Origin of the sequence: Nocardia lijiangensis NBRC 108240 (assembly GCF_001613045.1) — a bacterium.
In the GTDB taxonomy this organism is placed as follows: domain Bacteria; phylum Actinomycetota; class Actinomycetes; order Mycobacteriales; family Mycobacteriaceae; genus Nocardia; species Nocardia lijiangensis.
Map to the genome: position 1 here is coordinate 1 of NZ_BDBP01000061.1, position 57,671 is coordinate 57,671.

Consider the following 57,671-nt stretch of genomic DNA (forward strand, 5'->3'; position numbering starts at 1 on the left):
CTGCAGGCCCTGGCCCGGCTGCACCTGCTTGCGGCCGCCGACCTGGTCTCCGACGAAGAACTGCTCGGGCGGCCGCGCGCGGACGCGGGCGTCGCCGAGCGGCTCGACCTGCTGGCGCAGACCGTGATGACCACCAAGGCGCCCGCACCGGTCGTCGCTTCGGTGGTGCACGGCGAGCTGCTGGCGCTGCGACCGTTCGGCACGGCCGACGGGGTCGTCGCGCGCGCGGCCTCGCGGTTGGTGTCGGTGGCAAGGGGGCTGGACCCGCACAGCCTCGGTGTGCCGGAAGTGTTCTGGCTGCGGCGCAAGCAGGCCTATGCGGCGGCGGCCGCGGAGTTCGGGACCGGTCGGCCGGAGGCGGTCGGCGGGTGGGTGATTCTGTGCTGCGGCGCGCTGGAGGACGGCGCGCGGGAGGCGACGTCGATCGCCGACGCGGCATCGGGGTAGCGGCTCGGCGCGGTCGTGCCCGGTCGGCTCGGCGCGCTCGTGGTGTTTCGAATTTCCCCCGCACATCAAAGCGGGCGGCGTTGTCGTTGACGACCTCACCGCCCGCTAGCACGGACCACCGGGTTACCAAGCGTGCTGGTTTGGGTTGTGTTCTGCGGCCTCGGCGACTATCCGGACTCCGCCGGTTCATCCCCGCAACCTGTGCGAGGCCTTCGCCGTCGACAATCCGAATCTCGCAGGCCCACAACGCTTTTGCCCTTGTAGCGGCACGTGCTCCGCGTGGGTGCCTGGTGTCCGTGCTGGGAAGGGTGGGATGGGAGACTGAGCCTTCTCTTCCGGTTCCGCCTAGGCCTTCCGTCCTTCCGTGCCTCCTTTCTACCACTGTGAGCGGGCTCACTCAAGGGAAGAGAAAACAATGAATAATCGGCGTGTTTGTCGGCGTTTCGTGCTTAAATGCCTGGTCGCCGATCGTCCAGGTGTCGGTCCCGCCAACCCTCCGGCAAGCTGTCCGCTGCCCCGTTGAACAGCGCGGCGAAGCGCAGCCGGGCCCGCAGTCAATGATCAGCGGCGGCGGCGCAGCAGGCGATAACTGATCGCTCCGGCCAGCACCGCGCTGAGTCCGACCGCCGCCGTCGCGGCAAGGGTGGTCGACGAGGGCGACTGGAATCGCGCCCACAGGGAGACCGGGTTGGAGAAGGTGAGTACCGGCCAGCCGCGTGCGGTCGCCTCGCGACGGAGATTGCGATCCGGGTTCACGGCCGTCGGGTGGCCGACCGCGCCCAGCATCGGCAGGTCGGTCACCGAATCGGAATAGGCGTAGCAGCGTGAGAGGTCGTAACCCTCTGCGGCGGCGAGCTTTTCGATGGCCTCGACCTTGCCCTCGCCGTAGCAGTAGAACTCGACCTCGCCGGTGTATTTACCGTCCTCGACGACCATCCGGGTGGCCGCGGTGTGCGAGGCGCCGAGCACCTCCGCGATGGGGCCGACCATCTCCTCGCCGGACGCCGAGACGATCACCACGTCGTGGCCCCGAATCTTGTGGTCGGCAATGAGATCGGCGGCCTCGGCGTAGATGAGCGGATCGACCAGCTCGTGAAGTGTCTCGGCGACAATGGATTTCACCTGCTCGACGTCCCAGCCCGCGCACATCTTCGTCAGATGCTCGCGCATGCGCTCCATCTGGTCGTGGTCCGCGCCCGACAGCAGGAAGAGGAAGTGCGCGTAGCTGCTCTCCAGCACGGCCCTGCGGTTGAGCAGGCCCTGGGCGAAGAACGGCTTGCTGAAGACGAAGGTGCTCGATTTCGCGATCACCGTTTTGTCCAGATCGAAGAACGCGGCGACGCGCCCGCGCCTGCTCGGGGCGCTGTCCGCTGTCGTCGCGGTGCCCGCCCGGTGGTCCGGATCCGTTGTCTGGTCGTCCTCGGCCGTCACCCGTTCAGAATATGCACGCGATGCAAATGCCGGTGGGCGGGCCGGGTCACCGGGGGAGGCCACAAGTTTGCCCGGGAGACGCCGGAGCCGCGGTGACGGCAAAGTTCTTCGATGACGGACTTGCGTGCCTGCCGGGGATTGGGTGTAGTATCGCTGGTACCTGGACATGGTCCAGGCGCGTTCAGCCCGACCCCCCGGGGCTGAACCCGACGGCCCCAGCCTCCTCCCCCCCCGGCTGGGGCCGTCCTCTATTTCGGGGCAGGATTCCCCTCTTCTTCGGTCCGATGGTTGTCCACAGCGGCGGAGTTATCCACATTCGGCATCTCGGGTCTTCTGAAGAGCCGTCGCTTACACCACGCTGACCTGCATGGATAACGATGCCCCGCAGGACGCCCCGACCTCGCCCGCGCTCGTGCTCATCCGGGATGTGCGGTTACGTGACGAGGTCCGCCGGGTGGCAGCGGCCGCGGAGCGCCCGCTCGATGAACGAGAGCCGCCGGCGAGCAAGCATGCCTGGTCCGGGGCGCCTTTGGTGATCCTCGACACAGTGGCGGCGAACGAGTGCGCGGCGGCCGGTTGTCCCCGCCGGGCAGGCGTCGTTCTGGTGACCGATGGGGAGCCCGCGCTGCCCGGCTGGCAGGCCGCGGCGGCGGTCGGAGCCGAGCGAGTCATCGCCCTGCCGGGGGCCGCCGTGGGACTTGTCGAGAAGTTTGCTGAGCATGGCCAACGGCGCGCGTCGGACGGTGTCGTCGTGGCCATCGCGGGCGCGAGCGGTGGCGCGGGAGCCTCGATTCTCGCGGCCGCGACCGCCCTGCGGGCCGCCGCCGAAGGGTTCCGGCGCGATACCGTGCTCGTCGACGGGGCGCCCTTCGGCGGCGGCCTCGACCTGCTGTTGGGTATCGAGAACGGCCCAGGGTTGCGCTGGCCGGACCTGGTCGTCGAGGACGGCAGGGTGGCGGCGACGGCGTTGCACAGCGCGCTCCCGAAAGCGTCGCCGGGATTGTCCGTGCTGTCCTGCGGCCGCGGCGGTGCCGGTAGATTGCCGAGCCGGATCGGGTCCGGTGCGGTGCACGCGGTGATCGAAGCAGGCCGTGCCGCAGGCGATCTCGTGATTTGCGACGTGTCCGGTGAGCGCGGCGCGCACGCGGAGCAGATGCTCGAATGCGCGGATCTGGTGGTGCTCGTCGTGCAGGCCACGTTGCGGGCGGTGGCCGCGGCGGAGTCCGTCGCGGCGTATATCGGCAGGCGAAATCCCAACCAGGGCTTGGTGGTACGCGGTCCGGCACCGGGCGGGCTGCGCGGGGCGGAGGTGGCCGAGGTGCTCGACCTTCCGCTGCTGGCGGCCGTGCGCGGCGAAGGGGGTCTGGCGGCTCGCCTGGAACGCGGCGGTCTGTCCGCCCCGCGGCGTGGACCGCTGAAGGACGCGGCCGACGCCGTGCTCGCGGTGCTCGGCGCGCCTGCCGTACGGAGCGGACGATGAGCGCGCTCGTGACGCCCGAGCTGCTGGATCGCGTGCGGGAACGGCTGGCGGGTCGACCGGGAGACCCGGACCCGGCGGCCGTGGCGGCGGCCATTCGTGCCGAAGCGGGCGGGGTTCTCGGGGATACCGACCTGCTGCGCGCGCTGCGGCTTTTGCAGACCGAGATGACCGGCGCGGGGGTACTGGAACCCCTGCTGCACGATCCGCGGGTCGCGGACGTCCTGGTGACGGCGCCCGACGCGGTGTGGACCGACCGGGGGCGCGGCTTGGAGAAGACCTCGGTCACGTTCCAGGACGAGGCTGCGGTGCGCAGGCTCGCCCAGCGGCTGGCGCTTTCGGCGGGCCGCAGGCTCGACGACGCGCAGCCGTGGGTGGACGGCAGGCTGTCCGGAACCGAAGCGGCGCTGGGTGATTCGTTCGGCGTTCGGCTGCACGCGGTGCTCGCGCCGATTGCGCACGGCGGTACGTGCCTGTCGCTGCGGGTGCTGCGACCCGCCACCCAGGGGCTCGCCGCGCTCGCGGCGGCGGGCTCGGTGCCGCCGGACGCGAAAACGCTGCTGGAGCAGGTCATCCGGGCGCGGCTCGCATTCCTGGTGGTCGGCGGTACCGGGGCGGGGAAGACCACCCTGTTGTCCGCGCTGCTCGCCGAAGTCGATGCCCGCGAGCGGATCGTGTGTGTCGAGGACGCGGCCGAGCTCGCGCCACCGCACCCGCACGTGGTGCGACTCGTGGCGCGGACGGCGAATGTCGAGGGCGTCGGAGCGGTGACGGTGCGGGACCTGGTGCGGCAGGCGCTGCGCATGCGACCGGACCGGATCGTGGTCGGCGAGGTCCGCGGCGCCGAAGTCGTCGATCTGCTGACCGCGCTCAACACCGGGCACGACGGTGGCGCGGGCACGGTCCACGCCAACTCCCCGCGGGAAGTCCCCGCCAGGCTGGAAGCTCTCGCCGCGCTCGGCGGCATGGACAGCCCGGCGCTGCACAGCCAGCTGGCCGCCGCGGTGCAGGTGGTGCTGCACGTGCACCGCAGGGCGGACGGTTCGCGCGGTCTGCGGGAGATCGGGGTGCTCGACCGTGACGAGCGCGGCAGGGTGCGCATCGTCTCGGCTTGGCGCGCCGATGCCGGGCCGCTTCCGGGTGCGGCTGGGCTGAAAGACCTGCTCGCGGAACGGATCGGGCGATGAGCGCGGCAATGCTGTGCTTGGCCCTCGCGGTGCTTGCCGTGCCCACCGCGGGTCCACGCAGGCGATTTCTGGGTCTGTTCGCGCGGGATAGCATGCGAAAGCCGATCTACCGCACCGTTGTTCGCGTAACGATGTGCTCGGTCCTCGTATCCACGCTGCTGTTGGGCATCGGCGTCTTCCTCGCCGCGGCGGTCCTGGTGGGCACCTTGGGGCTGCGTCGGCGACGGGCTCGCGCCGAGCGCCGTCGCACCGAAGGCTGCGCCCACCTTCTCGACGCGCTGGAAGCGGTCATCGGCGAATTACGAGTCGGCGCGCACCCGAGTGCGGCCGCGGAGGTCGCCGCCAGGGAATCGCGCGGTGCGGCGGCCCGCGCCTTCGCCGTCAGCGCCGCGCGCAGCAAGCTGGGCGGTTCCGGCGCCGACGGGCTGCGCGACCCGCACGCCGTCATCGGCGCCGAGCTCTCCCGTATCGCCGATGCCTGGCGGATCGCGGAACACCACGGGCTGGCCCTCGCCGAACTCCTGACGGCCGCGCGTGCGGATCTGGTCGGCCGCATTCGTTTTCGTGCTCGCGCCACCGCCGCCCTCGCGGGCGCTCGCGCCACCGCCACGGTTCTGTCCACCCTCCCGTTCCTCGGCCTGACCTTGGGTCAGCTCATGGGCGCCGACCCGCTCCGTGTCCTCTTCGCGTCGACGGCGGGCGGCCTGCTGCTCCCACTCGGCGTGGCCTTGGCCTGCACCGGCCTGCTGTGGAGCGATGTGATCACACGAAAGGCGCTCGTGTGAAAGGGCGGGAGCTCGTGTGCGTAGAGCAGTCGCCGGTCGTTCTGATCGACGGCATGGCGGAGCTGGGCGGGAGCCGGAAGCTGCATGCCGAGCTTCAGCGGATATTCGGTGGGCTGCGCAGGGCGATCGGTCATGTCGTCTCGGCGTTCATTGGCTCCGGCCCCGTCGGTGCGAGCGGCGATGGCCGCGACGAAGGCCGGGCGCGGCGACTTCTCATTTCGCACGGACGTCTCAGCGCGTGTTTCACGCCCTGGACTCGGGTCGGGACGCGACGCCCGCCGGTTTCGCGGATTCAGCTGGGCGGAAGGAGATTCGGCATGACGATCGAGACCTGCGTGGCGACTGCGGCCCTGGCCGGGGCCATCGCGCTGTGGCCGGGGCGCGTCGGCGTCAGTCGGCGGCTGCGGGTGCTGGGGCCCGTCGAGGACGACACGAAGGCGAAGCCGGAGAAGTCCATCGAGGGCGATCCGCTCGACATCGCGTCGGTATTCGACCTGCTCGCCGCATGCCTGCGCGCGGGCCTGCCGATGGCGGCCGCCGCGCGGGCGGTGGCCACCGGTGCACCGTGGGCGCTGGCAGCGGCATTGCGCACAGCCGCGGACCTGCTGGCGCTCGGCGCGGAGCCGGGCGCGGCCTGGGAACGCGCGGCGCGAGATGCGCAGGGGCGACCGGGAGCCGCCGAAATCGACTCGCTGGCGCGGATGGCCCGACGCTCGGCGCGATCCGGCGCCTCACTGGCGATCGCCGTCGGCGAACTCGCCGACCAGCACCGCGCCGCGATCGAGGATGCGGCGGCAGCCCGAGCGGAACGCGCCGGTGTGCTGATCGGCGGACCGCTGGGCCTGTGCTTCCTGCCCGCGTTCCTCTGCCTGGGCATCGTGCCCGTCGTGATCGGTCTGGCTGGGCGCGTCCTCGAAGGCGGTCTCCTGTGAACGGGGACCGCGTCGCGAGCCGCGCTCGACGGCAGCACACTTGCCCGCGCGGATCGGCCGCGCGGGCCGAAGGGAAAGGAGAAGCCGGTGCGAATCGAGGAACCGACGGACCGTGTGCGTCGACGAGCCACCACCCCGCCGACCGCCGAACGATTGGCAAGCATCCATACGGCGGTACGGGATTCGACGGCCGAAGCGGTTCGCGCGCTGCGTGGTTCCAAGCCGGCGACGGCGCGCCACCGAAGCTCGATCCCACGGGTCGCCCGACTGGTCGGCATCCGAGTAGCCCGAATCCGCGCAAGGTCGCGCACGAAGGCGGCCCGGCGCGGAGTGGCGGTAGCGGGCCCGGAGTTGAGCGGTCGTGGCCCGGAGGTGGGCTTGGTCATGTCGGCGAGAACCGAAGCGGGCAAGGCGGATTCGTGGTTTCGGTACCGCGCGCTGGATGGCCGGGTGCGGGCGGCTGTCGCACGGCTCCAGGTACGGGCGGTGCGGGCGAGCGTCGCCGAGGACGGTATGAGTACGGCGGAGTATGCGATCGGAACGATCGCGGCGGCGGCGTTCGGCGCGGTGTTGTACGGGGTGGTGACCGGGGATTCGATCGTCGATGCGTTGACGAAGATCATCGATCGCGCACTGAACACCACGGTGTAGCGGCGGCAGGCCGACGAGCCCGCACCGGTTCGATCGCGGACGATCGCGGGGCCGTAACGGTGGAGGCGGCGATCGCGCTCGGTGCCCTCGTCGTCGCGGTAATGGTCTGCCTGGGAGCACTGCTCGCGGCGTCGACGCAGGTCCGCTGCGTCGACGCTGCCCGTGAGGCAGCACGACTCGCAGCGCGCGGCGACCGAGCCAATGCCGTCTCCACGGCCCGCCGCGTCGCCCCACCGAAGGCCACCATCTCGCTCCGCACGGAAGGAGAGCACGTCGTGGCGGTCGTCTCGGCGCGAACACCCCTGTTGCCACTCGAGCTGCGCGCCGAGGCAGTGGCGGCCTTGGAGCCGGAGGTAGCACCGTGAACGGGACAGCCGACCGCACCCGCTCCACACGGAACAGAACCAAGCGACTGCGGTCGCTTCGCGTAGCAACAAGCGCGCCGGCGAGCTCACGGCAGTCGGCCTGCGCGCGTCGACCGCCACCGGGCGTGATGGTGCACCGTCCACCATCGGCGTCGGTGGTTCGTCAGTCGTGGTGCGGAGGTGGCGGAGTCGGCGACTGCCACCGGACGTGTTGGTGCGCCCGGCGTCGGCGTCGGAGGATCGCGAGTTGTGGCGCGGAGGCAGAGGAGTCGGCCGCCGTCGCCGGACGTGCCGGTGCGCCGTCCACCATCGGCATCGGCGGTTCGCGAGTTGCGGCGCGGAGGTCCCGGTGACGGCCGACCGTCACCGGGCGTATTGGTGCACCGTCCTCCATCGGGGTCGGCGCTTTGTGGGTCGTGGCGCGGAGATGGCGGAGTCAGTCGACCGCTACCGGATGCGCTGGTGCGTCCGGCGTCGGCGTCGGCGGTTCGTGAGTTGTGGTGCGGCGGCAGCGCGGTCGGTCGACCGTCATCGGGCGTGATGGTGCGCCGTCCACCATCGGCATTGGAGCATCGTGAGTCGAGGTGCGGAGGTCGGGGAGTCGGCCAACTGCCACCCCACGCGCTGGTGCGCTCGCCATCGGCATTGGAGGTTCGCGAGTTGTGGTGCGGAGGTATCGGGGGCTGTCGACCGCGCAGTCGTGGAGGGGAGCGCGGTGGGGCGACGGTGTTCGCGTGTGTGGCGTTGGTGGGGTTGATTGCGGCGGCGCTGGTGATCGGGCAGGTGGGGACGGCCGTGGTGGCGCGGCATCGGGCGCAGGCGGGGGCGGATCTGGCGGCATTGGCGGCGGCCGGGGCATTGGATGGAGGTGCCGAGGCGGGATGCGAAGCGGGGGAGGAGGTGGTACGGCGGATGGGAATGCGGATTAGCGAGTGCCGAGTCGACGGATGGGACGCGACGGTGACGGTGGCGCGGAATATACCAATGGGTCTGTTCGGAACGCGGACAGTTCACGCGGTTGCTCGGGCGGGACCGGTCGAGGAGGAAGTGTGACCGGTGTGTGCACACACTCGCCAGTGTTGGTGCCGACCACTAATTGAGCAATAGGAATAATCGAATAATTACGATGCGATATCTATTTTCCGCGCGGGTAGGGAATTCGTTGGCTATGAATCCGCACGTCGAGCGCTGCGGGACGCGGCAATACCCCAGTTAACATGAATCTAATCCTTTTTATTCGGGCGGTCGGGACGCCCCGGTCCCGTGCGGCCGCGGCGGCCGACCTGGGCAGCTGACCACCGGTGACCATCACGGAGATGGCGCTCCGGTCACGCTCGGGGGACGCGGCCGTCACGAATCGAGATCGGTGCCGTCACCTGCCGGAATGTCGTGGTCCGACCGGCCGTTCAGCTCGGCGAGGACGGCGGTCAACAGCCGTGCCGCGGCCCCCTTGTCGAGTGGGTGGTTGCCGTTGCCGCACTTGGGCGACTGCACGCACGAGGGACAGCCCGTCGTGCACGCGCAGGACTCGATGGCCGACAGAGTCGCCGAGAGCCAGCGACGCAGCTGGGCGAAGCCGCGTTCGGCGAAGCCCGCGCCCCCGGGCTGGCCGTCGTAGACGAAGACGGTGGGCAGGCCGGTGTCCGGGTGCTCCGCGGTGGAGACGCCGCCGATATCCCACCGGTCGCAGGTGGCGACCAGGGGAAGTAGGCCGATCGCGGCGTGCTCGGCGGCGTGCAGTGCGCCGGGCGCCTGTCGTGAGTCGATGCCAGCCGTCGCGAGAAGTTCGGGCGTGACGGTGTAGAACACCGCGCGGGTGGGCAGGGTTTGCGGCGGGAGGTCCAGTTCGACCAGGTCGAGCACCTCGCCGCTGGGCAGGGTGCGCAGATAGCCGATCACCTGGCTTGTCACGGTGACCTGCGCCAATGCGCTGGTCACGGCCCCGTGCCGGTGCTGCTCGGTGAGCGCTTCGACGGCGATGTTGGTGACCTGCCGCGCGCTGGTGGTCCATCCGGGTTCGTCGGCGTGCACGAATGCGACGCCGCCGTCCAGGTCGAGTTCGTCGACCACGTAGGTCTCACCCTGGTGCAGGTGGACCGCGCCTTGGTGCAGGGTGGCGGGGGCGCGCCCGGCGTCGGCGGTGCCGAGCAGCCTGCCGGTCTCGTCGTCGACGATGGCCACCGGCGCGCCGATGCCGCCGCGCACGTCGACGTTGTCGTGCGGCTGCGCGTCCGCGGTCACGTACCAGCGGGCAGCGCCGTCCTGACCTGCGCCGCGACGTCTGATGAGGCCTTCGGCCGCGAGGTCGGCGAGGACCTCCCGCGCGCCGAGTTCGTCCACTTCGGCGTCGGTGAGCGGTAGCTCGAGCGCCGCGCACAGCAGCTGCGGTCCTAATACATAGGGATTGCGCGGGTCGGTGATGGTGGCCTCGACCGGTTTGTCGAGCAGCGCCTCGGGATGGTGGACGAGGAATGTGTCGAGCGGATCGTCCCTGGCCACGAGCACGACGAGCGAACCCTGGGTGCGCCTGCCCGCCCGGCCTGCCTGCTGCCAGAAGGAGGCGACGGTGCCGGGGAAACCGGAGATCACCACCGCGTCCAGGCCCGCGATGTCCACGCCGAGCTCCAGCGCGTTGGTGCTGGCCGCGCCGAGCAGGGAACCGTCGGAGAGGGCGGTCTCCAGGTCGCGCCGGTCCTCCGCGAGGTAGCCCGCGCGGTAGGCGGCGATTCGCTCGGCGAGGGTGGGATCCACCTCGGTGAGCAGCCTGCGCGCTTCCATCGCGGTGAGTTCGGCGGCGCGCCTGGACCGGACGAAGGTCAGCGTTCGCGCGCCTTCGACCACCAGGTCGGCCATGATTCGTGCCGCTTCCGAGGTCGCCGAGCGGCGCACCGGTGCGCCGTTCTCGCCGGTCAACGTGGTGAGCAGCGGCGGCTCCCACAGCGCGACGGTGCGCGGTCCCTGCGGCGATCCGTCGTCGGTCACGGCGATACAGGGAGCCCCGATCAGCCGGGACGCCGCGGTCGCGGGTTCGGCGGTGGTCGCCGAGCACAGCACGAAGACCGGATCGGCGCCGTAGCGGGCCGCGATCCGCCGCAGCCTGCGCAGCACCAGCGCGACGTGCGAGCCGAAGACGCCCCGATAGGCGTGACATTCGTCGACGACCACATAGCGCAGCCTGCGGAAGACCCTGGCCCAGCGCTGATGGGAACGCAGCATGCCGACGTGCAGCATGTCCGGGTTGGTGAAGATCCACCGCGCATTCGCGCGTACCCACTGGCGGACCTCGGCGGGAGTATCGCCGTCATATGTCGCCGGATGTACATCCCGCAGCGGGCCGTCGTGGGTGAGCGCGCCGATCGTGCGCAGCTGATCGGCGCCGAGCGCCTTGGTCGGCGAGAGATAGAGGGCGGTTGCCTTCGGGTCCTCCCTCAGCGCGGTCAGCACGGGCAATTGGTAGCCGAGGGATTTGCCGGACGCGGTTCCCGTGCTCACCACGACGTGCTGCCCCGCCGCGGCCAGGTCGGCGGTTCTGGCCTGGTGTGTCCACGGCGCCTCGATCCCGGTGGCGCGCAGAGCCTCGACGACGTCCGGAGCCGCCCAATCCGGCCACGATGTGACGCCTGCGGCTCGTGCGGGCAGCTCGACGACGTGCGTGAGTCGGGGGTCGGCGTCGAGGCCCCCGATTTGGACACGTTTCAGCAACGATCGCCCGTAGCCGGGGGCGCTGCCGCGCTCGGTTCGCGCCACCTGGTGGATCGGATTCACGATGTGGCGGTCCCGACACGCGGGGAAAGTGTGAAACGTGTGTGGTTGGGAAGCCCCACCAGCCATTTCGATACCAAATAGCGACCTGGGTCACAGCTGGTTTGCCAGATGCTGTCCCGGTTATCCAGCGGCAAACGAACCTGAAGTACGGATTCGACCATTGTGTCCCTCACCTGCGCATTCGCAAGATCAACTTTTTTGCAAATTGTCGGTAACTCGACTGTTGAATTGCTCGAAGACATGGTTCACTAGTTCCTGGTCGCAAGCTTCTGTGTTCGAGGGACGGATCCAAAGTCCAAACCGTCAGCAGGATCGATGTTGCGAACGGTGTGCTTGGTGCTTTCCTGCAGGGGGAACCAAGAGTACAGCGGTCGGAACGGACCCGGTGGACGAACCCAGTTGTCCGCCGTTCCGGTAAGAAAAGAGAAGGAACAGAATGGCACAGGGAACTGTGAAGTGGTTCAACGCGGAGAAGGGGTTCGGCTTCATCGCGCCGGAGGACGGCTCCGCTGACGTCTTCGTCCACTACTCCGAGATCCAGGGGACGGGCTTCCGCACCCTCGAGGAGAACCAGAAGGTCGAGTTCGAGGTCGGCCAGGGCACCAAGGGCCCTCAGGCCACCGGAGTTCGCGCGCTCAGCTGAGCGACGTGGATCCACAGCTCGTCCCCCACCACCGGTCACCCGGAGGTGGGGGACGAGCTATATCCGGGGCCGGTCGAAAGCGACATTTCTGTTCGTGAAAAAAATGAACTAAATGCACCGTCGGTGCGACGCCGAAGAGAGTTCAGCGCCCGAAAGGCCGTTCACGAGCCCTCGCGTGGTCCCGACGTCGGTGCACTGTGCCGGCGGGAAGCCCGGTTCGCGGCGCAAAACCGCAGCGTGTGGACCCCGAATACGCCATGACGACCCACTCGGTGCCGCCACGGATCAGGCATGGCCGTTCGGCGACTTGTCGGTTTCGCGGTGTCGGAGTTCGCCTCGGCGGGAACTCGTCGGTTTCCGGTCAGGTCTCGCGAGCCCGAGCTTCGACAGGTCGGTTGCGAACAGAACTCCGTGCGTCGGCCGATCGTCGAGCCGCGATGTCCGATTCGGTGCCGAAGCCCCTTGACGTCCATAAGGATTGGCACCCGGCCACACATCCGGCCGCTCGCGCACTCCGTATACAACGGAGAAACAATCCAACAGCCGCGCATCCCCGAGGCGCCGGGGACGAGCCGTCCGAGCGAACACGCGCTCACCAGCGCGGCAAACAACAGGGCATACTGATCGGCAGTGATCACGTACGCTCAGTGGTTCGGGTCGCAAGGCTCTACCACAGCCAGCGTCAAGGTATAAACGTGACTGGTGGCGATGTCAGCGTCGCCGCCGCTTGCCCCAAACCGTGCACAAACGCGCACCAGCGCGCCGCGCGGGTCGAGAAGGAAAGGTGTTTTCGCCGGTGGCAACACGAGACCGCGGTGCAGCCGACCAGGGCCGTCCCCTGCGTCGTCTCGTGATCGTCGAGTCCCCGACCAAGGCCCGCAAGATCGCGCCCTACCTGGGCCGCAACTACACGGTGGAGGCCTCCGTCGGCCACATCCGGGACCTGCCGCGCGGTGCGGCGGACGTGCCCGCCAAATACAAGGGCCAGCCGTGGGCGCGCCTCGGCGTGGACGTCGACAACGATTTCGAGCCCATCTATGTGGTGAGCCCGGACAAGAAAGCCAAGGTCACCGAGCTCAAGAGCCTGTTGAAGGACGCCGACGAGCTGTATCTGGCCACCGACCCCGACCGCGAGGGCGAGGCCATCGCCTGGCATCTGCTGGAGACGCTGAAGCCGAAGGTGCCGGTACGCCGGATGGTGTTCCACGAGATCACCGAGCCCGCCATCCAGGCCGCGGCCGCGGATACCCGCGAACTCGACCCTGATCTGGTCGACGCGCAGGAGACCAGGCGCATCCTGGACCGGCTGTACGGCTACGAGGTCAGCCCGGTGCTGTGGAAGAAGGTCATGCCGCGGTTGTCGGCGGGCCGGGTGCAGTCCGTCGCTACCCGCGTGATCGTCCAGCGCGAGCGGGAGCGGATGGCGTTCCGTTCCGCGGAGTACTGGGATATTGCGGCCAAGCTGGACGCGGGCACGGGCGAGCAGGCCGACGCGACGAATCCGCGGACCTTCGGCGCGCGGCTGGTGAACGTCGACGGCGCGCGGGTCGCGACCGGCCGGGATTTCGGGTCCGACGGGCAGCTCAAGTCCACCAACGGCGTGATCGTCCTGGACGAGGGCTACGCGCGGCGGCTGGCGGAGGCGCTCGATGGCGCGGATCTGGTGGTGTCCTCGGCGGAGGCCAAGCCGTACAGCCGCAAGCCGTACGCGCCGTTCATGACGTCCACCCTCCAGCAGGAGGCGGGGCGAAAGCTGCGTTTCACCTCCGAGCGAACCATGCGGGTGGCGCAGCGGCTCTACGAAAACGGCTACATCACCTACATGCGTACCGACTCGACCACGCTGTCGGAGTCGGCGATCGCCGCGGCTCGCTCGCAGGCGACTCAGCTCTACGGCGCGGAGTACGTGAATCCCACGCCGCGCCAGTACACCCGCAAGGTGAAGAACGCGCAGGAGGCGCACGAGGCGATCCGCCCGTCGGGCGACACCTTCGTCACGCCGGGACAGCTGCATGCGCGACTCGACAACGACGAGTTCCGGCTGTACGAGCTGATCTGGCAGCGCACCGTCGCCTCGCAGATGGCCGACGCGCGCGGCACCACGCTGACGCTGCGCATCACCGGCGTCGCGGGCACCGGCGAGGAGTGCGTGTTCTCGTCGTCGGGCCGCACGATCACCTTCCCCGGCTTTCTCAAGGCGTACGTGGAGAGCGTGGACGAGGAGGCGGGCGGCCAGTCCGACGACGCCGAATCCCGGCTTCCCGCACTGGAAGAGGGCCAGGGCGTCACGGCGGTCGAGCTGAATCCCGATGGGCACAACACGAATCCGCCCGCGCGCTACACCGAGGCCTCGCTGATCAAGACGCTCGAAGAGCTCGGCATCGGCCGGCCCTCGACGTATTCCTCGATCATCAAGACGATCCTGGACCGCGGCTACGTCTACAAGCGCGGCAGCGCGCTGGTGCCGTCGTGGGTGGCGTTCGCGGTGGTCGGGCTGTTGGAGGCCTACTTCGGCAGGTTGGTCGACTTCGACTTCACCGCCGCCATGGAGGACGATCTCGACGCCATCGCGGGCGGCCGGGAACAGCGCGGAAACTGGTTGTCCAGCTTCTACTTCGGCGGTGAGCACGGCGTCGAGGGTTCGGTCGCGCGTTCCGGCGGGTTGAAGAAGATGGTCGGCGAGCAGCTCGACGACATCGACGCCCGCGAGGTCAACTCGATCAAGCTCTTCACCGACGGCGAGGGCCGTGACGTCGTGGTCCGGGTGGGCCGTTTCGGGCCGTATCTGGAGCGGATGGTCGTCAATCCCGATGACCCCGAGGGTGATCCGATTTCCCAGCGGGCGAACCTGCCCGACGATCTGCCGCCCGACGAGCTGACCCCCGAGGCGGCCGAGAAGCTGTTCTCGACGCCGCAGGAAGGGCGAAGGCTGGGCGCCGATCCGGAGACCGGGAACGAAATCGTCGCCAAGGAAGGACGTTTCGGCCCGTACGTCACCGAGATCCTGCCCGAGCCCGCGGCCGAAGAGGCACCCGCCAAGAAGACCGCGAAGAAGGCGGCCGCGCCCAAGCCGCGCACCGGATCGCTGTTCAAGTCCATGGACCTGGCCACGATCACCCTCGACGACGCGCTGAAGCTGCTGTCGCTGCCGCGGGTGGTCGGCGCCGATCCGGCGTCCGGCGAGGAGATCACGGCGCAGAACGGCCGGTACGGCCCGTACTTGAAGAAGGGCACCGATTCGCGATCGCTGGCGTCGGAGGATCAGATCTTCACCGTCTCGCTGGACGAGGCACTGAAGATCTACGCCGAGCCCAAGCGTCGCGGCAGGCAGGCCGCGAGCGCGGCGCCGCTGCGGGAACTGGGCAACGACGCGGCCACCGGCAAGCCGATGGTGATCAAGGACGGCCGGTTCGGTCCGTACGTCACCGACGGTGAGACCAACGCCAGCCTCCGCAAGGGCGACGAGGTCGAGACCATCACCGACGCGCGCGCCTCGGAACTGCTGGCCGACCGGCGCTCCCGCGGCCCGGTGAAGAAGGCGGCCAAGAAGACCGCCGCCAAGAAGACCCCGGCGAAGAAGGCCACCGCCAAGAAAGCCGCGGCCAAGAAGACGACCACCGCGAAGAAGACCGCGGCGAAGAAGACGGCCGCCGACAAGTCCTGAGTGTTCGGGCGGCTTGGCGATGTAGTGACTTTGATCGACACCGTGGCCACCGAACCCGAGGTCGCATGGATCGCATCACAACTCGCCGCTCGGCCGCTGTGACGCCGATTCGACATCCGTTCGGCACGACCGCGGCGCAGGCGGAGGTACACCCGGCGGGCGCTGCCGGACGTAGTCCGTCCTCAGCCTGCGCATGGCCTCAGTGGAGGCGCAGGTCGCCCGGTGGGCGCTGCCGGGCGTAGTTCGTCATCAGCCCGCGCATGGCCGGAGCGGAGGCGGCGGTACGCCTATTCGCGCAGCAGCCGGAGGAATTCGCGCATCCAGGCGGGATGATCCGGCCAGGCGCGGCCGGTGACGATGTTGTCCTCCACGTGGGCTTCGCTGTCCACGAACTTGGCGCCCGCCGCCTCGATGTCGGGAGCCAGGGCGGGGTAGGCGCTGCACGAGCGGCCGGTGAGCACGCCCGCCGCGGCGAGGATCAGCGGACCGTGGCAGAGGGCGGCGATGGGTTTGCGTTCCCCGGCGAAATGCTGGACCACGCGCTGGCAGTCCGGGTTGTTGCGCAGGTATTCCGGCGCGCGGCCGCCGGGGACCACGAGCGCGGCGTAGTTCTCCGGCGCGACGTCGGCCAGTGCGATGTCGGCAGGCCAGCTGTGGCCGAGCTTCTCGGTGTAGGTGTCGAAGCCGTCCGCGAAGTCGTGGACGACGAATTGGAGCTTCTTGACGGTCGGCGCCGCGATATCCACCTCGTGCCCCTCTTCGAGCAGGCGCTGGTAGGGGTAGAAGACCTCGAGGTCTTCGGCGGCGTCCCCGGCGATCAACAGGATTCTCACGATGATTCCACCTCCGCATCGAGGATCCGCCAGTGCGGTGAGCTGGGTCAACGACCTGCTCGTCCACTACCGCGTGTCGGGACGGGACAGGCCGATGGCGGGTGGCGGGACCGCGGTCGCCCGGGCTGCGGACTATGTCGGACGGCACCACTAGGGTGTATGCCGTGGCGGGAGTCTTCGATCGGTTGGTCGGCCAGGATGCGGTCGAGTCCGAGCTGACGGCTGCCGCGATCGCGGCCCGCGCGGGGGCGGTCGAGGGCGCGATGACGCACTCCTGGTTGTTCACCGGACCGCCCGGATCCGGCAGATCCATTGCGGCGCTGTGCTTTGCGGCGGCGTTGCAGTGCACCGATCCCGGCACGCCCGGCTGCGGAAAGTGCCACGCCTGCACCACGACCATGGCGGGCACGCACGGCGACGTGCGGCGGGTGGTGCCCGAGGGGCTGAGCATCAGCACCAAGGAGATGCGCGAGATCGTGCAGATCGCCTCACGTCGCCCGAGCACCGGACGCTGGCAGGTGGTGGTCATCGAGGACGCCGACCGCTTGACGGAGGCGGCGGGGAACGTGCTGCTCAAGGTGGTCGAGGAGCCGCCGGACCGCACGGTGTTCCTGCTGTGCGCGCCCTCGGTGGATCCCGAGGACATCTCGGTGACGCTGCGCTCGCGATGCAGGCACGTGCACCTGGTGACGCCGTCGGTCCCGGCCATCGCGCAGGTGCTCAAGGAGCGCGACCGGCTCGACGAGAAGACCGCGAACTGGGCGGCCTCGGTCAGCGGCGGTCACGTCGGGCGGGCCAGGCGGCTGGCCACCGACGAAGAGGCCAGGGCGCGCAGGCAGCGGGCGCTGGCCCTGGTGTCGGCGGTCGCGCGACCCGGCGCGGCCTACGCCGCCGCCGACGAACTGGTGAAGGCCGCCGACGACGAGGCCAAGCAGATGAGCGCGACCCGTGACGAACGCGAACGCGAGGAGCTGGCCACCGCCCTCGGCGCGGGCGGGACCGGCAAGGGCGCGGCGAGCGCGACCCGCGGGTCCGCGGGCGTGCTGAAAGATCTGGAGCGCCGTCAGAAGTCCCGCGCCACCCGCACCGGCCGCGACGCCCTCGATCGCGCGCTCATCGACGTAGCCGGGGTCTACCGCGACGCGCTCGCCGTCCGCTTCGGCGCCGCGCGTGCGGGCTCGGGCCTCACCCTGACCCATCCCGACCTGTCCGACCAGATCCACGACCTCGCCGACCGCGTCGGCCCCGAGGGCTTGCTGCGCTCCATCGAGGCCGTGCTCGCCTGCCGCGAAGCCCTCGATCTCAACGTCAAGCCCCGCTTCGCCCTCGCCGCCATGGTCGCCGCCATCATGGCCGCTCAATCCGCCTGACCGCACCCCGCGGGACCACCCGTTTTCGCGATCCGGGCACCGAGACGATAGACTCGCGTCGCCGAAAGGCACGCCGCCTTAGCTCAGTCGGTAGAGCGCTTCACTCGTAATGAAAAGGTCGGGGGTTCGATTCCCCCAGGCGGCTCCAGCTCATAGGCCCCCGACGCGGTTGTTGACGTCGGGGGCCTTTCAGCTGTTCTGACGATTTTCGGTGGCGTCGAGCATTCCTGCCCAGCCGAGCTCCCGGCGCGGCTGGCGGTGCTCATCCGAATCGGTAGGCCAGGGTGGCGGCGAGGGTGGCCGCGGTGAGTGTGAAAGCCGTGGCGGCCATGCCGAGTTGGTAGTCGCCGACTCGCAGGTGTGCGAGGAGTGCGCCGATGAAGTAGAGCACCAAGCCGGTCGATGCGGCGATGCCGACCGGTGCAATGGCGAATCCCGTGACCAGCCCGAGTGCTCCGGCCGCGAGCAAGGTGCCCAGCGGGAGCATCCAGGAGTGCGGCACCTGCACCTCCTTCGCCGCGGCTATGGGGATGGGGTGGCGGACGAAGTTCATCCACGCCCCGGTCGCGGCGCCGAGGGCGGTGAGCGAGGTCAGGGTGACGTAGAGGGCGAACACAGCGGGGACCCTTCCTGATGGAGACGATTTCGTTCACCCAGTCTCGATTCGGGGGCTGTTGTGGCGCCAATACCTGCATCCATAACCTGGGGGCATGGATGTCGACACTCGGCTGCTGCGCTACTTCGCCGCCGTGGCGGAGGAGGGGAACCTGACCCGCGCGGCCGAACGGCTGTACGTGTCGCAACCGGCGCTCACGAAACAGATCAAGCAGCTCGAAACCTTGTTGGGGGCAACGCTGTTCACCCGTTCACGGGCGGGAATGGCGCTCACCGAAGCCGGGCGAGTTCTGGCGCAACGTGCGGCCGCGCTGCTCGACGACTGGAATCGCGCGGTATCGGAAACCAATGCCGCGGCCGCGCGCGAGACCCGCGTGCTGCGTGTGGGTTTCCTCGCCAGCGCCGCCAACGAGGCCACACCGGAGATCATCGCCGAATTCGGTGAGCGCAGGCCCGGCTGGCGGGTCGATATGCGCCAGAGCTCCTGGTCCGATCCCACCGCGGGGCTGGCATCGGGGAGCGTGGACGTGGCACTGCTGCGGCTGCCGATGCCCGATCGGGAAAGGTGGCGGGTGGAGGTGCTGCTCACCGAGCCGCGCTGCGTCGTCCTGCCGAGCACGCACCGGCTTGCCGATCGAGACGAGATCTCGTTCCGTGAGTTGCTGGACGAGCCCTTCGTCGCCGCTCCGCAGGCGACCGGCGCGTGGCGGGACTATTGGCTGGCCGTCGACGAGCGGGAGGGTGTTCCGCCGCGCATCGGCGCGGTCGCCCAGCATCCGGACGACTGGCTCAATGCGATCGCGAACGGATACGGCGTTGCCCTGGCTCCGGAGTCCACAGCTCGCTTCTACCGGCGGCCCGGCGTGGTTTTCCGGCCGGTGGTCGGCGTCGGCGCGAGCCAGCTCGGTGTGGCGTGGAATCCGCTCGATGACGACAACGCGCCCGTCCGAGATTTCGTGCGCGCCTGCCTGCGCTTCCGGCAGACATGAAGGGTGTTGCTCCCGGGCCGGGCGTCGTTGATCGGCCCGGGAGAACGATTCGGGGTCAGACCGCGGTGGCGCGGTTGTTGGCCGCGCCCTGGGCGATCCTGTCGATTTCGGCGTTGAAGCGGTCGGCGGCCTCGATGTTGCCGAGGTGGCCGGTGGGCCAGACCTGGTAGTCGGCAAGGGAGCCCGTCGTGGTGAGGGCATCGACGATGGTGCTGTTCATGCGGGCGGGCAGCAGGCGGTCGTGCTTGCCCGCGATGACGGTGGTGGGGACCGTCAGGTGCCTGGCCGCGTCGCCGAGATCGAGGACGGTCAGGGCCGCGGCGTGCAGGCCGCGGGTCAGCGGGCGGCAGGAGCGGACGATGCCGAGCGCGAAGCCGACCTCGTCGGCGGTCGCGTTCTTCGTCATCAACCTGGCTTTGACGATCGCGGTCACCAGCGGGCCGCCGGGCAGCGGCACCGGAGCGCTCAGCAGCGTCTCGGCGAACACCAGCGGCACGCGCACGCCCGCGCCGAACACGCTGATCGGCCGGCTGTCCAACATCAGCGGCTTGTTCAGCAGCGGGAGGAGATCGGTCTCGTGCCGGATCTCGCGGGCGGCGGTGTTCGCGAGCACCACGGCGTTGGCGCGGGCGGGCACCTGCTCCGGGTGGCGAGCGGCCCAGGCCTGCAAGGTGATGCCGCCCATGCTGTGGCCGACCAGGGTGGCGCGCTTACCGCGCGGCAAGGCGGCGTCGAGGACGGCGGCCAAGTCGTCGGCGAGGGTTTCGCCGCTCGGCGCGTTGCGCCCCAGCGTGCTCTCACCGTGGCCGCGCTGGTCGTAGGCGATCACTCGGTAGCGGTCCGCGAGCGCGTTGATCTGCGGGTTCCAGTACTCGATGCAGCAGCTCCAGCCGTGGATGAGCACGATGACCTCACCGTCGGCGGGTCCGTAGGCGTGCACTCGGAGCTGGGCTCCGTCGACTGTCGTGACCGGGATCGTCTCGCAGGGTGCTGTCGGCTTGTTCAGCGAAGCTGTCGCGAAAGTGCGGGACCGCAGTCCGGCACGGAAAGCCGCGGTGAGCGGCTCAGCGCCGCGCACCCCCGCCAGTGTCTTCATCGACGTCACCAGCATTGTGCACTCCTTTGTGTCATCCGCCACAGTACGATGCAAGCAAAGTGCTTGCAAGTGCAAGCGGTCTGCGGCGGAAATCCTGGCGCATATCTGTGGATACCCAATATTCGGTCCGGTGAACTCTGCTCCGGGGGAGAAACATCGCGCGCGAGCGAAGTTTCCCCTGGTTGCACACGGCTCGAATGATCACATCCGGTACATCGCCGCCAGAGCCCGTGTTGCTATCGGGGGTACCCGATCGTTATCAGCCCGAAAGTGCGCGGCCTCGCTCGATTTCGGTGCATCCGGCCGCTGACCTGGGCCGGACGCCGCGAGAGTTGTTCGTCGAGGCGCGCGTGAGCCCTGTGCCGATTCAGTGGGACGTGCGCGCGTCGAGTTCGGCGAGCGCGTCCGGAATCACCAGGCAGACCTGGTCGTCGGGATGGAAATCGGTGGGAATCTCGCGGCGGTTGGGCGCGCCGACGAAGACCACCACCGAAGAACCGTCGCCCGGATCGATCTCGACCGCGACGGCGCATGATCCGTCGTCCTCGCGCCGCGTGTGCCAGTGGCCCACATGCCCGAATTCGAGCTTGCGAGCCGTGCTGGCCCCGGTTCCGTCGAGCCGGGTAACGCCGGCGACGTCCACAACTGAAAATCGTACTTTCAACTGCGGAAACGCGGAGCTTTTCGATCATGTTCCGCGCTGGCTGTCGGCGCGCGGTGCGATGATCGGCCGATGACCTCCGAGGACATCCGGCTCGCGCCGCCGATTCCCGTACTGCGCATGTTCGACACCGCGAAGGCCTACGAATTCTATTGCGACTATGTGGGTTTCACCGTCGACTGGGAGCACCGGTTCGGCGACGACTTCCCCCTGTACACCCAGGTGTCGCGGTCGGAGGCGACGCTGCATCTCAGCGAGCACCACGGTGACGGGACCCCGGGCTCGGTGGTGTGGATCGCGGTCGGCGACATCCACGCCCTGCACGCCGAAATCGCCGGGAAGAACTACCGGTACGCCAAGCCCGGCTGCCCCGAGGACGGTCCGGGCGGTCCCGGTTTCGACCTGACCGATCCTTCGGGCAACGTCCTGCGCTTCGCACAGCCCGATTAGAGCGCTCGCACGCGTCGCCGTGCTCGCAGCGCCCGCGTTGCGGCGCAGCACCACACCGGCTTTCGGCACAGCGCCGCACTGTCGTTCCGCGCAGCTCGGTGCCGGTAGCGGGAAGCCGCACGCCGCGGCTACCGTGGTTTCTCGTGGAGACCACGCATCTCGCCGCCCAGCCCCCGTTCCCGCCACCGCAGCGGGTGCGGCGCACGGGTTGGCGCGCGCTCGGACTGCCCGCGCTCGCGGCGGGCGCCGGCGTCGCAGCGGTGGTCCTGCTGCACTTCCGCGACCCGCACGTGGAGGGTTCCTACGGCATCTGCCCCGTCTACGGGCTGACCGGGTTGTACTGCCCCGGATGCGGCGGCATGCGCGCCGTGCACAACCTCACCGACGGCCGCCTGCTGGACTCGCTGCACAGCAACCTGCTCGCGATTCCGCTGCTGCTCGCCTTCGCGGTGTACCTCGGCGACTGGGCGGTGCGCGCGTGGCGCGGCGAACGCCCCCGCGTCCCCGATCTGCCGCGCCCGTTCATGTGGACGGTGCTCGCGCTGTTCGTCGTGTACTCGGTGCTGCGCAATACGCCGTGGGGCAGCTGGCTGGCTCCCGTTTAGGTGGGTCTTCCGCCAGGTGAGATTCCCCCGCCGCGAACCGGGCAAGCCTTCGGTATGACCGATTCACTCAAGGCGCGGGTGCGTGCGAAGCTGCTGCGTCAGCTCGCCGAGGACGCGCCCGACAACGAACACGACGATCCGAGACAAATATCGGTGGCGGCCGACTTGGACGCCCTGGACAGCGTCGCGGAGGACGACCCGCTCGTCGAGGAACTCGCCACCCGCTACCTGGTGTTCTGAGTTCAGCGCGCGCCGGCCTGCCCGCCGTAGGGCGGCAGCTGGGGCAGCGATTCGTCGCGCAGCCAGCTGTCCCACAGCGGCCGCAGCGGCACCAGGCTGTAGTGCCCTGCCAGGTCGGTGAACTCCTCGGTGCTCACCGAGGAATGCCGGTAGCGCAGTACCCATTCGCGCAGCAGGTCGAAGAAGCCGGGCTCGCCGAGTTCGAGGCGCAGCGCGTGCAGGGTGAGCGCGCCGCGCTTGTACACCCGGTCGTCGAACATGCGCTTGGGCCCGGGATCCCCGATGGCGATGTCCTGCGGCTCTCTGGCCAGGTTGTGCCGGGCCGCCCGGGCAAGTTGATCGGCGGTCGGCCCGCCCGAGGCTTCCGACCAGATCCATTCCGCGTAACAGGCGAAGCCCTCGTGCAGCCAGATGTCGCGCCACTGGCGCAGGGTCAGGCTGTTGCCGAACCACTGGTGCGCCAGTTCGTGCGCGACCAGCCGTTCGGAGCCGCGACGGCCGTCGCAGTGATTGGCGCCGAACACCGAGATGCCCTGGGCTTCGATCGGGATCTCCAGGTCGTCGTCGGTGACGACCACCGTGTACCCGTCGAACGGGTAGGGGCCGAACCGTTCGGTGAAGACCTCCATCATCCGCGGCTGCGGCGCGAAGTCGTGGTCGAACGCGGCGCGGAGCCGGGCAGGCAGGACCGCGTACATCGGCACCGATCCGTGTTTCCCACCGACGCGGTGCTTGCGGTAGTGGCCGATCTGGATGGTGGCCAGGTAGCTCGACATCGGCTCCGGCTGTTCGTACACCCAGGTGGTCTGGCTGGCCTTGGTCTGTTTGCGTATCAGGGTGCCGTTGGCGAGAGCATGGTACGGGCTGTCGGTGGTGATCGAAATGCGGTAGCTCGCTTTGGAACTCGGGTGATCGTCGCAGGGAAACCAGGACGCCGCGCCGTTGGGCTGGCTGGCAACCAGCGCGCCCTCGGACAGCTCTTCCCAGCCGACCTCACCCCACGGCCCGCGCACCGGCTTCGGCACGCCCGCGTACTGGACGACGATCGAGAGCACGCCGCCCGCTGGGATCTTCTGCTGCGGCGTGACGACGAGCTTGCCGTGCTGGTGGCTGTATTTCCCGGCCTTGGCGCCGTTCACGAACACCTTCGACACCGTCAGCGCCTGCGAGAGATCCAGGCCGAAGCGCGGCTGGACGGCGGTGGTGACCGCGGTGATCTCCGCGCGTCCGGTCAGCCGGTTGCTGGCGACCTTGTAGACCAGTTCCAGCTCGTATCGCGAGACCCGATAGCCCCGGTTGCCGTTCTGTGGCAGGTAGTCGTCGATGGGGACCGCGTAGAACTTCTCACCCATCAGCCCTCCTCACCGGGGTCGTTCGTGCGCTGGGTCCATGGTGCGATCGGGTTGCCCCACCACCTGGTCGACGGGGGCACCGTGTCGCCGCGCATGACGAGCGAGGCGGGGCCGACCGTCGCGCCCGCGCCGAGTCCGGCGGCGGGCAGGGCGACGCAGTGCGGTCCGAGAGTGGCGCCCGCGCCGAGGGTGACGGTGTCCATGGCCATGATGCGATCGTGGAACAGGTGGGTCTGCACCACGCAGCCACGCTCCACCGTGGCGCCGTCGCCAAGTGTCACCAAATCCGCCTCGGGTAGCCAGTAGGACTCGCACCATACCCCGCGACCGATGCGCGCGCCGAGTGCGCGAAGCCAGAGATTCAGCACCGGCGTTCCGGTCGCGGCGCGGGCGAACCAGGGCGCGGCGACGGTCTCCACGAACGTGTCCGAGACCTCGTTGCGCCACACGAACGAGCTCCACAGCGGGTGCTCCTCGGCCCGGATCCGCCCGACCAGCAACCATTTGGCAGCCACGGCGCTTCCGCAGGCCACCGCGCCCGCGACCAGCAGCACGACGCCGCTGAGCAGGGCGGTGGGCAGATGACCGATCCGCTGGGCCAGCCAGGCCAGCGCGAAGAGCACGCCGAGCCCGATGCCGAAGGTGACGAGCACCGGGACGAGCCTGCAGGTTTCCACGACGGCCCGGGCGACGCGCAGCCGCGGCGGCGGAGCGTAGGTGCGGCGGGCGTCGGCGGTTTCGGAGGCGCGGCGCAGCCGGACCGGGGGGCTGCCGAGCCACGAGGAGCCCGCTTTGGCCTTGGACGGTGCGGCCGAGAGCACGGCGACGAGCCCGTTCTTCGGCACCCTTCGGCCCGGCGCGGTCATGCCCGAATTGCCGAGGAAGGCGCGCTTGCCGACCTTGGCCTCGCCGATGCGCAGCCAGCCGCCGCCGAGTTCGTAGCTGGCGATCATGGTGTCGTCGGCGAGGAACGCGCCGTCGGCCACCGTGGTGAACTTCGGCAGCAGCAGCACGGTCGAGGCCTCGACGTGCTTGCCGACCTTCGCGCCGAGCAGGCGCAGCCACAGCGGGGTCAGCAGGCTGGCGTAGAGCGGGAACAAGAAGGTGCGTGCCGAGTCGAGCAGCCGTTCGGTGGACCAGACCTGCCAGCCGACGCGGCTGCGCACCGGATGGTGGCCCTCGGTCAGTCCGATGGCGAACAGGCGCACCAAGACGATGGTCGCCGCGGCGTACATGCCCAGCGTGACCAGCATGGCCACCGGCAGCATCGCGAAGGCGCGGCCCGCACCGGCGGCGAGGGTGGTGGTGTCCCGAATCCACCAGGCGAGGAACGCGCCGCCCGCGCCGAGGCCGAGGATCGGGAGGGCGGCGAGCGCCATCGAGGTGATGCCGAAGATCACGACCCAGTGCGCGGCTCGCGCGGGCGTGTGCGCGGGCCATGGGTGCCGCGCCGGGCCGACCTTCACCGCGGGGGAGCCCGCCCATTCCTGTTCGGCCTTGACCTTGCCCGAGACGGCGGAGCCTGGCGCGACCTCGGCGTTCTTGCCGACCTTGGTGCCGGGCAGCAGGATCGAGCGCGCGCCGATCACCGCGCCGGGACCGATGGTGATCGGTCCGATGTGCACGAGATCGCCGTCGATCCAGTAGCCGGACAGGTCGACCTCGGGTTCCACGCTGCACCCGTCGCCCAGTTCGAGCATCCCGGTCACCGGCGGCAGCGTGTGCAGGTCGACGCCCCTGCCGATACGCGCGCCGAGTGCCCGCGCGAAGGGCACCATCCACGGTGCGCCGGACAGGTTCTCGGCGCCGCTCGCCTCGGACAGCCGCACCGCCGCCCACAGCCGCAGGTGCACCGAGCCGCCGCGCGGATAGCTGCCCGGTGCGATGCCGCGCAGCAGGATGCGCGATCCCGCCACGCACAGGGCCATCCGGCCGGGTGGGGAGATGAACAGCAGGAACGCGATCAGCGCCCACCACCAGGACAGCCGCGGCAGCCAGGGCAGCGATCCCGACCACGCCGCGATATTGCCGACGATGGCCAGCCAGGTCAGCCACTGCAATCCGGTCAGCGTGGTCAGCGGCACCGTGGCGAGCACCTGCACCCATTGCGCGCTGCGCGGGGTGGGACGCACCGTGCGTTCCTCGACCGCGGCGGCGGGGGCGCTGGCATCGAGCAGTCCGGCGAGCGCGTCGAGGCGCGGGTGATCGTAGAGATCGGCGACGGTGATGTGCGGGTGGCGTTCGCGCAGCGCGGTGACCAGCTGGGCGGCCGCGAGGGAGCCGCCGCCGAGGTCGAAGAAGTCGGCGTCGGGTCCGGTCGCCTCGGCGCCGAGGACGGCGTCCCACAGTCCGGCGACCCAGCGCGCGGTGGGGGAGAGGCCGTCGTCGGAGTCCGCGGGCTTGGTCTTGGGCAGCGGCCAGGGCAGCGCGTCGCGGTCGACCTTGCCCGACGTGCGGGTCGGCAGTTCCTCGACCAGCGCGAGGCGCGGCACGAGCGGTGCGGGCAGCTGACCGGCGAGCAGCTCGCGGGCGGCGTGCGCGTCGAAATCGCCGTCCGGCCCGGTGAGATAGCCGACCAGGATCTTGTTGCCCGCCTTGGTGGTTCGGATCGCGGCGGCCGCGGCCGTGACGCCCGGCAGATGCTGGAGCGCGTTGTCGATCTCGCCGAGTTCGATACGCCGGCCGCCGAGCTTGATCTGGTCGTCGGCGCGGCCGAGGAAGAGGAGCCCGGCGCTCTCGTTGCGGACCAGATCGCCGCTGCGGTAGGCGCGTTCCCAGCCGAGCGAGGGGAACGGAGCGTACTTCTCGGCGTCCTTGGCTGGATCGAGGTAGCGGCCGAGTCCGACGCCGCCGATGACGAGTTCGCCGGATTCGCCCTCGCCGACGGGGTTGCCCTGCGCGTCGACCACGGCCAGATCCCAGCCGTCCAAGGGCAGGCCGATGCGGATCGGTGGCTCGCCGGTGAGTAGCGCCGCACAGGCTACGACAGTTGCTTCGGTGGGGCCGTAGGTGTTCCACACCTCGCGCGCCGAATTCCGGCCGCCGGCAAGGCGTTCGGCGAGTTCCGGCGGCACCGCCTCGCCGCCGAAGATCAGCAGGCGGACCGGTTCCAGCGCTTCGGCGGGCCAGGTGGCGGCCAGCGTCGGCACCGTCGAGACGATGCTGATCTCGCGGCGGACCAGCCAGGGCCCGAGGTCGGCTCCGGTGCGCACCAAGGCGCGCGGTGCGGGCACCAGGCACGCGCCGTGCCGCCAGGCCAGCCACATCTCCTCGCAGGAGGCGTCGAAGGCGACCGAGAGACCGGCGAGCACCCGGTCGGCGGGGCCGATCGGCGCGTCCCGCAGGAACAGTCGCGCCTCGGCGTCGACGAAGGCGGCGGCGTTGCGGTGGGTGACCGCGACGCCCTTCGGGGTGCCGGTGGAACCGGAGGTGAAGATGATCCAGGCGTCGTCATCGGGGCTGGGCGTCGCGACGCCGGACTGCCTTGCGGTGGAGGCATTTTCGGTGGGGCGGATGCCGTCGGCGGTGGCGACGGCGCTGACTCGCGCCTCGCCGAAGACCAGCCGGGCGCGCTCGTCGGGATCGTCGGCGTCGACGGGGACGTACGCCGCACCCGCCCACAGCACGGCCAGGATCGTGACGTAGAGATCGCTGCTGCCCGAAGGCATTCGGATGCCGACCCGGTCGCCCGCGCGCACCCCCGCCGCTGCGAGCTCGGTCACTCTGGTCTCGATCGCGGCGAGCAACTCGCGATACGTGATCAGGATCTCGCCGTCGTCGAGGGCGTGCGCGTCGGGATGGGCCTGCGCGGTCGCTGTCAGGATGTCGACGAGGGTCCGCTGCGGGGGCGCCGCCGCGCCGCGCAGCAGGGGGTCGGACAACGACTGCCCGGTCGTCGGGCTCTCGCCCACCGCGGCGTCGACCTGCGGCTGGAGCATCACGTCCGGCCCACCTCTCATAGACCTGCCTTGCGTTTTCCCGATCGTTGTTTCACAGAAGGGTTACCGATTGGCAAACACCACGGTGACCAACTGACCACGGTACCCGCGGTATCGGTGAATCGCCGGTGTGTGGCGACGGTGTGCGGTGTGACGTGGATCGGCGCGCGGTGCGGAGAACCGGCTGGTCGGTGGGCTTCGAGCGGTTGCTAGGCCGCGGAGGCCGCGGTCCCGAGACCGAGCGCGGTGAGGATCCCGGCGCTGGTTTGCTCGAGCCGATCGCGGACCTTCGGGCTGCGCAAGAATGCCATCGCGCGGGAGGCAAGCAGGGCGAGCAGGACCATCTCGACGGCGGCGATGGTGCATTCGACCGCGCCGAGCGCGAGGGTGTTCAGGAAGGTGACTTCGGTCAAGAACTGGGGTAGTACGGCCAGGTAGAAGAGGCCGACCTTCGGATTGAAAAGACACGAGACGACGCCCGCCGTGAACGCCGAGCGAATCGAGGGTGCACCGGCTTTCGCGCCGGTTGCCCGTGTGCCGGAATCGAACTCGGCATCGGTCTGCGCCCGTCGCTTGCGCAAGTCCATCAGTGCGCGAATTCCCAAGTACACCAGGTAGATTCCGCCGACGACCTTCAGCGCCCGATAAGCCGTCGCGGACTGCTCGAGCAGCGCGGCGACACCCGCGGCCACCACCACCGCCCACACCAGGCCGCCGAGCGCCGAACCCACCGCCGCGGCGATGCCGGGCCGGGCGTCGACGATCGAAAAACGCAGTACCAGGAACGAGTCCGGCCCCGGCGTGAGGGACAGCAGGACGCACAAGCCGATGAAGCTGAGCAGCAGGGAAGGCGTCACCCACCGAGTGGAACGCAGTTCGTCGCGCGGCGCAACCGACTTTCGGCCCGCGAAATCCGCCGGTTGACAGAGCCGTGTGCGGTCTGCCAATCTCGGGACAGGTCATGAGTACCAGCGCTAAGCCCCGGCTAGCTGGTCGGCAACCCTCCTCCGCGGTGGGGTGCTCCGGGTGACGACCGGGCCGCCGTCCGTTCGGACGCGGCAAGCGCGGACTCGACGAATCTCTCGATTGCGAGTCCCTGAGCCGACGGGATTACGTGATGACTGCTGTTGTGGACCAGACCTGTGCCGCCCTCGCCCGCGTATCGGGTGACGATCTGCCGGTGCCGCTCGTGCAGGGTGGAACCCGCACCTACGCCAACTTCGACTACGCGGCGAGCGCGCCCGCGCTGGCCCAGGTCACCGACCGGATTCAGCGGCTGCTGCCGTATTACGCCAGCGTGCACCGCGGCGCGGGCTACGCCTCGCGCATCTCCACCGAGTGCTACGAGGCCGCGCGCGGTTCGGTCGCCCGCTTCCTCGACGCAGGCGACGATCAGGTCGTGGTGTTCACCCGCAATACCACCGACTCGTTGAACCTGCTCGCGGCGTGTGTGCCCGGCGACACGGTGGTGCTCGACATCGAGCATCACGCCAACTTCCTGCCGTGGACGCGGCACGGCCGCCGCGTGGTGCGCGCCGCCGACACCGTCGCCGAGACCATCCGGTTGCTGGTGGCCGAGCTGTGCAGCAAGCCCGCCGCGCTGCTCGCGGTCACCGGGGCTTCGAACGTCACCGGTGAGGTGCTGCCGCTGGAGCGGCTCGCCGACATCGCGCATCAGTGCGGCGCGCGCATTCTCGTCGACGCGGCCCAGCTCGCGCCGCATCGGCGAATCAGTTTGCGCGAGACGGGGATCGACTACCTCGCCTTTTCGGGCCACAAGCTGTACGCCCCGTTCGGTGCGGGTGTGCTCGTCGGCCGCCGTGACTGGCTGGACCAGGCGGAGCCCTATCTCGCGGGCGGCGGCGCGGTCCGTGCGGTGAGCGCCGAGCACGCCGAATGGGCGCCCGCCCCGCAACGCCACGAGGCGGGTTCGCCGAACGTGCTCGGCGCGGCCGCGCTCGCCGCCGCCTGCGACGCGCTCGCCGCCATCGATCCCGAGAGGTTGGCCGCCCACGAGCGCCTGCTCGCCGAGCGTCTGCGCGACGGACTGTGCGCCATCCCTGGCGTGGAGACGCTGCGCATCTGGTCCGACAGCCCCGACTCGGTCGGCATCGTGGCCTTCACCGTCGCGGGCTTCGCTCCGGGCCATGTCGCCGCCTACCTCTCGGCCGAACACGCCATCGGCGTGCGCGACGGCCGCTTCTGTGCACACCCGCTGCTCGCCCGCCTCGGCCTCGACGGCGCGCTGCGCGCCAGCATCGGCCTCGGCACCACCTCCGCCGACGTCGACCGCCTCGTCGACGCTCTCGCCACCCTGGTCCGCCGCGGCCCCTCCTGGAACTACAGCCGAACCGACGGCCTCTGGAACCCCACCCCCGAAACCCGCCCCTTCACCGCCGACCCCGCCACCGGCGCCGCCCCCTGCCTCGCCGCGTAGAAGGTCCGAGGCGCGGCTGCGCGGCCGGTCGGGGAGCGGTGTCGGCGGGATACTATCGGCGAGACCGTTCCCGACCGGAGGTGGACCGATGAGCATTCTGCCTGCGTGGGCGACCGATCCGGGTGCGCTGCTCATCACCGAGGCGGGCTACGCGGCCCTGCCCGAGGACGTGCAGCGGCAGATCGAAGTGGTCGACGGTCACGTCATCTTCTGTCGCAGCGGCAGTTTCCAGCACAACAATGTGGCCAGGCGGCTGGCCAATGCGCTGGAGCAGGCGCGTCCGGCCGAACCGTGCACCGGGGTCGTCACCGATTTCGAGATGCACTACGTCAAGGGCAGGCCGGGTAGCCCCGGATTCTCCTTCCGCAGGCCGGATGTGGTGCTCCACCGGTGCGTCGAGGAGGATCGCAAGCTCACCACCGCCGACGCGCTGCTGGTCGTGGAGGTCGTGTCACCGGGTTCGGAATACACCGACACCGTCGACAAGCGGGCCGAGTACGCGCACGAGGGGATTCCGCTCTACCTCGTGGTGCATCTCGACGCCGAGCGCCGCGTCAAGATCGTTCAGGAGTACCGCCTGGACTGGGCCAGTCGCACCTATCGGCTCGCCGAGACGCACCAGGACGCGCTGCGGCTGACGGGGCCCTTCCCGATGGAGGTCTCGTTCAAGGAGTTGGACGGCGCCTGAGGCGGTTCAGTCCTGGAGCGAGGACGGGCGGTGGTAGCGGCCGTTGTAGTAGAGCAGGGGTGCGGCGGAAGGCTTTTCGTCGGTGTTGTCGTGAACCCGGGTGACCAGGCCGACGACGAAGGTGTGGTCGCCGATGGGGATGAGTTGCTGCACGACGGCGCGGACCCAGATGGGGGTGCCGTGCAGGACGGGTTCGCCGGTGTCCAAAGTGGTCCACAGGGAGCGGTCGGTGAAGCGTTCCTGGGCGGTGCGGGCGAAGCGCTGGGCGATGTGCTGCTGGTGTTCGCCGAGAAAGTGGATGACCACGGAGTCGGCGTCGAGCATCGCGGCCATGCTGGACGAGGTGTGCGCGATGTTGAACGACACCAGCGGCGGTTCCAACGAGAGCGAGGCGAACGAGGTCGCGGTGAAGCCGACCGGCCCGTTCGGGGAGCGGAGCGTGACCACGGTGACGCCCGCCGGATAGTGGCGCATGGACGCGCGATATTGCTCGGCGGTGATTCCGCTCAGATCGTCGGGGATCCGGATGCCCGTGTGCGGCTGCGGTGCTTCGGTCACATGACGAAAGTACGCCCGATTCGCCCGCTCCGGGCCGCGCGATTGTTGTTCGATTGCCGTTCGCCGGGGAAACGTGCAGGTCGCACGGCGGTGTGACTTTCGACGGCGGCCGCGAAACGGAACTCGGTAGGAGATTCAGTCCACGTCGATGGGCAGCCCCGCGGTGATACGGACCAGCTCGCGGAACGATGTGCGGAACAACGTGTTCGGGTGCCCGCCCGCCGCCCACACCTCCGGATGCCTGGCCAGCGCGTTGTCCACCCAGGTCGGCAGGTTGGCGGGATGCCCGACCGGCGCGACCCCGCCGAGCGGCTGACCGGTCACCTCGCGCACCAATGCCGCGGGCGCGCGGGTGAGCGTGCCCTCCAGCCGTGCGCCGGTCTGCTCCAGATCCACCTGGTGCGCGCCGGAGACCAGTAGCAACACCGGATCCTCGTCGAGCAGGAACACCAGTGATTTGGTGATCGCGCCCACCTCGACGCCGAGGGCGCGCGCCGCGTCGGCGGCGGTGGGGGTGGGTGTCGGCTGGCTGAGGATGACGCCGTGATGGCCGCGCGCGATCAGTGTGTCCGCGACCCGGCAGGCGACCGGAGGTAGCTGGGCCCTGCTCATGAATCCAGATTAGAGCGATTGCGGGCCGTACGCGGGCGGAGTGAATCGCTCAGTACTCCGGATATCCCCCTGCCGGTCCGAGCATCGTGGTGATCCGCTCCCTTGTGATCCGCGCCAGTTCGGTGACGCAGTGCGGATCGCCGTGCGAGATCCCTTCGTGGACAACCTCTTCCAGTGCGCGATCCAAGTCGGCCGGGGAGAGCGCGAGCAGTTCGAGATCGGCCTTGGCGAGCAGCGCGTCTCGATCGGGGTAGGGGCGCGCGTCGACGAGCGTGACCGCCCAGATGACGTTGCCGCAGCATTCGAACATGGTGTGGACGGCGCTGGAGTGCGGCAGGGTGTTGAAGCGGTCGAGGCCGATCCCCTGGTGCATCAGCATGATTGCCTCCCAACCCGATGTGCTGGTTTGCCGTTGCCGACCATGATCCGCCTGCTGCGGCACCTGAACCAGTGCGATGCCGAGTTTTTGCGCAGGATTAACAGACCGCGTGGACGCCTGTCCGCCGTCGCCGCCGATCCGCCCGAGCGGCCGCGTGCCGAGCGTATACGCTGTACAAATGACTGATTGGAAGGCTTTCGCCGTCGAGACCAAGGACAACGTCGCGCAGGTGACGTTGATCGGTCCCGGCAAGGGCAATGCGATGGGCCCGGACTTCTGGCGCGAACTCCCCGAGATCTTCCGCGAGCTCGATGCGGATCCGGAGGTGCGCGCCATCGTGCTCACCGGTTCGGGCAAGCACTTCTCCTACGGACTCGACCTGCCCGCCATGGCGGGTACCTTCGGTCCGCTGCTCGCCGAGAAGGCGCTGGCCGCGCCGCGCACCGATTTCCTCAAGGAGATCCGGCGGATGCAGGCTTCGGTCACCGCGGTGGCCGAGTGCACCAAGCCGGTCATCGCGGCGATCTCCGGCTGGTGCATCGGCGGCGGCCTCGACCTGATCGCGGCCGTCGACATCCGCCTGGCCAGCGCGGACGCCAAGTTCAGCCTGCGTGAGGCCAAGGTCGCGATCGTCGCCGATATCGGTTCGCTGCACCGGCTGCCCGGCATCATCGGCGAGGGGCACCTGCGCGAGCTCGCCTACACCGGCAAGGACATCGACGCCGCGCGCGCCGAGAAGATCGGCCTGGTCAACGACGTGTACCCGGACCAGGAGGCGGTGCTGGACGCGGCGCACGCCATGGCACGCGAGATCGCCGCCAACCCGCCGCTGGTGGTGCAGGGCGTGAAGGACGTGCTGGACCACAAGCGCGCCCCGGAGGTGGCCGATGGCCTGCGCTATGTGTCGGCGTGGAACGCGGCCTTCCTGCCCTCGGAGGACCTGACCGAGGCCATTCAGGCCGTGTTCGAGAAGCGTGCTCCGCAGTTCAAGGGTCGATAAGACGGCCAATTCGTTTGCCCGACCGTCCACGCACCGGACATACTTGCGACGAACAACTAATTGATTGACGCAAGTAAAGGTGGCGGTGCGTGGACGCGGACGACCTGTCGATCGACACCATCGCGGTGCAACTCACCCGGCTCCAGCGGATCCGGGATCGGACCGCGCTCCAGATCCGTACCAAGGACGGCGTGGACCCGGCCGTGTTCGCGGTGCTGTTCCGCCTGCTCTGCGACGGTCCGATGCGCTCCGGAGCGCTGGCCGAAGCGGTGTTCTCGGACGCCTCGACGGTCAGCCGCCAGGTCGCCCAGCTGGTCGAGCGGGAACTGGTCCGCCGGACGGCCGACCCGGCCGACGGACGCGCCACGGTGCTCGAGGTGACCGAGCGCGGGCGCGAGGTGGCCGAACAGATCCGCAGGCGCCGCCACGACAACCTCACCCGCGTGATGGCCGAATGGACGCCGGACAACCGGGCGCTGTTCGCCGGCCTGCTGCGCCAGTTCGTCGACGACTTCGAACGCGCGCGACCCGCGATGGTCGCGAGCCTGCGGCACCCGGACGTGAACGCCAGTGGGACGGGGAGCGATTCGTGACGGCCCCGACCGCCGTGGCGGCCCCCGCGGGCTTCAGCCACCGGCAGATCCTGACCATCCTCAGCGGGCTCATGCTCGGCATGCTGCTCTCCTCGCTGGACCAGACCATCGTCTCGACGGCGATCCGCACCATCGCCGACGACCTCGACGGCTACGCGATGCAGGCATGGGCCACCACCGCCTACCTGATCACCGCCACGCTCACCACGCCGCTGTACGGCAAGTTGTCGGACATGTTCGGGCGCAAGCCCTTCTACATGGCGGCCATCAGTATCTTCGTGGTCGGCTCACTGCTGTGCACGCTCGCGCAGTCGATGTACCAGCTGGCCGCCTTCCGCGCCGTCCAGGGCATAGGCGCGGGCGGCCTGATGTCGCTGGCGCTGGCCATCCTCGGCGATATCGTCAGCCCACGGGAACGCGCCCGCTACCAGGGGTACTTCCTCGCGGTATTCGGCACGTCCAGCGTGATCGGCCCGGTGCTCGGCGGCGTGCTCGCCGGGCAGGACACGCTGCTCGGTGTCAGCGGCTGGCGCTGGGTGTTCCTGGTCAACGTGCCGGTGGGCCTCCTCGCGCTGGCGGTGGTGTCGCGGGTGCTGCGCCTGCCGAAGCGGCCGCGCTCGACCGACCGGGTCGACTGGTGGGGCGTGCTCGTGCTGGCCGTCGGACTGGTGCCGCTGCTCATCGTCGCCGAACAGGGGCGCGAATGGGGTTGGGGCAGTGGTCTTTCGCTGACCTGCTACGCGGTCGGTGCGCTCGGCATCGCCGGGTTCGTCGTCGTCGAGAAGGGGTTGAAGGACGCGGCGCTGATCCCGCTGCGGATCTTCGCCAACGGGACCTTCGCGCTGGGTGTCGTCATCTCGTTCGTGGTCGGCGCGGCCATGTTCGGCGGCATTTCGTTGCTGCCGCAGTACCTCCAGGTGGTGCGCGGGGCGAGCCCGACGCTGGCCGGTCTGCAGATGATGCCGATGGTGCTCGGGATGATGATCGGTTCGGTCATCTCGGGCCAGTTGATCGCGCGGACCGGGCGCTACCGGATCTTCCCGATCATCGGGGCGGCCACACTCACGCTCGGCCTGTTCCTGCTGCACTTCCTCGACGCGGACAGCCCGCTGTGGCTTGCCATGCTCTTCATGGCCTGCACCGGCTTCGGCCTCGGCAACCTCATGCAGCCGCTCACCCTCGCGTTGCAGAACGCGCTGCCGCCCAAGGACATGGGCGTCTCCACCGCGGCCGCCACCTTCTTCCGGCAGATCGGCGGCACGCTCGGCGTCGCGGTGTTCCTGTCCATCCTCTTCGCGCAGCTGACGCCGAACATCACCGACGAAATGCGCGCCGCCGCCGACGACCCGAAGTTCGGGCAGGCGGTCCTCGCCGGAGCGCAGAGCGACAACCCCGCGGACGCGGCGCTGGCGAAAGGCCTGCTCGCCCAGGACACTTCGGCGGCGGGCGAGGTGCTGCGGGACAGCTCGATCGTCCAGCAGCTGAACCCGGAGCTGGCCCGGCCCTTCCAGGTCGGTTTCGCCGAATCCATGTCGACGGTGTTCCTCGCGGTCACCGGCCTCGCGCTGGTCGCGCTGGTGCTCGTGCTGTTCTGGAAAGAGGCGCCGCTGCGCACGGTCGGCGGCATTCAGGCGGCGAACGACAAAGCCGAGTCGGCGGCGAACGACAAGGCCGACACTGTGGTGGACGGCAAGGCCGACTCGGCGGCGAGCGACAAGGTCGGTCCGGTGGCGGACGGCAAGGCTGAGTCGGCGGTGGACCGCAAGGTTGGTCCGGTGGTGGACGGCAAGGCCGAGCCAGCGGTGAACGGCAAGGCCGACTCGGTGGCCGACGTCGCGGCGCGCATGGTGGAGCAGGCGGGCCTTCCGTTGCCTGGCGGCGCGACTGTGGAGCCGCCGCTGGAGCAGAGCGCGGGACTCGAGCGTGCCCGCCGCGGCGTCGACGCTCCCGATTCATGAACATCGGCCGCCGATTCCTGGAACGGCTGCGGCGATTGCCCGCGGCCGTCGGCTACCTGGTGATCGGCGGCGTCACCGGCCTGCTCGCGCTGTTCGGGGCGATGGGACTGTTCGTCGTGGCGGTCCTGAGCCTGATCGGGGTGGGTATACCCGCGCTGCCCGAGGCAGCGCGATTGCTGCGGCCACTGGCGGCATTCGAAAGGCGAAGGGCGGCGGCGCGGCTCGGCACGCCGATCGAGCAGGTCTACCGCCCGCTGACCGGTGACCTGCGGGAGCGGCTCGCCACGCTCGTCGCCGATCCGGCCAACAAGCGCGATCTCGGCTGGCTGGCGGTGCACGCGCTGACCGGGTTCCCGCTGGCCGGGCTGGCGGTGGTACTGCCGGTGAGCGCGGTGAATCAGGTGCTGATTCCGGCGTATTGGCGACTGCTTCCCGAAGGCGCCATCAACAGTTACGGATTCGTGGTCGACTCTTGGTCGCGAGCGGTGCTGAGCTTGCTGATCGCGATTCCCGTCGGCGCGCTGGTGCTGCGCTTTCCCGCGCTCGCCGAGGTGCAGGCGCGGGCGGCCAAGGCGCTGCTCGCCCCAGGCGAAGACGCCGTGCTCGCGCACCGGGTGGCCGAGCTGACCGCGACGAGGGCCGCCGCGCTCGACGCGCACGGAGCCGAACTGCGCCGCATCGAGCGGGACCTGCACGACGGCGCCCAGGCCAGGATCGCGGCGGTGATCATGCAGCTGGGGCTCGCCGAGCAGCTGCGCGAGCGAGACCCCGAGGCCGCCGCGGGCATGGTGCGCACCGCGCAGGACACCGCCACCGCGGCGCTGGCCGAACTGCGCGACGTGGTGCGCAGCGTCTACCCGCCGGTGCTCTCCGACCGCGGCCTGGCCAGTGCCATCTCGGCGCTGGCCGCGCGCAGCCCGATCCCGTGCGTCGTCGACCTCGATGCCACCGGCCGCCGCCCCATGGCGGTGGAGGCGGCGGCTTACTTCGTGATCGCCGAGGCTCTCACCAATGCGACCAAACACGCACGGGCCGAACACCTCTCGGTCACCCTCGGCGGCACGGCCGAACTGCTCGTCGTCGAGGTCCGTGACGACGGCGCGGGCGGCGCGGAGGCTACCGAGGGCGGCGGACTCGCGGGCATCCGGCGGCGGGCCGAGGCGCTCGACGGCCGGATGACGCTGGACAGTCCGCCGGGTGGGCCTACTGTGGTGCGCGTGGAGCTGCCGTGCGGGTCGTGATCGCCGAGGACGACGCCCTCCTGCGCGAGGGGTTGGTGTTGCTGCTGCGGACCGCGGGCATCGAGGTGGCCGCGGCCGTCGACAATGCCGACGACTTCCTGGCCGCCGTCACCGCCGATCGTCCCGACGCGGTGGTGGTCGACGTCCGGCTCCCGCCCACCTACACCGACGACGGGCTGCGCGCCGCGGTGCGCGCCCGCGCGATCCATCCCGGGCTGCCGGTGCTCGTGCTCTCGGCCTACGTCGAGGACAGCTACGCCGCCGAACTGCTCGGCGACGGCGCGGGCGGTATCGGCTACCTGCTCAAGGAACGGGTCGGCAAGGTCGACCGATTCCTGGAATCGCTGCGCCGCGTCGCCGAGGGCGGCACCGCGATGGACCCCGAGGTCATCTCGCAACTGCTGGTGCGGCGCAGGGTCGACGACCCGCTCTCCGCGCTCACCGCGCGGGAGCGGGAGGTGCTCGCGCTGATGGCCGAGGGCCACGCCAACCCGGCCATCGCCGAACGGCTCGTCGTCACCGAAGGCGCGGTGCACAAACACATCAGGAACATCTTCGCGAAGCTCGGCCTGGCCGCCGACGAGGCCGGGCACCGCAGGGTGCTTGCCGTGCTCGCCTACCTCGACGCAGGCCCCGGATCGTCCTGACAGGTCAGGTCGCTCTCGGGCAGCGTGCCGTCGCGGAAGTAGGTGTTGACCGCGGCGTAGACGCAGGCGTTCGGATACCGTCCGAAGATCGAGTGGATCGGCACGTCCTGCAGGGTGACCATGCGTGAGCCGGTCAGCGCGCGGTGCATGGCGAGCGCCCCTCCGTAGGTCGTGCGGGTGTCGCCGGTGGCCTGCACGATCAAGCTCGGCACGGAATTGCCGATGGCGGTGGGACTTTCGATTGGCGGCGCCCAGAACGCGCAGGGGGTGATGTTGTTGGCGAACGCGCCGAACAGCGGCTGACTCGCCCTGCTCGCCTCGATATTGCGCCAGTACCAGGTCGGGTCGCGCGGGGCGTCCACGTCACCGCACATGATCGCCATCTGCGCCGAGCTGTCGTTCGGCTGCGCGGTGAGCATGGCGGCGAGGACGGCGGCGAGTTCCTGGCTCGGCTCCACCGGCACGCCCGCGGCCGCGTCGAGCAGCTGGCGCAAGTGGTCCGCCACCTGCGGGTACAGGCGAGGATCGTCCAGGCCGACGAACAGCACCATCGGCACGCTGTGGTCGTCGACCTCGAACTCGCCGAGCCGGATGGGCCGCTCGTTCGCGCGGCGGACGAGGTCGAGCACGGTGGCACGGACGGCGGCGCGATCGCCGCCGAAGCGGTACTCGCCGTCGCGGGCCGCGGCCCAGTCGGCCCACAGGTCGAAGGCCGCCTCGTTGGCCGGGCCCATGTCCTGGACCATGCCGACCGGACCGTAACGCTGCGGGTCCACCGAACTGTCCAGCACGAAGCGGTCGGCGCGCTGCGGGAACATCTGGGTGTAGACCGCGCCGAGGTAGGTGCCGTAGGAGGTGCCGAAGTAGCTGATTCGGTCCTCGCCGAGGATGCCGCGGACGACGTCCATATCGCGCGCGGTGTTGCGGGTGGTGACGTGGCGCAGCCACTCGCCTTCGCCCGCCGCGCACCGCGCCGCGAGTTCGGCTTGTTGCGCAACGGATTCCGCGTAGCTCGCGGCGTCGACGCCCGCCGACTGCAGTCCGAAGCCGCGCGACCAGCCGCAATTCACCGGGGTCGAGCGGCCGACGCCGCGCGGATCCATGCCGATGAGGTCGTATCGGGCGCGCACCTCCTCGGTCATCGCCTCGCGGACGTCGGCCATGGCGTCCAGACCGGGGCCACCGGGACCGCCGGGGTTGGACAGTATGACGCCGCGCCGCTGCGCCGGATCCGCGGCGGGGATGCGGGAGATGACGACGGTGAGGGTCGCTCCTTGGGGCGCATCGTAATTCAGCGGGACGGTGACATCGGCGCACTGTGCGCCCAGCGGGTCCAGACCTGGATCGTCGCAGGACTTCCATGCCGGTTGCTGCCGGTAGAAGTGGTCGAGCCCTGCCTCGGCCGATGCGGGTGCGACGGTGAGGAATCCGGCGAGTACGGCCGCCGCGGCCGCGATCACCTTCGTGGGATGCACTGTGGAGCCTCCGATTTCGTTCGACCGCACCGGGAGCGGTGCGGTGCGGGACTAGCACACGGCGGTGTCGAACGCTTGCTGCACCAACACCGCATTCTCCTCGCTGGTCGGCAGCTGGTTCACGGTGATGGTCACGGCGTGTCCGTCGGCGGTGACGCCGTTGCGGGTCTCGAATCCCGGGATGCTGCCGCCGTGCCCCCACACGTCTTTTCCGCAGGAGTTCGGCAGGTGGATGAGCCCCAATCCGTAGCCCGCCTCCGGCATCCGGTCGAAGGGCACGGTGCGGCGCATCTCGTCGAGTTGCGCGGCGGGCAGCAGGCGGCCGCCGAGCAGCGCGCGGAAGAAGCGGTTCAGGTCGGCGCCGGTGGCGATCATCGCGCCCGCGGCGTCGGCCCAGGAGGGATCGAGGTCGGTGAAATCCACTCGCGTGCCGCCGATCTCCTGGTAGCCGACGGGATGCGGTCCGCGGATGCCGGTCTCGCCTGCCGCCGGAAACCAGGTGTCGCGCAGGCCGAGCGGCTCGATGATGCGCGCGGTGATCTCGTCGGCCGCGCTGCGTCCGGTCGTTTGCTGGATCAGCATGCCGAGCAGGATGTAGTTGGTGTTGGTGTACACCGCGCGAGCGCCGGGCTCGTAGCGCGGCGGCATGGTCATCGCCAGGCGCACCAGTTCGGCAGGGTCGTAGCGCCGCAGGCGCACCGCCTCGGTGTCGATCTCCAACTGCGCCGTGCCGCGCTCGGCGCGCAGCTCGGGATCGCCGCCCGCCAGGTAATCGGGCAGGCCGCTGGTGTGCTGGAGCAAATGGCGCACCGTGATGCGGTTCCCATCGTTGCCGCTGCCGCGCACCACGCCGGGCAGGTAGCGCTCGACGGGCGCGTCGAGCTCGACCTTGCCCTCGGCGACCAGTTGCAGCACGACCGTCGCGACGAATGTCTTTGTGTTGCTGCCGATTCGCACGCGGGCGTCGCGTGGGATGGGCGCGCCCGTGGCGATATCGCCGACACCCGCGGTAACGGTGCGGTCGCCCGCATCGGTGGTCAGCACCGCCTGCGCGCCGGGGAATCCGCCGCGCACCGTCGCGTCCAGCGCCCGCTGGATCGCTGCGGTCCGGCCTGCGTCGCCGGTACCGGAGGGCGTGTTCTCGGCGCCACACGCCTGGGCGCCGAACAGCGCGGCGAGACAGATCCCGGCCGCGGCCGCGCGCAGGCCGCGCTGTCGAAAAACGGTCATCAGCTGCGCGTTCCTCCCGTGCTGAAGCGGCACACCACTTGTGCGCTTTACGTCTTCGAGCCTAGGAACGCGAGGCCGTCAAGACCATGACGCCCGCACCCGGATCCGCGGTGGTGCACGCTCACCCCCGCGAGGTAGTGCCAGCACTACCTCGGAGACGCGCGGAGGGTAGGGAAGGTGGAATCGCCCGAGGGTTGGGGTGTTCGAGCCCTAGGGGTGGCTGTTCAACGTGGTGCTCCCGCCTACCTTTTGAGAGGTCAACATCAACCTCGCTTTCCAGGAGCAGTGAAATGCGAATCAAGTCCTTCCTCGCCGCGGGCCTTCTTGCCACCGCAGCCGTCGCCGGGGTGTCGACGGCTGCCACGGCCAGTGCCGCGCCGACCTACCAGGCCGCGAGCTACGGCGGCACCTACATCGGCACCTACGCCACCTTCGAAGCCTGCCGCGCCGACGGCGTCTCGCCCAGCACCGGCGGCTACTACTGGGAGTGCGTGGAGGTCTGGGAGGGCTGGGACCTCTACATCTACTACTGACGGTTCGCGAAACCATCCGTGAACGGCGCTGCCGCACCGTGATCGGATTCCTGGGGACGTCCGGCATCGGCCGGGCGTCCCCCTTTTGCATTCGGGAGCGACACGATCCGGGACAACGAAAAGGCGGGAGGTCCGTACGGACCTCCCGCCTTCGTTCGTGTGGCTCAGTGGCCGCCCTGCTCCTGCAGGCGCTTGAAGGAAGCCTCCACCTCGGCCTCGGCCTCGGCGCGCCCGACCCACTCCGAGCCCTTCACGTACTTGCCCGGCTCCAGGTCCTTGTAGCGCTCGAAGAAGTGCTTGATCGCGGAGAGCTCGAACTCCGGCACGTCGGCCAGGTCCTGGATGTGGTTCCAGCGCGGATCGCCCGCGGGCACGCACAGCACCTTGGCGTCGCCGCCCGCCTCGTCCTCCATCTTGTACATCGCGACCGGACGCGCCTCGACGATCACGCCGGGGAACACCGCGTCGGGAAGCAGGACCAGCGCGTCCAGCGGGTCACCGTCCTCGCCCAGCGAGTTCTCGATGAAGCCGTAGTCGGCCGGGTAGGCCATGGAGGTGTAGAGGAAGCGATCGAGACGAACTCGGCCGGTCTCGTGATCGACCTCGTACTTGTTGCGAGAACCCTTGGGGATCTCGATGGTGACGTCGAACTCCACGCCATCTCCTTCTGTGCTGCATCCGGTGGTTCGAGCCAGGCGCGACCGCCGACTCGCCAGGTTGTTCGGGGGAACGGTAGCGGAACGAGGATAGTGTGATCGGTGGGGCCGAGGTTCAAAAGGGCATGGGTGCGCCGGGTGGTGCGCGGCAGCCGAGTCAGGGAGACGACGGGCACGTGTTTGGTCGGAACAAGAGGAATATCGGTGATTTGGCTGCGCGGCGCCGCCGCAGGATGTGGATGGGATTCGGGGCCACCCTTACCGTGCTGCTGATTGCCGCTGCGGCCGCGCTGGTCGTCTTCCGGCCGTGGACGCCGGAATTCCGGCACGGCGGGCTGACCGTCGCCGCGCCGCCCGCTCCGGTCAAGCCCTTCCCGCAGGTGGCGCCCGCTCCCGCCGACGCGCCCGCGCCGAGTCCGGCCGGGGTCGTCGCCGCGCTCGGGCCCGCGCTGGGCAATCCGGATCTCGGCGCGTTCGCGGGCGTCGTCACCGACGCCGACAGCGGGACCATGCTGTGGAGCCAGGATCCGGGCACGCCGATGATCCCGTCGTCCACCGCCAAGATCCTCACCACCGCGGCCGCGCTGCTTGCGCTGCCCGAGGAGCAGCGGGTCACCACCAAGGTGGTCACCGGGGTGGCGCCCAACGAGCTGGTGCTCGTCGGCGGCGGCGATCCGACGCTCACCGCGCAGGCCGACGGCAAGGGCTACTACCCGAACGGTGCGCGCCTGTCGGATCTGGTCCCGCAGATCCGCTTCTCCGGGTACGCGGTGGACACCATCGTCGTCGACACCGCCGCCTTCGCCGGACCGACCATGGCGAAGGGCTGGGAGGGCGCCGACGTGCCCGGCGGCTCCATCGCGCCGATCGAATCGGTGATGATCGACGGCGGCCGCCTCGAGCCGCTGGTCGAGTACTCCCCGCGCACGACCTCACCCGCGTTGGACGCCGGACGCAGGCTGGCCGCCGAACTCGGGCTCGACCCGGCCAGGGTGCGCGCGGGCCGGGCTACGCCGGGCGCGGCCGAGGTGGCGAGCGTGCAGTCCGCGCCGCTGCGCGACCGGCTGCGCGACATGATGGTCCACTCCGACAACGTGCTCGCCGAGACCATCGGCCGGGAAATCGCCGTGGCGACCGGGTACGAACCGTCGTTCGACGGCGCGGTGGCCGCCGTGGCCGCCACACTGGTGAAGGCGGGCTTCGATATGAACGGGGTGGTGATGCACGACACCAGCGGACTCTCGACGGACGACCGCATCCCCGCGCGCCTGCTGGACAAGATTGTCGCCACCGCCGCGCAGTCGGCCGGTGACACGTCGGCCCGGCCGGTCGGCAGCAAGGCGCGGCCCGCGGGCGAGAAGCTCGCCGCCACGCTGGCGCCGCTGCTCGACAATCTGCCGGTCGCGGGTGCGACGGGCTCGCTGGCCAGTCGATATGTCACCCAGAACCGGGGCGGCGCCGGGTGGGTGCGCGCCAAGACCGGAACTCTCTCGGTGGCCAGCACGTTGGTCGGATATGTGCTCGACCGAGACGGCCGGGTGCTGACCTTCGCGTTGATGTCGAACGATCGGCCGCCGGAGGTGAGCAGGCCCGCGTTGGACGCCATCGCAGGCACGCTTCGCAACTGTGGATGCTCGTGACGGGTGGTTGACCATGTTCGAAGGCGTTGACAAGACTCGCGAATCCGCCCTTGCCGATTCGATATCGGACGGCAAGGCGCAGCGGCGTCGCTCCGGGCTGTCCGGTGCCGTCGACTGGCGGCTGGCCGCACGCACCGGCGCCGCCCTGGTTCCGCCGGGGCCGCGCACCTCGCGATATTCGGCCGAACAGGTCGTCGCCGAACTGGCCGAGGCGTCGGTGCGGGCCGAGGGCCCGGTTCGCGACGTCAGCGGATTGCTCGACGATCAGCCGGTGCCCGCGGCGCGCGTGGTCGACCGGCCGGGCTGGATCGACGCCGCCGCCGGCTCCATGGCCCAGCTCACCGGGACCGGCGGCGAACCGCAGGGCCGCGGCCTGCTAGCGGGCAAACCCGCGGGCGTGCAGGCGGGCGCCATGCTGGCGTTTCTCTCCACGGCGATCCTCGGCCAGTACGACCCCTTCACCGGACCGGACGGCACGCTGCTGCTCGTCGCGCCGAACATCATGGCCGTCGAGCGCGCGCTTGGCGTCCCGTCGAGCGACTTCCGCTTCTGGGTGTGCCTGCACGAGGTGACCCACCGGGTGCAGTTCTCCTCCGCGCCCTGGCTGGCCGGCTACATGCGCAACAATGTCGACGTCCTCTCCGAGGTGGGCGACGAACCGCTCGCCGACATGCTCGGCCGCCTCGTCGAGGAACTGCGGGACCGCCGCCGCGGCACCGCGCCCGACGACCCGGCCACCCGCGGCGTGGTCGGTCTGCTGCGCGCCACGCAGGCGCCGCCGCAACGCGAGGCGCTCGACCGGCTGCTCATGCTCGGCACCCTGCTCGAAGGCCACGCCGACCACGTGATGGACGCCGTCGGCCCCAGCGTCATCCCGTCGGTCGCGCAGATCCGCGCGGCCTTCGACAAGCGCCGCAAGCGCCCCACCAACCCGCTGCAGCGCCTGCTGCGCGCCCTGCTCGGCGTGGACGCCAAGGTCGCCCAGTACGTGCGCGGCAAGGCCTTCGTCGATCACGTCGTGGATCGCGTCGGCATGGAACGGTTCAACGTCGTGTGGACGGACCCCGACACCCTGCCGTTGCCGGACGAGATCGAGAACCCGGACCGCTGGATCGCGCGCGTCCTGGGCTGAGCGAGCGCGCATGATCCGCGGCCCCTCGCGGCCCGGCGAGTGAAACTTCGATCCTGGCGGGTCGCCGCGCGGATTCGCGGTTCGGTCCCGGCATCGCGCCGCACGCGGCGTGGGTAGTGTCCTCGGCATGGGCCGTGCGGTACGAGCGACGCCCGGGCAGCGCGAGGCGACCGGGGCGGAGGCGGGCAGCGCCGCGCCGAGTGGGCCGCGCAGATTGCCGGAGACCGCGGCGGTGCTCGAGGTCAGGCGCGCGGTGCGGGCCTGGGCGGGGGAGTACCTGGCCGAGGGCGCGGCGGTCGCGGTCGGCCTGTCCGGTGGGGCGGACTCGCTCGCGTTGACGGCCGCGGCGGTCGTCGAGATCGGGCACGTCGACGCGCTGATCGTCGACCATCGCCTGCAAGAGGGCTCGGGGCAGGTGGCGGCGGATGCCGCCGCGGCGGCGCTCGCACTGGGCTGCCGGTCGGCACGGGTGCTCGCGGTGGAGGTCGGCTCCGAAGGCGGCGTGGAAGCGGCGGCCCGCACGGCCAGGTACGCGGCGCTCGACACCGCCCGCGACGGCGCACCCGTCCTGCTCGGCCACACCCTCGACGACCAGGCCGAGACCGTGCTGCTCGGACTCGCCCGCGGTTCCGGCGGACGCTCGATCCAGGGCATGGCGGCCTACGCCGAACCGTGGGGCAGGCCCCTGCTCGGCATCCGGCGGGCCACGACCCGGCAAATGTGCGCCGACCTCGGTCGCACCCCACACGAGGACCCGCACAACCGATCGCCGGAGTTCACTCGTGTCCGGCTGCGCACGGAGGCGTTGCCGCTGCTCGAGGATGTGCTCGGTGGTGGCGTCGCGGCCGCGCTGGCCCGCACCGCCGAGCAGTTGCGCGAGGACGGCGCGGTACTCGACGTGCTTGCCGATGAGTTGCTGGAGGCCGCGCGGGTGCCACGCGCCGCCGCGGGCGGTCGGAGCGCCGCCGATGATGAGGTGGCGCTGTCCATCGAGATACTCGCCACTGCACCCGCCGCGCTGCGGCGCAGGGCGATCCGATCCTGGCTGTTGGACGGCGGGGCCAAAGCCCTGACGGACAAGCATTTACGGGCGGTGGATGCCCTGATCACGGACTGGCGCGGACAGGGCGGTGTGGCCGTCGGCGGCGGGTCGCCGGACACGAGGTTGGTTGCCGCGCGCGAACATGGCAGGCTGACACTGCGCGGACAAGACCGATGTCTGCGCAGTGACTGATGCCGAGCGGGATCGATCGAAACCAGCGGCGCACCGGAAGGGAAACCAACTGACGTGTACGGGGACGACATCGCGTCGGTGCTGATCACCGAGGAACAGATCGCCGCCAAGACGCAGGAGCTGGCCGAGCTGATCGCCAAGCGCTACCCGGCCGACGCCCCCGAGGGCGACCTGCTGCTGGTCGGCGTGCTCAAGGGCGCGATCTTCTTCATGACCGATCTGGCCAAGGCGCTGCCCATCCCGACCCAGATGGAGTTCATGGCCGTCTCCTCCTACGGTTCGTCCACCTCCTCCTCGGGCGTGGTGCGCATCATGAAGGACCTGGACAAGGACATCGCGGGCCGCAACGTGCTGATCGTCGAGGACATCATCGACTCCGGCCTGACCCTGTCCTGGCTCAAGCGCAACCTGTCCACCCGCAACCCGGCCTCGCTCGAGGTGGTCACCCTGCTGCGCAAGCCGGACGCGCTGCGCACCCCCGTCGAGGTCGCGCACGTGGGCTTCGACATCCCGAACGAATTCGTCGTCGGCTACGGCCTCGACTACGCCGAGCGCTACCGCGACCTGCCCTACATCGGCACCCTGGACCCGAAGGTCTACGGCGGGGCCTGAGCCCGCCTGGCCGCGTCGCTGCGACGGCGGCTAGGGCAGCAGCGCGAAAATCGTTGCCGGTGAACCCGATCCGCCACGGTAGAGCGGCCCGCCGACGAGTGTCCACGCGCCCGTCGCGGGCAGCTCCGCCAGATTCGCCAGGCACTCCAGGCTGATCCGGTGCTCGCGGTAGAGCAGCTTGGACACCGTGTAGGAGTCGTCGGAGCCGAGATCGGGGCCGAAGGTGTCGATGCCGAGCGCGCCGCGTCTGCCGAGCCGCCCGGTGCGCAACAGCCACTCCACCGTCTCGACCGCGAAACCAGGCTGGCGACCGGCCGATTCGCCGGTGCCGATGAATTCCGGCCCGCCCCATTTGGCGTCCCATCCGGTCCACGCGATCACGGCCGCGCCGTCCGGGATGCGGCCGTGCCGCGCCTCCCACCGCCGCAGATCGTCCACCGTGACGGCGTACTCGCGGTCCGCCGCGCACCGCTCGCGCACGTCGATCTTCACCGCGGGCAGCAGCAGATCGGCCGGGTCCAGCTCGTCGGCGGCGAGCCCGTCGGCATGGAAGTGGATCGGTGCGCCCCAGTGGGTTCCGGTGTGCTCGCCCTGCCGGATGTATCGCAGGTAGTAGCCGTCGTCGGCCACGGTGGCGACGACATCGGCGCGGAACTCCGGATCGCCGGGAAAGATCGGCGTCGTCGCCGGATCGTGCACATGCGACAGGCTGACCAGCCTGCCGAACGGTGGCTTCATCGCGCTCCTGGGTGGGGGTCACAAACCCGGCGCCGTCACCCGCCGCAGCGCGTCCAGATCCTGCTCCATGGCGCGGAACAGCAGGTAGACCGCGACGAAGGCGACGATGCTCGCGATGCACATTATCCGCAGTGTGACAATGATCTTGGCCAGGTCCGGGGTGTGCAACAGGGTCGAGCCCGCGACCGCGATGAGCGGAATCGACGCGGCGAGCAGCAGATACCAGCCGCTGCGGCGGCGCAGCGCGCGCAGATCGTCCGCCGCGCCCTGTTCGACTCCGCCCTGCCCCAGGAACATCGGGTACACGCACCGGACGATGAAGAAGTTCGTCAGCAGGAACGGATACGTCACCGCGATGACGCCCGAGATCGTGTGCAGGATCATGAAATGCGCGTAGTCGCTGGCCGATACCGGGTCGGTGGTGCCGCGCAGCGCGAGCGGATAGACGAGGCCCGACAGCAGCCACATGCTGAAGATGATCAGCGCCGCCCGATCGCCGAGCCGCACGGCCGAGGCGCGCGCCTTGCGCAGCGTGTCCTCGTCGTAGCGGACGCCCGCGCGCAATCCGTGCGGCACCAGGATCAGGTATCTGGCCAGGTAGATCAGCAGCACGGTGCCGACCGCGAAGCCGAACCCGTTCACGATCACCGAGTAGATCTCGAACTGGCGCTGCGTCTGTGCGGACTGCCTGCTGTGCATGAGCATGTTGTTGTGGTCGATGTTGTAGGCCGAGGCCAGCATGTTGGGCACCGCGATGGCCAGGCCGACCAGCACCACCCGCCAGGCTCGCAGCCGCACCCGCCAGCTGCGCTCGGGCGGGTCGACCAGGTCGCGGGCCCGCGGGTCCAGGCACAGATCCAGCTGCTCGGCCAGCACCGCACCGTTCTGCCAGCGCCGCCGCGGGTCGGGGTCGAGGCAGGTCAGCAGGACACGGCGCAGCGCGGGCGGACAGTCGCCGGGCAGCCGGGCCAGCGCCGCCGCGGGCACCCCCGCCCTGCGCGTCCGGAGGGCGGCCTCCACGGTGGCTGGGTTGTCGGCGAAAGGTCTTGTCCCGGTCAGCAATTCCCACAGCAGGACGCCGAGCGCGAAGAGGTCGCTGCGGGCGTCGGGCGCGGGGGCATCGGGGTCGAGTGCGGCGGCGAGCTGTTCGGGGGAGCGATAGGCCAGCCAATCGCGCAGCGCCGCAGGGGAATCGGGCGGCGCGGCGGTGCTCTCGCCGGGGGCGAAGTCGGCGAGCTTGGGAATGCCCTCGCTGGTGAACAGCACGTTGGCGGGGTCGATGGCGTGGTGGGCGATGCCGTGGCGATCGGCGTAACCGAGCGCGTCGGCGAGGCGACGGCCGATCCAGGCGACCGTTTCCGGCCAGCTGAGCGTGGCGAGCTCGGCGCGCACCAGGGAGTCCGCGGGCCGGATCTCGCCCTTCGCCTCGATCGCGGCGTCCAGCGCGCCGAGCAGCAGCGCGCCGCCCATGCCGGGGTCGGCCGCGCGGCGTCGCTGCAACAATTCCGCGCGGCGGCGCTCGAGCAACTGCGCCGCGGTGCCGCCGGGCAGGTACTGCATGTAGACGAGCCTGCCGATCTCGCCGCCGAAGGCGAGCATCCGCTGGTCGAAGACGCGCACGATATTCGGGTGGTCGAGCTGGACCATCGGCTGCGGGTCCGCGCCGCCCGCCGCCGCCACCCGAACCGCGACCACCCGCTGCATGGACAGCTGCCTGGCCAGGAACACCCGCCCGGCGCGGCCGCGGCCGAGCTCGGTCCGCAGGTCGAAATCGTCGACCCGCTGCCCGGGGACGAGATCGGCGGGATCACGGTCGACCCGCACCACTCCCGCGTGGCTGTGATCGCCGCTGAGCCGGGCGCGCACCGCGTCGGCCAGTTCCGGGTACTCCGCGAGGAACTCCTCCAGCGGCAGCGGGCCACGGCTGCGGCGGGCGGCGAATTCCTCGCAGACCAGGTCGACCAGCTCCGGGCTTGCGTCGACCTCGGGAAATTCCTTGCGGTACTCAGCGATGCGCTTGGCGGGTCCGCGCCCGCCCCAGCGGTGCCGCAGGTCGATGCGGACCAGGTTGGTGAGCACCGCGACCCTGGCCTCGGTGCCGTCGGGCACGTAGTCGGCCAGGTGCGGTGGGTTCGTCCGGGCGGCGCGCACGCAATGCTGCCAATCGGCGGTGAAGCGTGCGACCGGGTCGACGCGCGCGATGGTCACGGCCGCTCCGCGGCGGCGCGCGGCCGATCGTCGTACCGGCGCGCGCGGCTCTGTGCGCCCTGCTGCGGGCCGGTCTCGCCGCTCGTGACCACCCGCTCCAGCGCGCGCAGGTCCGCCTCGAGAGAACGGAACAGCAGATACGACCCGACGAAGGCGATGATCGCGCCCGCGCAGAGCACGCGCACCGCGACGATCACCTGGGGGATGTCGCTGGCGGGCAGGAAGGTCACCCCGGCCACCGCGAGCAGCGGCACCGAGGCGGCGATCGCCAGGTAGCCGTTGCAGCGCCGGTCGAGCCTGCGTAGCCGGCCCGCGTCCTCGACGCTGATGTCACCGTGTTTCAGGAAGATCGGATAGATGCTGCGGATCATGTAGAAGGTCGCGAGGAAGAACGGGTACGACCCCGCGATGGCGCCGCAGACCACCAGCGAGGCCATGAAGTGCACCACCGCGTGGGCGGGAATCCCACCGGTGGACAACTGCATCGCGACGGGGAAGGTGAGCGCGGCGAGCACCCACAGCAGGAACGGGATGGCCACCGCCGTCTCGCCGAGCCGCAGCGTGTCGGTTCTGGCGCGGCGCAGCATGTCCGGGTCGTAGCGTCTGCCCTTGCGCAGCCCCCTGGTCACCGAGAGCACATAACGCGCGGAGTAGATGATGGTGATGAACCCGATCGGGAAGAACACCGCGTTCACCGCGCCGGTGATGATCAGGAAGGTGCGTTGAGCGTCCTCGGTCATTCGGTCCACGATGAGGTTCTGGTTGTGCTGGATGTTGTAGAGCGAGGCCAGGATGTTCGGCAGGGCGATGGCCACGATCAGGACCGGGATGATGTACGGCTGCAACCGCTGCCGCCAGCTGCCTGGCTTCGGGTCGACCAGGCCCCGCGCCCGCTCGTCCAGGCACATGTCGAGCTGCTTGGCCAGCGTCGCGCCACTGGACCAGCGCTCGCTGCGCTCGGGTTCCAGGCAGGTCAGCAGCACGCGGCGCAGCGCGGCGGGACAGTTCTTCGGCACTCGTTCCAGCGCCGCGGCGTCCACCCCGACGCTGCGCCGCTCCAGCATGGCTTCCAGCGTGGTGTCGTCGCCGCGTTCGCCCGCGCCCGCGGTGGTGTCGTCGAAGGGCTTCGCGCCGGTGAGCAGCTCCCACAGCACCACGCCGAGCGAGAAGATGTCCGAGCGGGTGTCGAGGTCGGCGGCGGAGCGGTCGCGTCCGGGGTGACAGGCCTCCAGCTGTTCGGGCGACATGTAAGCCAGCGAGCCGCCGAAGTAGGCGACCGGGCTGGTGCCCTCCACATTGCGGCTGAAGCTGATGTTGAAGTCGGCGAGCTTCGGCACGGCCTCGGCGGTGAGCAGCACGTTGGCCGGCTTCACGTCGCGGTGCAGCACGCCGTGCGCCGAGGCGTAGTCCAGCGCCTCGGCCAGCCTGCGGCCCAGCCAGGCGACGGTCTCCGGCCAGCTCAGGGCGGCGATCTCGGCGCGCACGCTGGAATCGGTCGGGCGGATCTCGCCCTTCTCCTCCATCGCCGCGTCCACCGCGTCGAGCAGCAGCTGGCCGCTGCGTTCCTCCGGCGGGGTGGCGCGCACCCAGCGCAATACCCCGAGCAGCGTGCCGCCGGGCAGGAACTGCATGTAGAGCAGGCGCAGCCGCCGCGCGGATCCGCTCGTTTCGCCCGCGTCGAGCAGCCGCTGATCGAAGACCCGCACGATGTAGTCGTGGTCGAGCTGGGCGAGGGTCTGCGGCTCGGTGCCGTGGTCGGCGGAGATCTTCACCGCGACCAGTCGCTGCATGGAGCGCTGCCTGGCCAGGAAGACCCGGGCGAACGCACCGCTGCCCAGACCGGTCAGCAGATCGAAGTCATCGATGCGCTGGCCGATCTCGATGCGGTCCAGTGGGTCGAGACGACCCGGCCCGGTACCCATCGTGGTGCCGATCGCGGTGGCCGTTCCGGTCAGATCGGCGGTACTCGCTGCCTCCGCCGTGGGGTTCACGCCTCTACCACGTTCGGATGCGGTGTTTTGGTTCAGCGCGTCGGTGGGATCCGGCCCCGATCCGGGCGCGGTGGCCGCGAGCACAGTGCGGGTGGAGTCGTCCAGCGAGGCTTGGGTGGCGTCGTCGTCGGGGCCGCCGGAGTCCCCGCCCGGCCCGCGCGGAGAGTCCTCCAGCGGGGTGCGCCGGGTGCTCTGATCGACGTCGTCGGCATTCAGCAGATCTCGTAACTCGGCCGCTTGATGCGGATATTCGCGCAGACATTCACGGGGGTCGACGCGCTCACCGCTCTGACGGCGGACGACGAATTCCTCGTACACAAGACTGGCCGGTATGTTCCGCTCTTCGAGCTCGGGGAATTCGGCGCAGTATTCGGCCAATCGTTTGCGCCGTGGCGCGGGCCGGGGTGTTTGCGGGCGACTCGATCCGATCGCGGTCCTGCGCAGCCACCGGTACCGCATATCCACTCGGACCAGTTCGATCAGCGCCTGCCTGCGCAGGGTCCGCGCGTCGGGTAGGAACGCGGTGATCTCTGGGAGCGGCCCGGGCCCCTCATCTGGGGCGATACCGACCACGGCGGCCCACGCCGCGGCGAAGGACTCCACCGCGGCGAGCTCGGATCCGATCAACTGGCCGCCGGCTTCGGAGTCGGAAGCCGCGTCCGGACGGGAATTTCTATCGGAGTCGGCACTCATTATGGACCTACTAGCTGTGGCGGAAGTCGGGAAATCCGCGCCGTCGGTTGGTGGCTGCGCCGGATAAAATCCGCCACACCCGACGTCATCGTCCCCCGAGCCGTATCGGGAATGATAACTTGCGCCTCAACAGCGGATCACCCGATTTCGACAACGATGCGACGGGGGCGAATCAGCACATGCACAACAAGGCTACGGCGGTGGCGGACGGCTCGGCAGCAATCACCGAAACCGCGGGCACGGAAACAACGTCGGCCCAGGAGGCGCCCACGGGCGCGAGCGAGCGAGAGGCGCCGCATTCCGGCGAGGAAGCCGACACTCCGCGGGGTCCCGCGGCGGACATCGCCGCAAGTGTGCGCGAGGGCTCGCTGACGCCGACCGAGGTCGTCGACGCGGCCATCGAACTCATCGCCGCGGAGGATGCGACGACCGGCGCGTTCAGCGTGGTGCGAGCCAAGCGCGCCGTCGCCGAGGCCATCGCGCTGGAACAGCGCACGGATCTGGACGTGCTGCCGCTGGCCGGTGTGCCGGTGGCGATCGAGCACAGCATCCCCGTGGCGGGCGAAACGGTGCTGTGCGGCTCGGAGGCGACCGACACCGGGCAGGCGACGGCCGACCATCCCGTGGTGCGCAGGCTGCGCGACGCGGGCGCGGTCGTCGTCGGGCTCACCACGGTGCCGGAGCTCGCTCTCTGGGCGACGACCGACGACAAGCGCAGGATCACCAGGAATCCGTGGGACATCAAACGCAGCACGGGCGGATCCTCCGGCGGCGCGGCCGCTGCAGTCGCGGCCGGGTTCGTTCCTGTGGCGCACGCCAACGACGGTCTCGGCTCGGTGCGCATTCCCGCGGCCTGCTGCGGCGTCTACGGAATCAAGCCGGGCAGGCACACCGTGCCCGCCGAGGTGGGTGTCGACTCCTGGGGCGGCATGGTGGAGAACGGTGTGCTCGCGACGACCGTCGGCGACGCCGCGCTCGCGCTCTCGGTCATGGCCGCCCGTCCGGACCTAGCCGACTTGGAACCGCCGGGCCGACTACGCATCGCGCTGGCCGTCACCCCACCCTCCCGGATGGCCCGCCTCGACCCGCACTGGGCCGAAGCCGCACAGAAAGCCGCGTCCGTCGCCGCGGCCGCGGGGCACCGGGTGGAGACGACAGCGCTGCCGTACGGCGACTCCGTGTTCGCGCTGCTGCTCCGCTGGCTGACGGTGGCGCTGCCGGAGTCGGCCACCCTCGCTCATCCCGAACGTCTGCAACCGCGCACCCGCCGTCATCTGGCGCTCGGCCGGTTCGTCCAGCGGCTCGGGCTGGTGCGCCCCGTACAGGTCGACCGGGTCGAAGCCCGGCTGCTCGAATTCTTCGAAGACTACGACGTGGTGATCACTCCCACGCTGGCTGCCGCGCCGCCGCGGGCGCGCGCCTGGCACCGCCGAGGCTGGCTCGCCAATGTGCTCACCGGCTTCCGCTTCTCGCCGTTCACGCCGATCTGGAATCTGGTCGGCTGGCCCGCCGCCTCCGTTCCGATGGGCATGCACCCGTACTCCGGCACGCCGGTCGCCGCCCAGCTGGCCGGTCCGCCCGGCAGCGAGGCCACCGTGCTGCGCCTGTCCGCGCAAATCGAACAGCTGCATCCCTGGCGGCGCACCGTGCGCTGACGGTGCGCCGGGAACCGTCTAGCTGGCCAGCTGTTGCTGCTGGGTGGAGAAGCCGCCCTCGACCGCGCGCGTCGCGAACTCCAGGATGGTCGGGCGACTGTCGTCGGCCCGCCACGCGACCGCGAGCTCGCACGGGGCCAGTCCGCTCAGCGGCCGTGCGGTCAAGCCCGGCCAGCGGTACATCGGCACGTTGTTCTCGGCGAGCAGGCAGACACCCAGACCGAGGCTCACGGCCTCGAGCTTGTCTTCGGGCGTCGCCGCCTCGGCGCCGATCTTGGGCTGGCGCCCATTGCGCGCGTCGTTGCCGAGCCAGAAGTCGCGCACCGCGCCCGCTTCGGAGGGCAGTGCGATGAACGGCTCTTCGAGCAGGTCGGCGAAATCGATGCTGTCCTGATCGGCGAGCGGGTGGTTCTCGGGCAGCAGCACCCAGCGTGGCTCGGTGCGCAGCACTTCCCAGCGGTACCGGTTCGGGTCCGGCAGCGGCAGCCAGACCAGGGCGAGGTCGGCCTGCCGACCGGCTAGGCCGCTGGACGGGTCGGTCCAGGAGGCGGCGTGCAGGGCCAGCCGGTGGCCGCTGGCGCTCTCCAGATCGTTGAGCAGTCCACGGCCGAGCGCGGACTGGATGCCGACGCGCAGCACCTCGCCCGCCTCCTGCAGGGAGACGTTGGTGACCTCCCAGAGTTCGAGGATCTTGCGTGCGCCTTCGAGCAGCTCCTTGCCCGCGACGGTCAGCGCGACACTGCGCTGGTTGCGGTCGAACAGGACCACGTCGAGCTGGCGTTCCAGCTGGCGGATCTGACGCGACAGAGTCGGTTGTGCGATATGCAGCCGCTGAGCGGCGTTGGTGAAATGCAGTTCCTCAGCGACGGCGACGAAATACCGCAGGTCGCGCAAATGCGGGTCCATAGCCCCTTGCTATCAGAATCAGTCCTCAATTTCCAGCCTTATCAGGCCGAAAAGTTTGGATACGGGTGCCGAAACAGTCGACAGGTTTGTTAGGGACAGCATATTGCCTGACGTGGTCATCTGCACCATCGGCTCGGCGAATTTCCGGCACCCGCCTCGGCTTTGCCGCCGCCAACATTCTTTGGTCGCTTGACCAGCGCTTATGTTACAGATCCGTGATCTGCGCGCGGGGTTGCCGGGGGTTATCCGCAAACCCAGTCACCGAACAGAAACCCGTCGCTGACCGGCCGTATCTTGTTACGCCCGAAAAGAGTGATATTGGTCACAATTTGACCGTATGGTTGCATAGAGCGAGTGACGGCGGCTGCCACCAGCCGTCCGCCGGGTGCGACATCCGGCACACACGACGAAGGCGCTGTGATCGACGGCAAACCGCGATCACAGCGCCTCCGGACCCGCCCGGGGTCTTACACGCCCCTGGCGCGCTCCTCGTAGGCCTTGCGCTTCTCGGCGTCGATGTCGTCGAGGAATGCGTGGCTCGAGCCGAGTGCCCGCGCTATGCCGTCGCCGACTGCCTCGGGCAGCAGGCCGACGACCTGGGAGATGATCCCGGCCACCGCGGTGACCCTGACCTTGGACCGCGGCGTCGCGATCAGCCCGACGATCGCGTCGGCGATCTCCTCCGGCTCGGCGGGGCGCAGCAGCTTCGGCCCGCTCACACCGGCGCCGAGCTCGGTGTTGGTCAGCGTGGGCAGCACCGAGGAGAAGCGCACGCCCGTGTCGCGGTACTCCTCGCGGAGGGTGTCGGTGAAGCCGAGCACCGCGTGCTTGCTGGCGTTGTACGTGGCAAGGCCGGGGATGTGCGTCTCGCCTGCGAGCGATGCGATGTTGATGACGTGCCCGCTGCGGCGCGGCAGCATCCTGGCCAGCGCCAGCTTGGAGCCCAGGATCACACCGTAGACGTTGATGTCCAGGATGCGGCGGGTGATCTGATCCGGCTCGTCGGCGAATTTGCCGGTCGGCATGATGCCCGCGTTGTTGATCAGCACATCGATCGGGCCGATGGTGCGCTCGACCTCGTCCAGGAAGGACTCGAACGAGGACGCGTCGGTGACGTCGAGCTTGCCGTACAGCTCGAAATCACGGGCCGCGCCGGATTCCTTGACGGTGGTCTCGTCGACATCGCCGATTGCGATCTTGGCGCCGAGCGCCTGCAACGCGGTGGCGGTCGCCAGCCCGATGCCGCGAGCGCCGCCGGTGATGACGACGACTTTGCCTCGGATCTTCGCCGGGTCGGTCACTTGTTGTCTCCCTTGAGTTTCAGCAGGGCGGGAAGGTCGACACGGCGCAGACCGCGCGCGCCCGCCGCGCGCATGGCGCCGAGCGCGGTGAGCAGCCTGGGGATCTGGTACGGGTGCCAGAACAGTTCCCGCTGCTGGGTCGGCAGGATCGGCTTGGTGATCGCCTGCTGGCGGCAGTACTTGCGCACGCCATGGGCGCCGCCCCAGCGCGCGCCGACGCCCGACAGGCCCCAGCCGCCCATCGGCAGCGCGTAGCTGAACAGGTTGGCGAAGACATCGTTGATGTTGACAGCGCCCGCGTTCAACTGGCGGGCGATGCGCTCGCCGCGATCCTTGTCGCCGGTCCACACCGAGGCCGACAGGCCGTAGATGGAATCGTTGGCCAGCCGGATCGCCTCGGCCTCGTCGGCGACCTTCATCACCGGCAGCGTCGGGCCGAAGGTCTCCTCGGCCACGCACGACATGCTGTGGTCCACGTCGACGAGCACCGTCGGCTCGAAGAACGTGCCCTGTCCGGTGCGCTTGCCGCCGGTGAGCACCTTCGCGCCCGCCGCGACCGCCTCCTCGACGTGGCGCTGCACGATGCTCACCTGGTTCTCGTTGGCCAGCGCGCCCACGTCGTGCTTCACCTCGCGACCGTCGATGCCCTGGCGCAGCGCCTTCACATTCGCGGTGAGCTTGGCGACGAATTCGTCGTAGACAGGCGCCTCCACGTAGACGCGCTCGACCGAGATGCACACCTGGCCCGCGTTGAACATGCCGCCGAAGGCGATGCCGTGCGCGGCGCGATCGAGGTCCGCGTCGGCGAGCACGATGGCCGGATCCTTGCCGCCGAGCTCGAGGCTGTACGGGACCATCCGCTCCACGCAGGCCGCCGCGATCTTGCGGCCGGTGGCAGTCGAGCCGGTGAACTGGATGTAATCGGCATTGCCGACCACCGCAGCGCCAGTCTCGCCCGCGCCGGTGACCACGGCGAATACCGGCGGCGCGCCGATTTCCGCCCAGCCCCTTGCCAATTCGAGCGCGGACAGCGGGGTGACCTCGGACGGCTTGAGGATCACCGCGGCGCCCGCGGCGAGCGCCGGGATCACGTCCATCACCGGCATGGCCAGCGGGAAGTTCCACGGGGTGATGACGCCGACCACCGGGTACGGACGGTAGACGGTGGTGAGCTTCTTGACCCGGGCCAGCGGGCTGTGCGGTGACGGGTGGTCGTCGGCGAGGAACTTGCCTGCGCGGCGTGCGTAGTAACCGATCAGGTCGGCGCCGAAGGACGGATCGATGAGGGCGTCGGCGCGCGGCTTGGAGGTTTCCGACTGGAGCACGTCGGCGAGATGCTCGGTGTTGTCGATCAGCCAGTCCTGGAGTTTCAGCAGCCATTCCTTGCGGCCCTCGGCGCCGATGGCCTCCCACTCCGGCTGGTAGAGCCGCAGCTCGCGCACCTTCGCCGCCACCTCGTCGGCGCTCTGCGCGGGCACCGTGCCGACGATCTGGCCGGTGCCGGGATTGCGCACCTCGATGACGGTCGGCGTCTTCTTCGCGGCGGCCGGTTTCCGCGCTGAGGTCTTCTTCGCCGCGCTCGGCGCGGACTCGGTGTTGGTCACTGCTGTTCTCCCACTGGCGTTGTGTGCACCGCAGACGCTCGGCGCTGTGAATCAGCTCACTGAACTATGAGCGTGACACAATGGCGGGTGAGATTCTTGGCCCATCTTGTCAATTGAAACGGGTCCGCTTGTGTCAAAAGTACAAAGTCTCGAGGGTGAATCCGGCGCCGCAGATCCGCGCGGCCGCATCGGGCCGAACAGCGCGGTGGTGCGCGACTGGCTGGCCGACTACGTCTTCGAGACGATGCGGACCGAGACGCTGGAGCAGGTCGTCGACCGGCTCGACGGCGCGATCGTGGCGCGCGTGCCCGAACTGGCCGACCGCGACATGAGCCGCGACCTCGCGGCGAGCACGCGGGCGCACGCCAGGACCATGCTGAGCGGCCTGACCAGCGACACCTTCGAATTCGCGCTACCGGAGGAGGCGCACGCCTTCGCCCGCACCATCGCGCGC

48 protein-coding genes, 1 tRNA gene, 2 pseudogenes and 1 riboswitch (1 of these 52 running past the window's edge) are annotated in these 57,671 nt (G+C 69.9%); of the genes and pseudogenes, 30 read left to right on the forward strand and 21 right to left on the reverse strand.

Annotated elements, in window-relative coordinates; genetic code table 11:
• Positions 1 to 447, forward strand: a pseudogene (locus NL1_RS22355) (oxidoreductase); the annotation flags it as partial.
• Positions 448 to 1,008: 561 nt separating this feature from the next.
• Here NL1_RS22355 and NL1_RS22360 read toward each other — a convergent pair.
• The gene (locus NL1_RS22360; RefSeq protein ID WP_067842606.1) at positions 1,009 to 1,878 is read right to left on the reverse strand and encodes an HAD family hydrolase; all 870 of its coding nucleotides are present in this window, start codon (positions 1,876 to 1,878) and stop codon (positions 1,009 to 1,011) included.
• Between the two features lie 367 nt (positions 1,879 to 2,245).
• On the opposite strand from NL1_RS22360, the gene ssd reads away from it, so the two are divergent.
• From ssd to NL1_RS22395, 7 genes are all read left to right on the forward strand, one after another.
• Complete coding sequence (gene ssd / locus NL1_RS22365; RefSeq protein WP_067842609.1) at positions 2,246 to 3,358, forward strand: septum site-determining protein Ssd; 1,113 nt, start codon at positions 2,246 to 2,248, stop codon at positions 3,356 to 3,358.
• Positions 3,355 to 4,542, forward strand: coding sequence for a TadA family conjugal transfer-associated ATPase (locus NL1_RS22370; protein WP_067842612.1), 1,188 nt, complete (start codon positions 3,355 to 3,357; stop codon positions 4,540 to 4,542). Before ssd ends, NL1_RS22370 begins: the two co-directional genes overlap by 4 nt.
• Positions 4,539 to 5,327 (forward strand): type II secretion system F family protein, encoded by a 789-nt coding sequence (locus NL1_RS22375; protein WP_067842615.1) that lies wholly within the window; start codon positions 4,539 to 4,541, stop codon positions 5,325 to 5,327. The genes NL1_RS22370 and NL1_RS22375 overlap by 4 nt, the downstream gene beginning before the upstream one ends.
• A 317-nt stretch (positions 5,328 to 5,644) precedes the next feature.
• On the forward strand, positions 5,645 to 6,259 hold the full coding sequence (locus NL1_RS22380; protein WP_067842710.1) for a type II secretion system F family protein: 615 nt from the start codon (positions 5,645 to 5,647) through the stop codon (positions 6,257 to 6,259).
• A gap of 384 nt (positions 6,260 to 6,643) precedes the next feature.
• Entirely contained in the window at positions 6,644 to 6,910 is a 267-nt protein-coding gene (locus NL1_RS22385; RefSeq protein WP_084510864.1) for a DUF4244 domain-containing protein, read from the forward strand.
• 59 nt (positions 6,911 to 6,969) lie between these two features.
• Positions 6,970 to 7,275: a TadE family type IV pilus minor pilin gene (locus NL1_RS22390; RefSeq protein ID WP_281180848.1), complete on the forward strand. Its 306-nt coding sequence runs from the start codon at positions 6,970 to 6,972 to the stop codon at positions 7,273 to 7,275.
• A gap of 540 nt (positions 7,276 to 7,815) precedes the next feature.
• The gene (locus NL1_RS22395; protein WP_084510856.1) at positions 7,816 to 8,328 is read left to right on the forward strand and encodes an Rv3654c family TadE-like protein; all 513 of its coding nucleotides are present in this window, start codon (positions 7,816 to 7,818) and stop codon (positions 8,326 to 8,328) included.
• 297 nt (positions 8,329 to 8,625) lie between these two features.
• On the opposite strand, the gene sftH is transcribed toward NL1_RS22395, so the two are convergent.
• Positions 8,626 to 11,022: a DEAD/DEAH box helicase gene (sftH, locus tag NL1_RS22400; RefSeq protein WP_373862580.1), complete on the reverse strand. Its 2,397-nt coding sequence runs from the start codon at positions 11,020 to 11,022 to the stop codon at positions 8,626 to 8,628.
• 454 nt (positions 11,023 to 11,476) lie between these two features.
• Between sftH and NL1_RS22405 the strand changes: the two genes are divergently transcribed.
• Both NL1_RS22405 and topA read left to right on the forward strand, forming a co-directional pair.
• Positions 11,477 to 11,683, forward strand: a complete 207-nt coding sequence (locus NL1_RS22405; RefSeq protein WP_019044597.1) for a cold-shock protein — start codon at positions 11,477 to 11,479, stop codon at positions 11,681 to 11,683.
• Positions 11,684 to 12,533: 850 nt separating this feature from the next.
• Positions 12,534 to 15,347: a type I DNA topoisomerase gene (gene topA / locus NL1_RS22410; RefSeq protein WP_245673469.1), complete on the forward strand. Its 2,814-nt coding sequence runs from the start codon at positions 12,534 to 12,536 to the stop codon at positions 15,345 to 15,347.
• A gap of 287 nt (positions 15,348 to 15,634) precedes the next feature.
• Here topA and NL1_RS22415 read toward each other — a convergent pair whose 3' ends face one another.
• Positions 15,635 to 16,180, reverse strand: a complete 546-nt coding sequence (locus NL1_RS22415) for a DJ-1/PfpI family protein (RefSeq protein ID WP_067842621.1) — start codon at positions 16,178 to 16,180, stop codon at positions 15,635 to 15,637.
• Between the two features lie 134 nt (positions 16,181 to 16,314).
• On the opposite strand from NL1_RS22415, the gene NL1_RS22420 reads away from it, so the two are divergent.
• Positions 16,315 to 17,550: a DNA polymerase III subunit delta' gene (locus NL1_RS22420; protein ID WP_373862581.1), complete on the forward strand. Its 1,236-nt coding sequence runs from the start codon at positions 16,315 to 16,317 to the stop codon at positions 17,548 to 17,550.
• A gap of 72 nt (positions 17,551 to 17,622) precedes the next feature.
• Positions 17,623 to 17,698 (forward strand) — tRNA-Thr (locus NL1_RS22425).
• A gap of 114 nt (positions 17,699 to 17,812) precedes the next feature.
• Here the strand turns inward: NL1_RS22425 and NL1_RS22430 are convergent.
• Complete coding sequence (locus NL1_RS22430; protein ID WP_067842624.1) at positions 17,813 to 18,166, reverse strand: DoxX family protein; 354 nt, start codon at positions 18,164 to 18,166, stop codon at positions 17,813 to 17,815.
• Positions 18,167 to 18,260: 94 nt separating this feature from the next.
• Here NL1_RS22430 and NL1_RS22435 point away from each other — a divergent pair, with 94 nt between their 5' ends.
• Complete coding sequence (locus NL1_RS22435) at positions 18,261 to 19,154, forward strand: LysR family transcriptional regulator (protein ID WP_067842627.1); 894 nt, start codon at positions 18,261 to 18,263, stop codon at positions 19,152 to 19,154.
• 55 nt (positions 19,155 to 19,209) lie between these two features.
• Here the strand turns inward: NL1_RS22435 and NL1_RS22440 are convergent, their stop codons facing one another.
• Positions 19,210 to 20,265 carry an alpha/beta fold hydrolase gene (locus NL1_RS22440; protein ID WP_067842630.1) on the reverse strand — a complete coding sequence of 352 codons (1,056 nt, stop codon included), beginning with the start codon at positions 20,263 to 20,265 and terminating at the stop codon, positions 19,210 to 19,212.
• Positions 20,266 to 20,617: 352 nt separating this feature from the next.
• Positions 20,618 to 20,893, reverse strand: a complete 276-nt coding sequence (locus tag NL1_RS22445; protein WP_067842632.1) for a hypothetical protein — start codon at positions 20,891 to 20,893, stop codon at positions 20,618 to 20,620.
• Between the two features lie 90 nt (positions 20,894 to 20,983).
• Between NL1_RS22445 and NL1_RS22450 the strand changes: the two genes are divergently transcribed.
• The 3 genes from NL1_RS22450 to NL1_RS22460 all read left to right on the forward strand — a co-directional run bounded on the left by NL1_RS22450 (position 20,984) and on the right by NL1_RS22460 (position 22,206).
• The gene (locus NL1_RS22450; protein WP_067842635.1) at positions 20,984 to 21,361 is read left to right on the forward strand and encodes a glyoxalase superfamily protein; all 378 of its coding nucleotides are present in this window, start codon (positions 20,984 to 20,986) and stop codon (positions 21,359 to 21,361) included.
• A 143-nt stretch (positions 21,362 to 21,504) separates the two neighbouring features.
• A complete protein-coding gene (locus tag NL1_RS22455) occupies positions 21,505 to 21,966 on the forward strand; it encodes a DUF2752 domain-containing protein (protein ID WP_084510858.1) in 462 nt (153 codons plus the stop codon).
• Between the two features lie 54 nt (positions 21,967 to 22,020).
• Entirely contained in the window at positions 22,021 to 22,206 is a 186-nt protein-coding gene (locus tag NL1_RS22460; protein ID WP_067842638.1) for a hypothetical protein, read from the forward strand.
• A 2-nt stretch (positions 22,207 to 22,208) separates the two neighbouring features.
• On the opposite strand, the gene NL1_RS22465 is transcribed toward NL1_RS22460, so the two are convergent.
• From NL1_RS22465 to NL1_RS22475, 3 genes are all read right to left on the reverse strand, one after another.
• A complete protein-coding gene (locus NL1_RS22465) occupies positions 22,209 to 23,558 on the reverse strand; it encodes a M1 family metallopeptidase (protein ID WP_067842641.1) in 1,350 nt (449 codons plus the stop codon).
• Positions 23,558 to 27,517, reverse strand: coding sequence for a Pls/PosA family non-ribosomal peptide synthetase (locus NL1_RS22470; protein WP_245673461.1), 3,960 nt, complete (start codon positions 27,515 to 27,517; stop codon positions 23,558 to 23,560). Before NL1_RS22470 ends, NL1_RS22465 begins: the two co-directional genes overlap by 1 nt.
• Positions 27,518 to 27,705: 188 nt before the next feature.
• Positions 27,706 to 28,353 (reverse strand): LysE family translocator, encoded by a 648-nt coding sequence (locus tag NL1_RS22475; protein WP_067842734.1) that lies wholly within the window; start codon positions 28,351 to 28,353, stop codon positions 27,706 to 27,708.
• Positions 28,354 to 28,453: 100 nt separating this feature from the next.
• Positions 28,454 to 28,567: riboswitch (SAM riboswitch) on the forward strand.
• Between the two features lie 46 nt (positions 28,568 to 28,613).
• Here NL1_RS22475 and NL1_RS22480 point away from each other — a divergent pair.
• Positions 28,614 to 29,933 carry an aminotransferase class V-fold PLP-dependent enzyme gene (locus NL1_RS22480; RefSeq protein ID WP_067842644.1) on the forward strand — a complete coding sequence of 440 codons (1,320 nt, stop codon included), beginning with the start codon at positions 28,614 to 28,616 and terminating at the stop codon, positions 29,931 to 29,933.
• Positions 29,934 to 30,021: 88 nt separating this feature from the next.
• Positions 30,022 to 30,621, forward strand: a complete 600-nt coding sequence (locus tag NL1_RS22485) for a Uma2 family endonuclease (RefSeq protein WP_067842647.1) — start codon at positions 30,022 to 30,024, stop codon at positions 30,619 to 30,621.
• A gap of 6 nt (positions 30,622 to 30,627) precedes the next feature.
• Here the strand turns inward: NL1_RS22485 and NL1_RS22490 are convergent, their stop codons facing one another.
• The 3 genes from NL1_RS22490 to NL1_RS22500 all read right to left on the reverse strand — a co-directional run bounded on the left by NL1_RS22490 (position 30,628) and on the right by NL1_RS22500 (position 32,170).
• Positions 30,628 to 31,179, reverse strand: coding sequence for a flavin reductase (locus tag NL1_RS22490; protein WP_067842649.1), 552 nt, complete (start codon positions 31,177 to 31,179; stop codon positions 30,628 to 30,630).
• A 135-nt stretch (positions 31,180 to 31,314) separates the two neighbouring features.
• Positions 31,315 to 31,791: a YbaK/EbsC family protein gene (locus NL1_RS22495; RefSeq protein ID WP_067842652.1), complete on the reverse strand. Its 477-nt coding sequence runs from the start codon at positions 31,789 to 31,791 to the stop codon at positions 31,315 to 31,317.
• Between the two features lie 49 nt (positions 31,792 to 31,840).
• Complete coding sequence (locus NL1_RS22500) at positions 31,841 to 32,170, reverse strand: 2-oxo-4-hydroxy-4-carboxy-5-ureidoimidazoline decarboxylase (RefSeq protein WP_067842655.1); 330 nt, start codon at positions 32,168 to 32,170, stop codon at positions 31,841 to 31,843.
• A 178-nt stretch (positions 32,171 to 32,348) separates the two neighbouring features.
• Between NL1_RS22500 and NL1_RS22505 the strand changes: the two genes are divergently transcribed.
• From NL1_RS22505 to NL1_RS22525, 5 genes and pseudogenes are all read left to right on the forward strand, one after another.
• Positions 32,349 to 33,170: a crotonase/enoyl-CoA hydratase family protein gene (locus NL1_RS22505; protein ID WP_067842658.1), complete on the forward strand. Its 822-nt coding sequence runs from the start codon at positions 32,349 to 32,351 to the stop codon at positions 33,168 to 33,170.
• An 89-nt stretch (positions 33,171 to 33,259) separates the two neighbouring features.
• A complete protein-coding gene (locus NL1_RS22510; RefSeq protein ID WP_067842661.1) occupies positions 33,260 to 33,763 on the forward strand; it encodes a MarR family winged helix-turn-helix transcriptional regulator in 504 nt (167 codons plus the stop codon).
• Positions 33,760 to 35,400, forward strand: a pseudogene (locus NL1_RS22515) (MDR family MFS transporter); the annotation flags it as partial. The gene NL1_RS22510 and the pseudogene NL1_RS22515, both read left to right, overlap by 4 nt.
• A 317-nt stretch (positions 35,401 to 35,717) precedes the next feature.
• Positions 35,718 to 36,962: a sensor histidine kinase gene (locus tag NL1_RS22520; RefSeq protein WP_067842664.1), complete on the forward strand. Its 1,245-nt coding sequence runs from the start codon at positions 35,718 to 35,720 to the stop codon at positions 36,960 to 36,962.
• Entirely contained in the window at positions 36,950 to 37,609 is a 660-nt protein-coding gene (locus NL1_RS22525; protein ID WP_067842666.1) for a response regulator, read from the forward strand. The genes NL1_RS22520 and NL1_RS22525 overlap by 13 nt, the downstream gene beginning before the upstream one ends.
• On the opposite strand, the gene NL1_RS22530 is transcribed toward NL1_RS22525, so the two are convergent.
• Complete coding sequence (locus NL1_RS22530; protein ID WP_245673463.1) at positions 37,579 to 39,084, reverse strand: alpha/beta hydrolase; 1,506 nt, start codon at positions 39,082 to 39,084, stop codon at positions 37,579 to 37,581. The genes NL1_RS22525 and NL1_RS22530 overlap by 31 nt on opposite strands.
• A 51-nt stretch (positions 39,085 to 39,135) precedes the next feature.
• Positions 39,136 to 40,314 carry a serine hydrolase domain-containing protein gene (locus NL1_RS22535; protein ID WP_067842739.1) on the reverse strand — a complete coding sequence of 393 codons (1,179 nt, stop codon included), beginning with the start codon at positions 40,312 to 40,314 and terminating at the stop codon, positions 39,136 to 39,138.
• Between the two features lie 290 nt (positions 40,315 to 40,604).
• Here NL1_RS22535 and NL1_RS22540 point away from each other — a divergent pair, with 290 nt between their 5' ends.
• Positions 40,605 to 40,847 (forward strand): hypothetical protein, encoded by a 243-nt coding sequence (locus NL1_RS22540; RefSeq protein ID WP_067842671.1) that lies wholly within the window; start codon positions 40,605 to 40,607, stop codon positions 40,845 to 40,847.
• Positions 40,848 to 41,011: 164 nt separating this feature from the next.
• On the opposite strand, the gene NL1_RS22545 is transcribed toward NL1_RS22540, so the two are convergent.
• Positions 41,012 to 41,503 (reverse strand): inorganic diphosphatase, encoded by a 492-nt coding sequence (locus NL1_RS22545; RefSeq protein WP_067842674.1) that lies wholly within the window; start codon positions 41,501 to 41,503, stop codon positions 41,012 to 41,014.
• A gap of 233 nt (positions 41,504 to 41,736) precedes the next feature.
• Between NL1_RS22545 and NL1_RS22550 the strand changes: the two genes are divergently transcribed.
• The 4 genes from NL1_RS22550 (at position 41,737) to hpt (ending at position 46,121) form a co-directional block, all read left to right on the forward strand.
• On the forward strand, positions 41,737 to 43,143 hold the full coding sequence (locus tag NL1_RS22550; protein ID WP_067842677.1) for a D-alanyl-D-alanine carboxypeptidase/D-alanyl-D-alanine-endopeptidase: 1,407 nt from the start codon (positions 41,737 to 41,739) through the stop codon (positions 43,141 to 43,143).
• 13 nt (positions 43,144 to 43,156) lie between these two features.
• Positions 43,157 to 44,275 carry an Rv3626c family coenzyme F420 biosynthesis-associated protein gene (locus NL1_RS22555; protein WP_084510860.1) on the forward strand — a complete coding sequence of 373 codons (1,119 nt, stop codon included), beginning with the start codon at positions 43,157 to 43,159 and terminating at the stop codon, positions 44,273 to 44,275.
• 127 nt (positions 44,276 to 44,402) lie between these two features.
• Positions 44,403 to 45,509: a tRNA lysidine(34) synthetase TilS gene (gene tilS / locus NL1_RS22560; protein ID WP_084510861.1), complete on the forward strand. Its 1,107-nt coding sequence runs from the start codon at positions 44,403 to 44,405 to the stop codon at positions 45,507 to 45,509.
• 54 nt (positions 45,510 to 45,563) lie between these two features.
• Positions 45,564 to 46,121, forward strand: coding sequence for a hypoxanthine phosphoribosyltransferase (gene hpt, locus NL1_RS22565; protein WP_067842680.1), 558 nt, complete (start codon positions 45,564 to 45,566; stop codon positions 46,119 to 46,121).
• Positions 46,122 to 46,151: 30 nt separating this feature from the next.
• On the opposite strand, the gene NL1_RS22570 is transcribed toward hpt, so the two are convergent.
• The 3 genes from NL1_RS22570 to NL1_RS22580 are packed head-to-tail and all read right to left on the reverse strand — an operon-like array spanning position 46,152 to position 51,685.
• Complete coding sequence (locus tag NL1_RS22570) at positions 46,152 to 46,859, reverse strand: cyclase family protein (protein ID WP_067842683.1); 708 nt, start codon at positions 46,857 to 46,859, stop codon at positions 46,152 to 46,154.
• An 18-nt stretch (positions 46,860 to 46,877) separates the two neighbouring features.
• Positions 46,878 to 49,067, reverse strand: a complete 2,190-nt coding sequence (locus tag NL1_RS22575) for a protein kinase domain-containing protein (protein ID WP_067842686.1) — start codon at positions 49,065 to 49,067, stop codon at positions 46,878 to 46,880.
• Complete coding sequence (locus NL1_RS22580) at positions 49,064 to 51,685, reverse strand: serine/threonine-protein kinase (protein ID WP_307623524.1); 2,622 nt, start codon at positions 51,683 to 51,685, stop codon at positions 49,064 to 49,066. The genes NL1_RS22575 and NL1_RS22580 overlap by 4 nt, the downstream gene beginning before the upstream one ends.
• Positions 51,686 to 51,930: 245 nt before the next feature.
• On the opposite strand from NL1_RS22580, the gene NL1_RS22585 reads away from it, so the two are divergent.
• Positions 51,931 to 53,406 carry an amidase gene (locus NL1_RS22585; RefSeq protein ID WP_084510863.1) on the forward strand — a complete coding sequence of 492 codons (1,476 nt, stop codon included), beginning with the start codon at positions 51,931 to 51,933 and terminating at the stop codon, positions 53,404 to 53,406.
• Between the two features lie 18 nt (positions 53,407 to 53,424).
• On the opposite strand, the gene NL1_RS22590 is transcribed toward NL1_RS22585, so the two are convergent.
• From NL1_RS22590 to NL1_RS22600, 3 genes are all read right to left on the reverse strand, one after another.
• Positions 53,425 to 54,312: a LysR family transcriptional regulator gene (locus tag NL1_RS22590; RefSeq protein WP_067842689.1), complete on the reverse strand. Its 888-nt coding sequence runs from the start codon at positions 54,310 to 54,312 to the stop codon at positions 53,425 to 53,427.
• 467 nt (positions 54,313 to 54,779) lie between these two features.
• Positions 54,780 to 55,613: an SDR family oxidoreductase gene (locus NL1_RS22595; RefSeq protein ID WP_067842692.1), complete on the reverse strand. Its 834-nt coding sequence runs from the start codon at positions 55,611 to 55,613 to the stop codon at positions 54,780 to 54,782.
• Positions 55,610 to 57,217 (reverse strand): aldehyde dehydrogenase family protein, encoded by a 1,608-nt coding sequence (locus tag NL1_RS22600; protein WP_067842695.1) that lies wholly within the window; start codon positions 57,215 to 57,217, stop codon positions 55,610 to 55,612. Before NL1_RS22600 ends, NL1_RS22595 begins: the two co-directional genes overlap by 4 nt.
• 130 nt (positions 57,218 to 57,347) lie before the next feature.
• Between NL1_RS22600 and NL1_RS22605 the strand changes: the two genes are divergently transcribed.
• Positions 57,348 to 57,671: the 5' end (the start) of a PucR family transcriptional regulator gene (locus NL1_RS22605; protein WP_245673465.1), read on the forward strand. Its footprint extends 990 nt past the window's final position; 324 of the gene's 1,314 nt are visible here — the first part of the coding sequence; it begins with the start codon at positions 57,348 to 57,350; its stop codon lies off the right edge, out of view.

Coding starts and splice junctions, on each gene's coding strand:
- ssd (WP_067842609.1), top strand. CDS start 2,246: ATGGATAACGATGCCCCGCAGGACGCCCCGACCTCGCCCGCGCTCGTG.
- NL1_RS22370 (WP_067842612.1), top strand. CDS start 3,355: ATGAGCGCGCTCGTGACGCCCGAGCTGCTGGATCGCGTGCGGGAACGG.
- NL1_RS22375 (WP_067842615.1), top strand. CDS start 4,539: ATGAGCGCGGCAATGCTGTGCTTGGCCCTCGCGGTGCTTGCCGTGCCC.
- NL1_RS22380 (WP_067842710.1), top strand. CDS start 5,645: ATGACGATCGAGACCTGCGTGGCGACTGCGGCCCTGGCCGGGGCCATC.
- NL1_RS22385 (WP_084510864.1), top strand. CDS start 6,644: ATGTCGGCGAGAACCGAAGCGGGCAAGGCGGATTCGTGGTTTCGGTAC.
- NL1_RS22395 (WP_084510856.1), top strand. CDS start 7,816: ATGGTGCGCCGTCCACCATCGGCATTGGAGCATCGTGAGTCGAGGTGC.
- NL1_RS22405 (WP_019044597.1), top strand. CDS start 11,477: ATGGCACAGGGAACTGTGAAGTGGTTCAACGCGGAGAAGGGGTTCGGC.
- NL1_RS22420 (WP_373862581.1), top strand. CDS start 16,315: ATGTCGGACGGCACCACTAGGGTGTATGCCGTGGCGGGAGTCTTCGAT.
- NL1_RS22435 (WP_067842627.1), top strand. CDS start 18,261: ATGGATGTCGACACTCGGCTGCTGCGCTACTTCGCCGCCGTGGCGGAG.
- NL1_RS22440 (WP_067842630.1), bottom strand. CDS start 20,265: ATGCTGGTGACGTCGATGAAGACACTGGCGGGGGTGCGCGGCGCTGAG.
- NL1_RS22450 (WP_067842635.1), top strand. CDS start 20,984: ATGACCTCCGAGGACATCCGGCTCGCGCCGCCGATTCCCGTACTGCGC.
- NL1_RS22460 (WP_067842638.1), top strand. CDS start 22,021: ATGACCGATTCACTCAAGGCGCGGGTGCGTGCGAAGCTGCTGCGTCAG.
- NL1_RS22465 (WP_067842641.1), bottom strand. CDS start 23,558: ATGGGTGAGAAGTTCTACGCGGTCCCCATCGACGACTACCTGCCACAG.
- NL1_RS22470 (WP_245673461.1), bottom strand. CDS start 27,517: ATGAGAGGTGGGCCGGACGTGATGCTCCAGCCGCAGGTCGACGCCGCG.
- NL1_RS22480 (WP_067842644.1), top strand. CDS start 28,614: ATGACTGCTGTTGTGGACCAGACCTGTGCCGCCCTCGCCCGCGTATCG.
- NL1_RS22485 (WP_067842647.1), top strand. CDS start 30,022: ATGAGCATTCTGCCTGCGTGGGCGACCGATCCGGGTGCGCTGCTCATC.
- NL1_RS22495 (WP_067842652.1), bottom strand. CDS start 31,791: ATGAGCAGGGCCCAGCTACCTCCGGTCGCCTGCCGGGTCGCGGACACA.
- NL1_RS22500 (WP_067842655.1), bottom strand. CDS start 32,170: ATGCTGATGCACCAGGGGATCGGCCTCGACCGCTTCAACACCCTGCCG.
- NL1_RS22505 (WP_067842658.1), top strand. CDS start 32,349: ATGACTGATTGGAAGGCTTTCGCCGTCGAGACCAAGGACAACGTCGCG.
- NL1_RS22520 (WP_067842664.1), top strand. CDS start 35,718: ATGAACATCGGCCGCCGATTCCTGGAACGGCTGCGGCGATTGCCCGCG.
- NL1_RS22535 (WP_067842739.1), bottom strand. CDS start 40,314: ATGACCGTTTTTCGACAGCGCGGCCTGCGCGCGGCCGCGGCCGGGATC.
- NL1_RS22540 (WP_067842671.1), top strand. CDS start 40,605: ATGCGAATCAAGTCCTTCCTCGCCGCGGGCCTTCTTGCCACCGCAGCC.
- NL1_RS22550 (WP_067842677.1), top strand. CDS start 41,737: ATGTGGATGGGATTCGGGGCCACCCTTACCGTGCTGCTGATTGCCGCT.
- NL1_RS22555 (WP_084510860.1), top strand. CDS start 43,157: ATGTTCGAAGGCGTTGACAAGACTCGCGAATCCGCCCTTGCCGATTCG.
- tilS (WP_084510861.1), top strand. CDS start 44,403: ATGGGCCGTGCGGTACGAGCGACGCCCGGGCAGCGCGAGGCGACCGGG.
- NL1_RS22570 (WP_067842683.1), bottom strand. CDS start 46,859: ATGAAGCCACCGTTCGGCAGGCTGGTCAGCCTGTCGCATGTGCACGAT.
- NL1_RS22585 (WP_084510863.1), top strand. CDS start 51,931: ATGCACAACAAGGCTACGGCGGTGGCGGACGGCTCGGCAGCAATCACC.
- NL1_RS22590 (WP_067842689.1), bottom strand. CDS start 54,312: ATGGACCCGCATTTGCGCGACCTGCGGTATTTCGTCGCCGTCGCTGAG.